The organism is Baaleninema sp. (assembly GCF_049974805.1).
Lineage (GTDB): Bacteria > Cyanobacteriota > Cyanobacteriia > Cyanobacteriales > Geitlerinemataceae > Baaleninema.
The window spans coordinates 1-57671 of the sequence record NZ_JBNGCO010000014.1 but is presented as its reverse complement, the minus strand read 5'-3'; the positions used below and the strand labels follow the sequence as shown (position 1 = coordinate 57671).

Below are 57671 nucleotides of genomic sequence, written 5' to 3'. Positions count from 1 at the left end.
GATTTTACGGATGTGTTTCTGCGAGAGGACACGCAAGCGGAACTCTGCGCGATCGCGTCGGGAACGAATCCGGTTACGGGGCGCAATACGCGAGATACGTTGATGTGTGATTATCTTTAGTTGTGATATGTGGGGTTCGTCCCGCAGGACTGAATCTGGAAAAAACCCGGTTCCTCGAGGGAACTGGGTTTTTTGTGGGAGTTTAGTGGGAGTTGGGACGCGATCGCGCACGATCGAACTCATCCGGAACGCGATCGCGCGCGATCTTCGCCACCCGCGATCGCGTTCTAGAAGAGGGCGAAGGGTTCGGCGACCGAGTCGGCGATCGCTGACGCCATCGGGTTCGAGACTCGGGGAGGAAAAAACTGGCTTCGCGATCGCGCACTGATAAATATAGTGTTATTGTTTCCGATCGCGCACGTTCTCAGATCGCATGGTCTCGTCAGATAAGTTTTGAGAGGATGGATTCGCGATCGTGCTGGGATCTGTTGGATCTGTTTGAGAAAGACTGCTGGGGGTTCGATCGCTCTGGCCCTGACTCGATCGCAAGAGCCTGTTTTGGGCGATCGACCTCTCAGCCCTCTCAGCCCTCTCCGCCCTCTCAGAACGACGTTTCCCAATTCTCCTCGGAGGTTTTCCCGAAAATCTCGAAATTCGAGATAATCTTCGTCCCATTTTGCCGTCAAAAATAATGAATTCGACTATTTATTTATAATATTTTTGTGTTTTAAAACTATCTAAATCTAACACTTACATATGATATTTACTATTTTCTAAAAAAATCTAAAAAAATATTGTAATTAATTGATTGTTTTAAAATATGCTAATATTGATAGTATTAGAATATCAAGATTCTTGCCAAAAATCCTAAGTATTCCTACAATTGAGATTTGACGCACCAATCAACTTTTCTGAAAGCCTTAATACAAGCAAGTTTAATCGATTTGCTAAACTTTACATATCAAGATTTTAAATACATATTTTGTAAGATTTAGGATGATATAGCAATCCTAAGTTAATTGTGGAACTTAACCTATGGAAATTAACAGATTTTAAACTCAAAATCGAACAAAGGTAGGAGTGTTTCCAGATCTCCAGCATCTTCAAAATACCGGGAATCTTGCCATGAATTATTTAGTAGTCCATAAAATAAAAATACAAAAAAATAAATCAAAATAGAAAAGATTAGAAAATAATAAGTAATAAATTTAATTAAAAATTATTTAATCGCCAAACTATCTTCATTTTAAATAGTTTTTTATCTTTAAAATATATTTTTGACTAAAGCTTTAAACCCCGAGTGAATAGTCGATCGAATCAAAATTTTACTGCATTGCCATGTGTTAATACAGTAAAAGGCCAATCGATCAATATTCTCACCCCGAGCATCCAAGCCACAGCATTTCTACCTATTTGTGACAAAACTTATCACACTTGCGGTTTTTAATTGTTCCCAGAGACGGGATGTCTTAGAATAATTTGACCCCAAGCTCGACGCAGACCCCCATACCCCAAACCCAACCCACGATCGAGGAACGGTTCATGTCAGAAGCCAATCAATACCATTTCGAGACTTTACAAATTCATGCCGGACAAAGCCCTGCCCCGGGAACGAACGCGCGGGCGGTCCCCATTTACCAAACCACCTCTTACACCTTTAACGACGCGGATCACGGCGCGAACTTGTTCGCGCTCAAAGAATTCGGGAACATCTACACCCGAATCATGAACCCGACCACCGACGTATTCGAGCAGCGCATTGCCGCCCTCGAAGGTGGGGTGATGGCACTAGCGACCGCCAGCGGTCAAGCCGCGCAATTTATTGCCATCAATAACATCTGTCAAGCTGGAGACAATATCGTTTCCACCAGTACCCTTTACGGCGGAACCTACAACCAGTTCAAAGTAACGTTTCCCCGGATGGGAATCGACGTGAAATTTGTCGGTGGAGACGACCCGGAAGAATTTCGCAAGGCGATCGACGAGAACACTAAAGCGATTTACGTCGAAAGTCTGAGCAATCCGAAATTTAATATCCCCGATTTTCACGCTTTAGCGCATATCGCTCACGAAAACGGCATTCCCCTGATTGTCGATAACACCTTTGGTTGTGCGGGATATCTCTGCCGTCCCATCGAACAGGGTGCTGATATTGTCGTGCAATCGGCGACGAAATGGATTGGCGGTCACGGAACCTCGATCGGGGGAGTGATTGTCGATTCCGGTAAATTCGACTGGGGGAACGGCAAATTTCCCGTGTTCACGGAGCCTTCTCCGGGCTATCACGGTTTGAACTTCTACGAAACCTTCGGCCCGAACGGCCCGTTTGGCAACATCGCCTTTATTATTCGGGCGCGAGTCGAAGGGCTGCGGGATTTAGGGCCTTGTTTGAGTCCGTTCAATGCGTTCTTGCTGCTGCAAGGTTTAGAAACGCTGTCGCTGCGGGTCGATCGCCACACGCAAAACGCTCTAGCCTTGGCGCAGTGGTTAAACGAACACCCTCAAGTTGAATGGGTAAGCTATCCGGGTTTGAGCGATCACCCGTACCACGAGCGGGCGAAGAAATATCTCAAACACGGGTTTGGTTGCGTGTTGAGTTTCGGCATTAAAGGCGGAATGGAAGCCGGCCGGACGTTCATCAATAACGTTAAGCTGGCGTCTCACCTGGCGAACGTGGGCGATGCGAAAACGTTGGTGATTCACCCGACTTCGACGACGCACCAACAACTGTCTGAAGAAGAACAGAAGGCGGCAGGAATCACGCCGGAAATGGTGCGGGTGTCGGTCGGCTTAGAACACATCGACGACATCAAAGCCGACTTCGAGCAAGCGTTCGCCGAGGTTAAGTAAACCTAACGTCAGTTGGAGCGGCAGTTCGGAGGGCGATCGCGTCCGTTCCCTCTCGTTTTTCCCCAAGTCCACCGACGCCAACGGTGAATTGGTGTGGAGACGAGGGGGGTTCTGCCGTTTTCGTGCGAGAGCGTTCGGTCTAACATCGTTGCTGTTGTTGTTTTCGTTATGGGTGTTCGAGGCGAGTGTATCGAGGCGGGTGTATCGAGCGCCCCTATCGTCGCAAGCCGTCGATCGATTAGAATTTTCAGCAATTCCCCATCGCCAATTCTCGATGAAATACTCGCATTCGATCTCTCCAGATACACAATTTCACCAACTGACAGAACCCTTCGCGCTCGAGTCAGGGAAGCTGTTGTTGGGTGTGAAGGTGGCGTATCGAACCTGGGGTAAGCTCAATGCAAGGGGCGACAACGCCATTCACATCTGCCACGCTTTAACGGGAAGCGCCGATGCGGATGAATGGTGGGGGCCGCTCTTCGGTCTGGGAAAGGCGTTCGATCCCGAGCGCGATTTTATTGTCTGTAGCAATGTTTTAGGGAGTTGTTACGGAACGACCGGGCCGATTTCGACAAACCCAGAAACGGGAAAACCTTACGGGCCGGAATTTCCCGCGATTACCGTCCGCGACATGGTGCGTCTGCAAGCGAGATTGATGAAAGAGTTGGGCGTGCAGAAATTACGCATGGCTGTTGGCGGTTCTCTGGGCGGGATGCAGGTGTTGGAGTGGGGGAAACTGTATCCGGATTTTGTCGAATCGATTGTCTCGGTGGCAGCTTCAGGGCGACATTCGGCTTGGTGTATTGGTATTAGCGAGGCGCAGCGACAGGCGATTCAGTCAGATCCTAACTGGTGTGGAGGCTGGTACGCGGAAGATGCACCGCCGAGACAGGGATTGGCGGCGGCGCGGATGATGGCGATGATTTCCTATCGGGCTTACGGGAGTTTTGAGAAGCGGTTCGGACGTCAGGTTCAGGACAACGGAGATTATGCTGTTTGTAGTTATTTGAAGTATCAGGGGAAAAAGTTGGTCGATCGCTTTGATGCGAATACTTATCTGACGTTGATCGATGCGATGGATCGGCACGATGTTTCTGAGGGTCGCTGGGATTATTATGAGGTTTTGGGATCGATCGCTCAGCCGACGTTAGTGGTGACGATCGATTCCGATCTGTTGTATCCTCCGGTCGAACAACAGGAGTTGGCGCAGTTTATGCCCAATGCCAAACTCGAATGGTTGTATTCTCCCCACGGTCACGACGCCTTTTTAATTGATATGGAAGCCCTCAACGGGCTGATCGTTAAGTTCGTGACCACTGCGTTCGGTTGATTTCCTGGCAGCGGCAGGAAAAGGGCGAGGCGCGATCGCGATCGAATTTTCGAGCTAAAAAATTTCAGTTTTTTTCAAGGGTGGAAGTAACAAATTGCGATCGGGGCGATCGCGTCTTTAAAAGTCGAATTATTATAAGAAAATAAACATGGGGATTGCGGACTTATTCAGACTTGACGATGGCTCGGAGCGCGATCGACTGGGCAGGGCGGGCAACTTGTTGGGACGGTTGGGCGAGTTCTCAAGGAATTAGAGCGCTTTTTTGACTCGGTAATGTCCTGTCCAGCCCTGGGAATGCGAAGCGAGTCCCGACGCCTCTCCCAATCCATTGTCAACTCCGCCTGCGGCGGCCGGGTGCGAGAGAGCGAAGGTCAAAGCGAGGGGCGAGCGTGACGCTGCGCGATCGCCAGTGAATTCTACCCGTGAATTCTCAAAACCCAAGTGATACGATCGAAGTAGGAACGACGCTCTCAAAAGCCTTCGCAAGACGGACAAACGGCGGGCGAATTATCGTCCCCAGAATTCCAGTTGTGAAATACGCAAACGCTTCTCAAAATTCCCCCAATCGAACTCAGGCCAGCGAGCTGATATCGAACTCGAGAGATTGCGCTTCGTTCCCATTTTCGTTGTCCATGACAGATTCAGACAAACTGCGTTTTTTGGAAGACTCTTGTACCCCCAAAGCCCGAGATCCGAAAGGAAGTTGGACTCTCGAAGAGTTGCCGATCGATACGGTAACCGCCCTCGAGAGGGAATCTTTCGCCGCAGCTTCGACGCCCGATATCTCCATCGCCACCTATCTGTCCCGCGATCGACAGACCGGCCAGAGAGGCGTTCTCGCCCTTGACGAAGAAGGACAGTTCAAAACCGTTTGTCCGTGGCGTCTCTGCCGCGCGATCGTGGGAGGCGAGGATCTTGAGGATACCCCCCTTCGTTCCGTAGCGGTTCCCGTGCTGACGATACAGGTGGCCGAAAACATCGAAACTCAGGTGTTGTGGGAGTCTCTCCAAGGCGCTTCGGCAGACTGGCTGTTGTGTCTCGACGCCAAGGGGAACCCCTACGGTTGGCTCGATCGCCTGCGGCTACTGCCTTGGCTTTCTCAAGAGGCTCTAGAGTCCTTGAAAGGGCGATCGCTATCCGAGTTGTCCTCTGCCGAAGGGTCTTGTTCCGAACCGATGGCGATCGCTAGTCGAGCCAGCTTGCGCGAAGCGGCCGACATCCTAATTCAAAATCGGCTCAGTGCCGTTGTGGTGGCTGACGAGACGGTTCCCGACGGTCGCCGCGTGGCTCGCGGGATTCTCACCCTGGGCGACCTCCTGCAATATGCCACCTTGGGATTGGACTTCGATCGCACCGTCGTGCGAGAAGCCGCCAGCGCCCCCCTGCACCCGGCCAGTCTCGATGACTCCCTGGCGATGGCGGTGCGAACCTTTACCCGAAAACCTTTGAGACATCTCGTCCTCGTCGATCGTTACGGGGAACTGGCCGGTCTGGCGAACTCGCAGAATCTCTTCGCCGCGCTCCCCGCCTCGGTTCGGTTGTGTCGTCCCGCCGCTCTCTCCCACGCCGAAAGCGATCGCAGCCAGAGCCGGGGCTACAACCTCTCTCACTACGCCGCGAACATCGCCCTGCAACAAAATCGCAACTCGTCTCAGCAGTGGGGCGGTTTAGAGGGCGAACCGGCAGAAAACTCCGAGGGTGAAAGGACCGCCGAGCCGTCGAAAAAACCCGGCGCTGACGAAGCGATCGCCTCTCCGCTGAGTCTCTTCAGCGCCTTGAAGAGGGTGTCTGGTCTGGCGAAAACCGATACTGTCTTTCATGACTTCTTCGAGGCCATGACGGAGATCGTATTGTTATTCGATCGCCAAGGGCAAACCGTCGGGGTCGTACCCACCAATCCCGATCTTCTGTATGGAGAAGACCAACATATTCTCGAGCGCACCCTCGAACGATTGGCGGACGAGTCGAATCGGTCTGCCATCCTCGCGGCGGTCGGTCGCGTTCTCGACAAGGGCAGCAGCGAGTATCTCGAATACAGCGTTCCCCTCGACGAGAGCGGCCGCCATCTGTGGTTTTCCGCACGCCTTTCCCCGTTAGGAGACGGCGAAACGGTTCTCTGGGTGGCGCGAGACATGAGCGATCGCCAACAAAGCGAAGAAAACTTACATCTTTTGGTCGATCGCGTCACCGAATACGGTATTTTCCGCCTCGACCCCACTGGAAAGATCGTCACTTGGAATACCGGAGCCGAACGTATTAAAGGCTATCGCGTCGAGGAAATTATCGGACAACACTTTTCCTGCTTCTTTACCGAAGAAGATCGCGCCCAAGGACTCCCTGAAGAAGAGCTTCATCAAGCCACCCAGACCGGACGCTACGAAACGGAAGGTTGGCGAGTTCGCAAGGACGGATCTCAACTGTGGGCCAGCGTCAGCACCACCGCTTTGTACGACGACGAGGGACAGTTGTGCGGGTTTGCCAAAGTCACTCGGGACGTCACCGAACGCCTGGCCGCCGAAATTTGGCTGCGACTCCTCGAACGGGCGATTTCCGAAAGCAGTAACGGTATCGCCATCGCCGACGCCACTGGCAAAGACAATCCCTTGATTTATGTCAATCGAGGCTTCGAGCGTATTACCGGCTATCGCCAGCAAGAGGTTATCGGTCGTAACAGTCGGTTTTTACAGGGGAGCGATCGCCAACAAAGCGCCCTCAAAGAAGTGCGCCAAGCTCTCAAAGAAGAGCGTCCCTGCTGCGTCACCTTGCGAAACTACCGCAAAGACGGCAGTTTGTTTTGGAACGAACTGACCGTTTCCCCGATTCGAGACGGAAACGGGCGCGTAACCCATTACATCGGCGTGCAAACGGACGTGACCGAACGCAAAGAAACCGAACGCCGTTTGGCAGAACTCAGCGCCCAGTTACAGGCGATTTTGGACGCGGCGACGGACGTAGCGATTATCGCCACCGATCTCGACGGGACGATCGCCGTATTTAACGCGGGTGCCGAACGGATGCTGGGCTATCGCGCGGAGGAAGTGGTGGGTCAACATACCCTGTTGTTGTTTCATCTCGATCGCGAATTAGAAATCCGCCGTCAGGAACTCAATCGCCGTGAGGGATCGGACACCTCGGTGAGGGGATTCGATATTTTAACCGTCGATGCACGTCAGATGGAGAAGGGCGAAACGACACCGTCGGCGTCGTCGAAGCAGGAATGGACTTACGTGCGTCAAGATGGAAGTTTGCTCACGGTCGATCTCACCGTCACGATGATTCGCGACGAGAAAGGCCAGCCCACGGGGTATCTAGGCATCGCGCAGGATATTACCGAACGCAAACGAACGCGGGAACGACTGCGACAGCAATTGGTGGCCGTCGAAGCTGCCCTGGACGGAATGGCGGTACTCGACGCCAACAACAATTTTATTTACGTTAACGATGCTTACGCCAAACTGTTGGGGTACGATTCGGCGGATGCGGTGGGCAATCGCTCTTGGCGCGAGAGTTTCCCCCCCGAGGAATTCGATCGCCTGGAACGGCAGATTTATCCTCAAGTCATGCGAAAAGGACAGTGGCGCGGAGAGGTCATCGCCCAACGCTGGGACGGTCGCAGTTTTATCGCCGAACTCTCGTTGAAACTGACCGATCGCGGCGAACTGGTGTGTATTTGCCGCGATATTACGCAACCTCGCCGTTCGGAAATTCAACTGCGGGAAAGTGAAGCGCGATTCCGTCAGTTTGCCGAAAACATCGAAAGCGTGTTTTGGATGACCGACCCGGATAAAAGCCGGATGCTCTATGTCAGTCCCGCTTACGAGCGAATTTGGGGGCGATCCTGCGCAGATCTTTACAGGAATCCCCGGCAGTGGATCGATGCGATTCATCCCGAGGATCGCGATCGCGTGTTGGGCGCCCTGCCGAAACAGGTACGGGACGAGTATTGCGAGGAGTATCGCATTGGTCGCGAAGATGGCAGCATTCGTTGGGTGCGCGATCGCGCCTTTGCCGTCAAGGACGATTTCAACCGCGTCTATCGCATCGTCGGCATCGCTGAAGACATCACCGAACGCAAAGAAGCCGAAGCCGCCTTGCAACAGCAAACGGAACTGTTGCAAAAAATCTTCGATAGCCTACCTGTGATGATCGCCACTTACGACGCTCGCGGGCAAGTTACCCTTGTCAACCGCTATCTCGAAGAGACCTTGGGCTGGTCGGCGCAGGAAATCCTAGCCATCGACTTATTAGAGCAGTGCTACCCCGATTTCGAGTATCGCCAACAGGTGGTGTCGGTGATGCTACACCAAGACGGCCAGTGGCACGACTTCCAAACCCGCACCCGCGACGGCCGGATTTTAGAGACCTCTTGGGCGAACATTCAACTGTCCGATGGCAACAGTATCGGCATCGGACGAGATATTACGGAACAGAAACGGGCTGAAGTGGAAATCGCGCGGGCGAAAGAGCGATTCGAGTTAGTCGTCCGTGCGTCCAACGATGGATTTTGGGATTGGGATCTCGAAACCGGAGAGATTTACTATTCGCCCCGTTGGAAAGAGATGTTAGGTTATGCCGACGAGGAACTCGAAAACGATTTTTCCATCTGGGAACAGTCGATTTTCGAGGACGACCGGGTGACGATGTTGGAACTCCTCGATGATTACAATGCCGGACGGCGCGATCGATTCCACGTGGTTCAACGGTTTCACCATCGCGACGGTTCGACGGTCTACGTCCTCTGTCGGGCGATTCACCTGAAAAACAGCGAAGGTCAAGTGGTGCGAATGGTGGGGTCGAACTCCGACATCACCGAACTGGTGCGGGTACAGCAGGCGTTAAAAGATTCTGAGTTGCAATTGGCGGGAATTTTAAACAGTTCCCTCGACGGCATTATGGCATTTCGATCGCTTCGAGACGAAGAGGGGGCGATTTTCGATTTCGAGTGGCGATCGTGCAATCCCGCTGCGGCGCGTCTGGTGGGCCGTTCCGGCGAAGACCTTCTCGGCTGTCGCCTGCTAGAAGAATTACCCGGAAATCGCGACGAAGGACTCTTCGATGCTTACGTGCGCGTTGTGGAAACGGGAAAACCGAGCGAACGGGAATTTTTCTACGATCGCGACGGAATTCGCTGCTGGTTTCAAAGCGTCGCCGTCAAACTCGGCGATGGATTTGCCGTGACCTTCCGCAACATCACGAAAATCAAACAGGGCGAGCGGGATTTACAGCGAGCCAACGCAGAACTCGAGGTTCGCGTGGCGGAACTCAAACAACGCAATACTGAGATGGAATTGCTCAGCAACATGAACGACTTTCTACAAAGTTGTTTGACCGTCGAAGAGGCTTATAAAACCGTGGCGACGTTGATTCGACCGCTGTTTCCCCACTGTTCCGGCGCCGTCTACACCCTGCATCCTTCCAAGAATTGGGTCGAAGAAGTGGCCTCGTGGGGCAAACCCCATACAGAAGTGCTGTTTTCGCCCCAAGACTGTTGGGCGATTCGTCGGGGTCGCGTTCACTGGGTCGAAGGCGCCGAGAGCGAGTTGTTTTGTCCCCACGTCCATCAGGTTAACGACAGTCCGGCGGTGACGCTGTGCGTTCCCACCACGGCTCAGGGAGAAACCTTAGGCTTGTTGACGGTAGCAGCAGAGGACCCCGCCCATTTGTCGAGGAGCAAGCGGCAGTTAGCGCGAACGGTGGCCGAACAGTTAGCCTTAGCGGTGGCGAATTTGCGCTTGCGAGAAACTCTGCAAAATCAGAGCATTCGCGACGGACTGACGGGACTGTTCAACCGTCGTTACATGGAGGAATCTTTGGAACAGTACGTTCATCGAGCGGGGCGTTACGGTCAGACCTTGGGCGTGGTTATGTTAGATGTCGATCGCTTCAAACAGTTTAACGATACTTTCGGTCACAACGCTGGGGATTTGGTGCTGCAAGCGGTGGGACAACTGTTGCGGGACAACGTGCGCGGGTCGGACATCGCCTGTCGCTACGGTGGCGAAGAACTGACGCTGATTTTACCGGATGCCACCCTCGAAGATACGGTCAAACGGGCTGAGGAGATCCGTGAAAGTATCGAACGATTGGAACTGTGGGATCGGGGGCAGCGCCTCGGTCAAATTACCGCTTCTTTAGGAGTGGCGTCGTTCCCCCAACATGGGTTGAGTGGCGGTGCGGTGGTGCAAGGGGCGGATGCTGCTTTATATCGGGCTAAGGCGCGGGGACGCAATTGTGTCGTCGTGGCAGAAACGTCGGAACGGGAGGGTTGAGGTGATGGGGAAGGGATTACGGCATCGGTGGCGGTTCGGATTTCGGTAAGGTGGGGCTAACTTGCTCTGTGGGATGGATGGGTGGGTTCGATCGCGACTGTTTGAGTGTGTTTTCTACAAGCTGATAGCCCAGATAGGCGGGTAACGCCAACGCCAGCAGCGCGATCGCCGCACCGAACCAGCTTCCGGCGTCTCCCGTCGGACCGACGTGAGAGCGATAGGGGTCGAAGCGCAGGCGATCGCGCGGAATCGTTTGACTGAGGCCAATCGAGCGTTTGAAGCGAATGCGGCGATCGTCGAGTTTTTCGAGGAGTATCCATCCGGCTTCGGCTTCCTCCTCCCGAATCCGCTGTAAAAAGGCCGGATTGCGAAATACATCGCGACTAGCCCGAACGATTTTATATTCCCATCCCGACGCCCGCCAGTCCACTGGAAAATCATCGAAGTTCTCGAAGGGGTTTGTCACTTCGCCGTTGTTCGAGGACGGTTCGATTTCCCAGCTTCCTTCTTTCGAGTCGTACTGCACCAAAAACTCGTCCTCCTCTTCCTGCTGCTGTTGCATCGCCGTTTCTTTCGATCGCAGCCAAATCGCCGCCATCAAACTCTCAATTCCCAGACTACCAACTAGAAGACTCCAAATCAGCGTTTCCATCATCTTGTTTGTCTTGTTTGTCTTCCCCTACCCTCGTCGTCGCTCAGTATCGTTATATTCGATGATGGCGAGGGGAAATCCCGACGATCGCAGCGATATTCAAGGGGACTGGGATTTGGGGGAGAACGTCAAGGTGAGAACTCGAGTGTGTCGAACTGTTTAATCTGTCCGGGATCTCTCCATGTCGTTGGCGGCTATATCTCCTTCCCTTTTTCCTCAACCCCATTACTCCTTGGGAACGAGGGACTGTTCCACGATGAAGTTGGCGAACATTTGCGCTTTCAGCCGCGAACCGGCTTCCGTCACGTGAACGCCATCGTCATAATACTGTTCCTGCCTGGGAAACGTCGCCGCAAAATCCAACAAACTAACGTTGCGACGTTGAGCGATATTTTTTAAAACCTGATTGTGTTCGGCGATGGCGAATTGATACTCCGGCGACCCCGCCCGCTGGTCGATGTCGGGTCGTTGAGAAAACAACGCCATCGTCGCCAACATCACCTTAATATTACGCGACTGGGCGATCGCAACGATATTTTCAATATTGCGCTGATAGTAAATCGGAGGATTCGCCTGCAAAATCTCCTGAACCGTCATCTCCTCGAACTCGTCCGTCGGATAGGTTCCATCTTCCAACTGATCGTGAAACTCGTCGGCGAGGTAGCTTTTCGGCGAACTATTAATCGTGTTGTAGGAGGTGTGCGGTTCCATCCAACCGGACAAAATGGCCACGATGCGATACAGGGTACTGTACTCCAACCATCCTGGCATATAAACCCGCTCGATCATCGGTGCCGCCCGTCCCGAATTATCCCCTTTATAGGACTCCGGTTCCACGACGCGGGGCTTAAAGTCGTTATATCCCGAATATACGATAATCATATCCGGGTCGAGGTCGAGGGTTCGCAACTCGAAATCGATTAAAAAGTTCCAGCTTTCCCAACCCGGAACCCCGGCGTTGACGACGTTAACGTTCGTATATCCTCGCTCTTGAAGTTCCTTTTCTAACAAGTCGGGATAGGACAGTCGATAATCGTCAACTCGTGTCGTGTACGTCGTCGAACCGCCGATACAAACGATGCGAAACTCTCCCTCGGGCTTGGGTTGTATGATTTCTTCGCCGCGATATCCGAGAGAATTATGTCGGTTTTCGTCGTCTTCGTAATTGGGTGTTAATGTATATCCCAAATAGCGGTGGTGGGAAATTTGCGGGTCGCCCCCCACTTTTCCCTGACGACTGGCTTTCTCGAGTTGTTTTAACGAGGCGAAGGTCGTAAAGTCGTCGTCGGTGGCAAAGTGAAATAAATACGCTCGCGCCCCGAGTTCGAGGAAAATCAAGGTAAATAAGGCGGAAACCCCAGCCAAAATCAGGTTGGGGAGAAACGAGCCTTTGTTTTTTGGGGCAGGTTTTTTATCGGTCACGACAGTTCGAGAAATAGCGTTCGAGCGACAGTTTTGCGTTAGATTTTAGACGGGTTGTTTAGGATTTTCGTACCACGAAACCGTCCATATATAACGAGTCGATGCCGCTTTTTCCAAAGGATTGGAGGGCGTTTTCCGGGGTGTTGACCATCGGTTCCCCTCGCAGGTTAAAACTGGTGTTGAGCAACACGGGAACGCCCGTCGCCTCCTCGAAGAGTTCCAAAACGCGATGGTACAGCGGGTTCCAATCCGGGCGCACCGTTTGCACTCGTCCCGTTCCGCCGTGAGACACCGCCGGAATCCGATCTTGTTTTGAGGAGCGAATTGGCTGCACCATCAGCATATAGCGTAGTGGATAGTGGGGTTCGGGGTCTTCGACCCCCTCGAAATACTCCACCGCCCGATTTTCTAACACTACCGGGGCGAAGGGACGGAAGGGTTCGCGGAATTTGATTTTCCGGTTGACGATATCTTTCATTTCCGGCCGTCGGGGATCGGCGAGGATCGATCGATTCCCCAAGGCCCGCGGTCCCCACTCGAAGCGGTCTTGGAACAAGGACACCACTTTCCCCGCCAGTAAGTCGTCTACCATCATCGTGGCGATTTTGTCTCGATCGCTCACGTCTTGATAGGCGAATCCCGTATTGTTAATGGCTGTCTGGGCGGTGTCGGCGGTGTGATGCTGTCCCCAATAGGCGTGTTCCATCACGAAGCGGCGAGGGTTCCCCAGCAGTACGTGATAGACGTACAACGCCGCCCCTAACGCGCCGCCGGAGTCTCCCGCCGCCGGTTGGACGTATACGCGATCGAACGGCGTTTCGCGCAAAATCCGGCCGTTAGCCACGGAGTTCAACGCCACGCCTCCCGCCATACAGAGGTTTTTACATCCTGTCACCTCGTAAGCGTGGCGGGCCATTTTCAACAGGGTTTCTTCTGTCACCCGTTGGATGCTGGCGGCGATATCGGCGTAATACTGGTTTTGACGGGCGAGGCTGTCGTCCCACTGGGGAACGGATTTGTCCGGGTGCGTGGTGAGGGTGTAAAAGTCCGATTCCGGGGTGCGCGGCTTCCCGAAGTGTCGCACGAACTTATCGCTAAAGGTGCGGGTGGTGGAATGGTGGAAGGTGAAGTAGTCGAGGTTCAGGTTGAAGCTTCCGTCGTCCCGCAGGTCGAAAATATCGTAAATTTTATCGACGTACTGGGGTTCGCCGTAGGGGGCCATCCCCATGACTTTGTATTCTCCTTCGTTGACGCGGAAGCCGAGAAAGGCGGTAAACGCGGAGTATAACAGCCCCAGGGAATGGGGGAATTTGATTTCTCGGAACAAGTCGATACTGTTGCTGCGCTGGCTGGCGTCGGCGTCGTTTTCCCAAAACGCCGTTCCTCGCCCCAAACTGGCTGTGGTCCATTCGCCCACCCCGTCTACGGTGAGAATTGCGGCGTCGTGGTAGGGGGAACAGAAGAAGGCGCTGGCGGCGTGGGAGAGGTGATGTTCGACGAATAAGAGTTTGTCGGCGGGAAGGTCGAGTTGGTGGAGAATGGTACCTTTAACCCAGAGTTTTTCGTTTAACCAGGCGATCGAGGCTTCGCGGAAGGTTCCCCAGGATTTGGGAAAGGTACTCAACGCCGTCATTAAAATGCGCTCGAATTTGAGTAGGGGTTTTTCGTAGAAGACGACGTAATCGAGGTCTTGAGGCTTGATTCCCGCTTGTTGCAAGCAAAAATCGATGGCGTGGTGGGGGAAGCCGTTGTCGTGTTTGATGCGGCTGAAGCGTTCTTCTTCGGCGGCGGCGACGAGTACGCCGTCTTCAATTAATGCGGCGGCGGAGTCGTGGTAGTAGCAAGAAATGCCGAGAACGTACAGATTTTTGGGGATAGAGTGAAGGTCGATCGAACGGAGGCAAACCGATTTGGCTGGCGAGTTTTGACGTTTTTTTAGAGAGTTGAATCAATTTTTTTGCCGAAAACCTGTTTTTTTGTTTTAGCCCTTTAAACGTAAATAATTCCTGCAAAAAAATTACATTTACTTCCAGAAAAACGCCAAACAAAACGCTGTTAAAACTGGTATTTTGAATCGCGAATTTTTAGGTCTCGGGTTTGTCGATCGAGCCACAAACTGGCGTTTTTGTTGGCTTTGCGTCCGAGGGGATCGAGGAATATCCGAGTGACGAGGGCAAAGGGCGCAAAAATAATAAAGTAGAACAGCGTGAGGACGAGACGGGCGATAAAGTTGCCCATAAAATGCCCGAAGGCTTGCCAATATTTCCACGCACGTTTGAGAAGATTCACGCTCGATCGCTTCCTAATTTGAGAACAACTTGAGAACAACGAAGTCTAACGAATTCGCTTAAGCGAAGACGTTTGAGAACAAGATTTAGAACAAGGTATAAATAAACGGCGCCAAACCGGAGGCTGAGGCGAATACGAGGAACAATCCGAAAATGAGGAGTAACGTCACCATCGGAATCAGCCACCACAGGCGACGTTCCCACAAAAACGCCAGCATTTCGCGGGCGACATCGACGTTAACGGACATTCGGCGTAAAAAACGCAGCATTCCTCTCTCCTGAGTTGGTATAGCGGAGTTAAAAAGGGTGGGTTTCGACGTTGCGACCCGACTTTTAGGAAGATTTAACCATTCACCTTAACATATTGCAAATCAGTTTTCGATCGCGATGGCGACTAATTCTCAATACGCCCAGCTTTGCGAAAAACACCCGACTTCAAATATTGCTTTTCGGTAATATTTGACGAAGACAAACAACCCTCGGTTATTGTTGCAGATGGCGGTAACAAAAAAGTAACGACGGTGAAACGCTCCCCCACCTCGGCCGACTTCAAGGATTCACGACAAAGGTCAACACCGTTTCGTCAATCCCCTTCAAGTGCAACGGACGGAACTTAGAAATGTCTTCGTCATCCAAATAATCCGCCACCGCCGCCGAAATCAAAATACGACCGGGATCGGCGGCTTCCTGCAAGCGGGAGGCGATATTAACACTCGGTCCGATGGCCGTATAGTCGGCGCGATCTTGGCCGCCAAACATTCCCACGACGGCGGTTCCTTGATGAACGCCACAGCGAAACTGTACCGGGGCCAGACCCTGCGCCGTCCATTCTTCGTTAAGGCGATCGAGTTCTCGATACATATTACGGGAGGCGGCGATCGCCCGTTCGACTTGTTCGTGGGGTTTCATCTCCTCGGGGGCGCCGAAAATCGCCATCACCGCATCGCCGACGAACTTATCCACGGTTCCCCCCGCCTCGAAAATCGCTTGCGTCATTTGAGCGAGATACTGATTGAGAACCTGCGCCACCCGTTTCGATCGAAGCGTGTTCGCCAACTGGGTAAACCCGACGATATCCGTAAACACCACCGTCACCAACCGGGGTTCGGGACTCAAATCCAACTGCAAATCGCCTCGGGCTGCTTTCTCCACCAACGACGGCGGTAAAAACCGCTTCAACACCGACTCCGTTAAATAAGAATTCAACTGGACGATTTGTCGTTCCCGTTGCTTGAGGGCTAACAGGTTCCGCACCTGGGCCAGTAACTCGCGATCGTTGAACGGTTTCGACAAATAGGCATCGGCCCCCTGTTCCACACTTTCGAGGCGGGTTTCCTCGTTAGCTTTCGCCGTCAACAACACGACGGGAATCCCCTGTAAATCCAGGTCTCGCCGCACCGCCGCAATTAAATCCAACCCCGACACCAACGGCATCATCAAATCCGTAACAATAGCATCGGGACGGTGACGCCGCGCCAGTTCCAACCCTTCCGCCCCGTTGCGTCCCAGCAACACGCCGTATCCCGCCCGTTTCAGCACGTCCGCCACGTACACCCGTAAATCGTGATTGTCTTCGACGAACAACACCGTCAGGGAGGGGGCGGGCGAGGCGGGCAGCGGGGCAGCGAGATAGGGCGGAGACGGGGCGACGGGGGCGGCTTCTACCGTGACGTCAGCAGCGGGAAGCGTTCGGAATTTCTTCTCAGAACCGCCAAGGTCCGAGGTTTCCACTTCCGCCTCTAAATCTGCCAGTTCGATGGCGATGCGATTGGCTTCTGCTGACACCATACGATCGCCGAGTTCCAGTTCGGTCGATCGTTCGAGAACCTGTTCGGGATCGAGGTGAGATTCGCCCACGGGCAACGATACAGTGAAGGTACTGCCGCGATCGATCTGCGATTCCACAGAAATCTCGCCGCCGTGAAGTTCCACCAGTTCTTTCACCAACGCCAACCCCAAACCGCTGCCTTCGTAAGAGCGATTCACCGATCCTTCGGCTTGATAGAAGCGATCGAACAAATGGGGCAGCAAAGCGGGATCGATGCCGATTCCCGTATCCCGAACTTGCAACAGACAGCGATCGCCGTAAGTTCTCACAGACACCTCGATTTCGCCCCCGGCGGGCGTGAACTTCATGGCGTTGGAGAGCAGGTTGTAGAGAACCTTATCGAACTTGTCCAAGTCCAGATACAGCGGCGGGCAGGGTTCGAGTCGATCGCGCAGGTGCAATCCCTTTTTTTCGCAATAGGGACGAAAGGAATCGATGATGTGGGCGATAAACGCCGTAAAATCGCAGGGACGAAACGACGGCTGCATCCGTCGGGCGTCGAGACGTTGAATATCGAGGAGTTGGTTCACCAACCGCAGCAGGCGGCGACAGTTGCGCAGGGCGATTTCCGCCCGTTCTGGGGGTAGGGGTTGCCCTTCGGTCACGGCCGCTTCGAGGGGCCCCATCATCAAGGTTAAGGGGGTGCGGAATTCGTGAGAGACGTTTTGGAAAAACTCGGTTTTTTGGCGATCGAGTTCTAACAGCCGTTCGGCTTGCTGTCGGGTTTTTTGATACAACCGCGCCTGTTGCACGGCGATGGCGGCTTGGGCGGCCACCGCTTGCGCCAGGGAGAGTTCTTGAGGCTGCCAAACGCGCGATCGATGGTTTTGTCGCAGCGAGATGCTCCCGATAATCTGTCCGTCGGCGATGAGGGGCACCACCAGCAACGCCCTGGCGTGCAGGTGAAAGGCGCGATCGACCCGGTTTAACGCCGGTCGATCGTCCAAATCGGAAATCACCACCGGTTCTCGGGTTTCGAGAAGTTGTTGCAGAACGGGGTTTTGGGCGATGGGAACCACCGATTGAGGCAAACCGCTTTCGCCGGGTTCCAAGTCGTCCGGTTCCAGGGTGTAGAGTCCCACGCATTGCACGAATTCGTCCTGTTCGGTCCACAGGGACAGGGCGCAGCCGTCGGCGTCCAGGGCTTTGCCCAGTTGTTCGGTAATGGCGGCGAAGATGTCTGGGGGGTTGAGACTCGATCGAATGGTGGTGGTAATGGCGTTAATGAGCCGTTCCCGCTGCGCTAACGCCTGCATTTGTTCGTAGGTTTGCGCTTGGGACAGGGTCAGGGCGGCTTGTTCGGCTACCATCACCACCAATTGCACTTCGTCGTTTTGCCAATGGCGGATTTGGCCGCACTGGTGCAGGGCAAGCACGGCGACGAGAGATAGTTCCCCCGGTCGATCGTAAGATTGGGCGCTCAGGGGAACGATGAGGCTCGATCGAATGTCCGCTCTTGTGTAAGTTTCGGCGAGATCGGGATCGGAGGCGATGCGATCGTCCTCTCCCGTATCGGAAATCACGGCGATTTCCTCGGTTTCCCAGAGGGTACGAGCCAGAACCGGGTCTAGGGAGCCGTCCTCCCGTTTGAGTTGGGGAGACAGAGAATATCCCGCGTACCCGAACCATTCCGAGGCCATCACGCCGTCTTGCACCGAGCGCAGGATGCAGCAACTGACCTCGAACATTTGACCCATCGTTTCCACGATGGTTTGTAAAATTTCCCGGTAGTGGGTGCGCGATCGAATCGTATTGGTAACGGCATTGAGGAGGGATTCTTGGCGCAGGGTGCGACAGAGTTGTTCGGTTCGCGCCTTCAGCACGTTGTGGGTATCCACCGCTTGACGGACGACGGTACGGAGTTCGTCCACGTGCCAGGGTTTAGTAACGTATTTGAAGACTTTCCCGCTGTTGATGGCTTCGACGAGATCTTCAACGTCCGTATAGGCTGTGAGGATAATCCGAATCACATCAGGGTATTGCGTAGCCGTCAGACTGAGAAATTCCGTCCCGCTCATTTTCGGCATTCGTTGGTCGGAGACGATGACGGCGATTTCACTGTCTCGAGCCAAACAGTTGAGGGCTTCTTGTCCGCTTGTCGCTCGTACAACTGTGTAGAGAGGGTGCAAGACGCGCTCGAGGAGGTCTAGGTTGTCGGGTTCGTCATCGACCACCAAGATTTTGGGCTTGCTGTTGTCTCGAGCTGTCATCCACTTATAAGATCTCAAGAGACTCCCGGTCGGAATAGGAGAGAGGGTCGGGGGAGAGTGTAGCGTGTTAACGGCGTGACTCGAACCCTCATGTCACCTCATCCGATTATCTCATCAACTTCTGTCGAGATCGAACCCCTCGATCGAAAGTATAGCGAATCGATCGATGGGAGTAAGCGCCATGTCGATTCCGAGTTTCCCCTTGAGTTTCTATACAATAGAAGTCTGTGCAAGCATTTGGCGACCGAGTTTCGTAACGCCGATCCCCCACTCGATCTCAAGGAGCGAGACCTCTTGTGAATTTCAGCTCCCCTAGTTTCCCCACCTCCTCCGCCTCGAGAGAGACGCCCTCTGTGTCCGCTCTCGGGAGCGGAACGGACGCTTCGCCCAGTTGCGTGGTGCGTCCGGCGACCGCTTTGGATTTGCGGGTTCTCTCGGATATTTTAGCCCGGAGTTTCCACAGCGATGGCGGTTGGCACGGCTGGCTGTATCCTTTGGTGCGACTGGGTATTTACGAGGATTTGCGACATCGCCTTCGAGAACCCAATCCGCCTTATTTGTGTTTGGTGGCCGCTTGGGTGTCCCGCCGCGAGCGACGCCGTGTTGAGGAGTTAGCTGGAACGGTGGAATTGAGTTTAAAAACCCAACCCACAGCGGCGTTGGATTGGATGCAATATCCTTATATTTCTAACTTAGCTGTCCGAGCTGAGTCGCGCCGTCGCGGCATCGCGAAACGATTGTTGGAAACTTGCGAACGACAAGCCCTCGACTGGGGCTTTCCGGATATTTACCTGCATGTTTTGGAGGATAACGAACGGGCGCGATCGCTGTATGAAAAGTTAGGCTATCGCGTTCGCCGCGTGGAATCTACGTTCGGATCGATGTGGTTCGGACAACCGCGCCGTTTGTTTCTTCACAAACGATTGTCTGGGCCATCTCCCTCTTGAATTGTCCGCTAAACCCCCGAGGTATCTGGGGTTTTCCCTCGCGCGACGGTTGTCAGAATTCCTTCAAGGTGTGAAGAAATGCTAAGGAGCGATCGGGACAAAGTCTGAAGAAAAGCTAAAATGTGAAGATTCAATGAAGTCAGTTGTCTCAAATCCTTCGATCTAGCAGATTTGTTAGGCCCCGAATTTAAAGATATTGCAAATTTTCCCCAAAACGCTTACATTCAAGGCAATTCGAGACCAAAATCGAGATGGGTCGAGAATAATAGGCATAAAATCGAGTGTCGCATTCAAGCGGGACGATATTCAGCGTACTCGGCCATATCGTTAGCCGTCTGGCCGCGAGTTTGAATGTTCGCTTGAAGTCAAGTGAATTGACCGCGTATAATCGAAGTGATTTGTGTGCATCTATAACTTTTCCCGAGTAAGTCCGGCTATCGGTAGCCGAGCAATGACTTGCGGAGTACTCCATTTTTGTGAGAGTTACTGAAATGTCCCGACTAAGCCTCGTTAAGTCTTCCCAGCCCGCCGAGCTACTTTCACAGCTTAATAGCGGTCAGTTGCTCGTGGTCGATAGTCGCCGCCGCAACGGTCTGATTATTTACAAGCGCTATCACGCTGAATTTGCCGGCCCCGGCGCTGCCGTAGGTGGATTCTTTGATGTGGGTACCCAACGAACGATCCCCGTAGGCGATTTAGCCCTCATCGCGCCCGAAAAATACGAACAGCGTCAGAAAGCCTATTCAATCCGGCGTCACTGGATTCGCCTGACGGAACAACTGACGGAAAATCCCGTCCCCTTACAAAGAGCGAAAATGTTACTGGCTCAGTTCGAGCATTATTTCGATGCCGATACGGTGGATTCGCTACCCGACGATGCCTTAGCTAACCTGGTGGGTGTTTTACCCAGTACGATTCGCATGGTCCGCCGCCCTAAAGCGGTGAAGCAGAGGCAACTGGTTAGCGTCGGATAGCGTCTCTAAGAAGCGTTTGACGGGTTAAGTCAGTTTCGATCGCCCCTCTGTCGAGCCAAAAATCTAAAGAAAATCTGTAGCCTCCCAAAATGTTTTGGGATGTTTTTTGCTGTTTGGGGTCTACCGGGAGATAGGAGTTCCCGGTTCACTGTTGAAGGATACCGTGGAGCCGATCGAGTGTTCTCGCGTTTTCCTCGGGAGTTCCGACAGTAATTCGCAATCCTCCCCCAGTATGACGGATGAGGGTTCCGGCTTTATAGAGTTCCTGGGCGATCGCCTCGTTAGACATCGAGTCCACAGTCGATCGACAATAAATAAAATTGGACGAACTCCGCCACAACCGCAACTGCGGTAAATTCAACAGTTCCCGCAACAGTCGATCGCGTTCCCGAACGATATCGGGAATGACGCCGAGGAGTTCTCCTCGTAACAACAACGCCGTTCTCGCCGCCGCTTGAGAAAAACTCGGCAAATTGTAGGGAAGCCGCAATTTTTCCAACACCGCGATAAACTCAGGATCGGCGATGGCGTAACCGACGCGATGAGCCGCCAGACGAAACGCCTTCGAGAAAGTACGCAACACCACCCAATTCGATCGCCGTTCCGGTACCACCGTCCGCTGACTGAACTCAAAATAGGCTTCGTCCACCACCACCAAAATCTCCTCGGGAAGACTCCGCAACCACTCCAACTCAGTTTCCGTCAAAGCGTTGGCGGTGGGGGAGTTGGGATGAACCACGAACACCGCCCGAATCGGGGGATTGCTGGTGTTGTCGATAGCTTGTTGCGCCGCCTCGAGATCGATGGCGAAATCTTCTGGAGATCGATCGACTGACACCACTGGAATTCCGAGAGTTTGGGCTAAAATCCCGTACATGGAAAACGTGGGATTGGCCAGGAGGAGCGATCCCTGTCCTTGCAGACAGGTGGCGATGAGGATCGATCGAATCAACTCGTCCGACCCGTTTCCAATAGAAATATTTTGCGCCGTCACGTGCTGCGTGGACGCCGACTCGTTGACGTACTCCGCCACTAACCGCCGCAAATCGCCATGACTCCCATCGGGGTAGCGATTGGCTTCGATCGACTCGCAATAGGTATCCGCCAGTTTTTGCTTGAAATCGGCGGGTAAATCGTAAGGGGACTCGTTCGTATCCAGGCGATCGAACGCCCGAGGCGAACCTTCCGCCTCCTCCCCATGGCCGGGGTTGGGCGTGTACGCAGTCAAACGAGCCAGGTCAGAACGAACAAAGGGCAACACGAAGGACTTCCCAGTAACATGAACGACGGATTCGACTTGAGGTGACGAAGAACCGAATCTGAATTTTTCAACAATCCTGTCGATTATAAAATTAATTGCAGCTTTCCCCAAGATTCAACTCAACCTCAACGATCGCGATCGAGTTTAGCGAACCGACCCCGCCGACGGACACAAATCCGCCAACGAACAGACATCGCACTGGGGCGATCGCGCCTTACAAACCGCCCGTCCGTGGTAAATCAGCCGAATCGACCAATTTTCCCAATCCCCTTGGGGCAACAACTCCATCAAATCCCGTTCCACTTTTACCGGATTGTCGTGAGTCGTCAACTCCAAGCGGCGACTGAGGCGTTTAACATGAGTATCCACCGTCACCCCGGCGTTAATCCCAAAAGCGTGAGCTAACACCACATTAGCGGTTTTCCGGGCGACACCGGGAAGTTCCACCAACAACGCCATGTCTGGCGGAACCTCCCCGCCAAACCGTTCCACGATCGCCCGACAAGCCCCCCGAATATTTTTCGCCTTATTGCGATAAAACCCCGTCGGACGCACCAACCGTTCCAACTCCGCCAAATCCGCCCCAGCCAAAGCCGGGGCGTCCGGATAGCGGCGAAACAGTTCCGGCGTCACAGCGTTAACCCGTTCGTCCGTACATTGAGCGGACAAAATCGTCGCCACCAGCAATTGAACCGGAGTCTCGTAGGTCAAACTACAGGTGGCGTCAGGATAGAGTTGTTTGAGACGGAACAGCAGCTTAGACGCCCGTTCGCGTCGGGCTTTCAGCGTTTTAGAGCCTTTCGCCATCGATCGCCCCTAGCGCGTCAACTGCTGAACCCATTCCAACTGAGTCGTATCGCGGACGATGAGGAAAATCCCCAATCCCAGCAAGAACAACAACCCAGACTGCATCACACCGTCTTGAATGTGAACCGGGACGGGTTTCCCGCGCAGCCCTTCCACCAACAGAAAGGCCAGTTGTCCGCCATCGAGGGCGGGAAGGGGGAGAATGTTAATAATGGCCAAGTTAATACTGACCACCGCCGCAAAGACCAACAAATTGACCGCATCCCGTTGAGCGGCGTCGGCCCCTTGCGCGACAATTCCCACCGGGCCGGCCAGTTGTCCGGCGGTTTCGCTGAAATTAGAAATCAAGCGATAGAACCCTTGCAGGGTCATCACAAAAATCGACTGAAAGCGTTCGGCTGAGAGGGTCAACACCTCGCCGATTCCGTCAGCCTGGCGATACACCGGATCGCCGTTGGGTGCCAGTTGCACGCCGATGCGGCCGTTTCCGTCGTTCCCAGCTTCCGGAACCACCGTCAACGAGAGTTGTCGATCTCCCCGTTGTACCACAAGCGAGAGGGACTGATTGGCGTTATCTTCAATGGTTTCCTTAAGCGTCCAAATCGCATCTTCCCCCGCCTCGAGGGACTGACCGTCGATGGAGAGAATCACGTCTCCTGCCTCAATTCCGGCGCGTCCAGCGGGCGATTCCACCGAAATCACCTGGGGAATTTCTACGCCAGGTTCCGGCTTAAAGTCAACGGGAACCCCCGTCGAGCCGATTTGTACGGCCAAAACCAGATAAGCAAAAATCAAGTTGGCGATGACCCCCGCACTGATAACGATGGCACGATCGAGAACCGGACGGTTGCGAAGGAGATCGGGATCGTCATCAGGAATCGTACTTTCGGGGTCGTCGTCGGGAAACCCGACGAATCCGCCCAACGGGAACGCGCGAACGGCGTATTCGGTTTCAGCCCCTTGATATTTCAAGAGAATCGGCCCGAAACCAATCGAAAAGCGGTTCACGTGAATTCCTTGCCACCGGGCGGCTAGGAAGTGACCTAACTCGTGAACGACAATTAAAAGAGCTAAAACTGCGATCGCTGCCAGAACGGACATGAATCGTTACGTAAACCTAAAGTTAAGTTGAAAGTTATTGTTCTTTCATCTTAATGGCTTTTGCCCCGGGTCGGGTTTGGATGAGGAGGTGATGGGATGAAGAGGTGATGGGATGAGGAGATGATGGGATGCAGAAAACTTTTCGAGATCGGGGATTGACAAAATACATATAATATGTATTTGGATTCGAGCCAGATCCCCGGCATCTCCAAGATGCCGGGGATCTCCGGCAGAGGAGATGATGGGATGAGGAGATGATGGGATGAGGAGGTGATGGGATGAGGGGGTAATGGGATGCGGGGAAATCTCCCCATCTCCCCCTCTCCCCATCTCAAATCACCCCGTATTCCGCATTCCGGCGGCGATACCGTTGAGGGTCAACAGGGCACCCCGTAGGAGTTCGCCCTTGCTGTAACGGGATTGAATGACGCCCGGAGTAGAACTGATTCCGTGTTGGCGCAGGCGTTTGAGGAGGGACACTTGTAACAGTCCTAACGGAACGATGGTCGAGTTCCGCAGTTGTACCGACCGTTGGAGAGAGGGATCGCCGTCAAGCAGGCGTTTGTGTCCCGTAATCGTCAGTACCAGGTCTCGAGTGAGGTGGTACTCGTGAGCGATGCGATCGAACAACGCTGCAAAGCGATCGCGGTCTTCAGGACGACTCAACTCCCGCACATAGTGATCGGCGATTTGCAAGTCCACTTTCGCCAGAGTCATTTCCACCTTCGAGACAGCCATTTTGAAAAACGGCCATTTCAAATAGAAATAGCGCAGCAGTTTCAAATGTTCCTGGGGTTCCTCCTCGAGGAACTCGTGTAACGCCGTCCCCACGCCGTACCAAGCCGGAAGCAGAAAACGGCTTTGCGTCCAGCTAAACACCCAAGGAATCGCCCGCAAACTTCCGATATCTTTCTTTCCCTTGCGACGGCGAGCCGGACGGGAGGAAATTTGTAACTGGCTGATTTCCTCGATCGGCGTAACCTGCATGAAGAAATCGATAAAATCCGGTTCCTCGTAAATCAGCGATCGATAGTGTTCGCGCGATCGCCAAGCCAGCTCTTCCATCGTCTCGTTCCAAGGATCGATATCGTCAAAACCCGACCCCAACAAACTCGATTGAATCACCGCCGAGGTCACCGTTTCCAGGTGATAAATCGCCAGTTCCGGAAGCGAGTACTTCGAGGCCAACACTTCCCCCTGTTCGGTGATTTTAATGCGTCCGTCGATGGTGCGACCGGGTTGAGCCAAAATCGCCTCGTAAGCCGGGCCGCCGCCGCGTCCGACCGAACCGCCGCGACCGTGGAAAATCCGCAATTTGACCCCGTAGGGATCGCCGACAGCTTGCAGGGCTTTTTGCGCTTTATGAATTTCCCAGTTGCTACTGAGGAAACCGGAATCCTTGTTACTGTCGGAATAGCCCAACATCACCTCTTGTAAAGCAGTGGGTCGCCGTCGAGGGTGGTCTCCGACACTTTCCCGTCCGTACCCGCCTTCTAACAAAGTGCGATAGAGGGGTAACTCGAACAGGTCTTTCATGACCTTGGGCGCCCGTTTGAGGTCTTCGACGGTCTCAAACAGGGGAATCACCATCAGGGTACCGCTTCCCGTAGCGGGGTCGTAGAGTCCCGCCTCTTTCGCCAGCAGCAGCACTTCCAGCAAATCGCTGGCTTGGCGGCTCATGCTGATGATGTAAGTTTGACAGAGTTCCGTCCCGAACTCCTGCTGTAACAGGCGCACGATGCGGAAGGTTTCGATGGTTTCCTTAGTCACGTCCGAGAAGGGAAGTTCCGTCGGAATCAGGGGACGGCGGGTTTTGAGTTCGCTGACCAACCATTCAACGCGCTCTTCTTCCGTGAGGTCGTCGTAGGGTTTGGGAAGCACTTGCAGGTATTCCGCCAGTTCGCCGATGGTGTCCGAGTGGCGAGAGGATTCCTGGCGAATGTCCAAATGCGCCAAGTTGAACCCGTAGATTTCCACTTGACAGATGAGGGTATCGAGTTCGCTACAGGTGAGACCCGTTTCGACCAGATTTCGTTGAATCAGTTGCAGTTCCGCCAGGAATTCCGACCCCGAACGGTAGATAGGGAGAGTTTCCGTTTCGCGAATTTGGACGCGCCAGTTTTCCGCGTGGTAGAGACTGAGGTTGCGATCGCGGGTATTTTCGAGCCGCTGTTGGATGTAGGCCAGTTTGAGCCGATAGGGTTCCTGGCGGTAGCGGATGGCGTGTCGATCGTAGACTTCGCTCATTTGCAACCGATCCTGTTCGACAGATTCGAGCAGTTCCGGTAGCACTTCGCTCCAGTGGAGGGACAAACTCAGGGATTCCGTGAGACTGTCGAGGGCGCTAATGTACTTTTCGAGTACCAAGTTGCGCTGGTAACAGGCAGTTTGCCAGGTAACGCGAGGCGTCACAGAGGGGTTTCCGTCGCGGTCTGCGCCCACCCAAGACCCAAACTGACAAAAATTGTAACTCGGCGGTTCCAGGTAGGGAAACGAGGCTTTGAGGGTGCGCTTTATGCGTTGATAGAGTTGGGGTACAGCGTCGAAGAGAACTTCGCGGAAATAGTGGAGGGTATATTCAACTTCATCGAGGACGGTGGGTTTGAACTGGTGCAGTTCGTCGGTACGCCACCAGAGCCGAATTTCCTCCATGAGCTGGTTTTCTAGGGCTTCCGCTTCCAGGGAGGAGGTCATCCCCACCGATCGCAGTCCGTCTTCAACGCGATCGAGCTGGCGGAGAATTTTCGCGATGCGCCGTTGTTTTCCGCGAATCGTCCGGCGCACGATTTCCGTCGGGTGCGCGGTGAAAACCAACCGGATATCGAGTTGGTCGAGGAGTTTTTGAATCAGTTGCGGCGGAACGTTAAGCTGTCGCAGTTTAGGGAACAGCGAACTAAAAGTACCTTTTTCCGGACGCACGCCACCGGGAACCTGGCTTTCGTTAGTACCATCTCCGAGTTCCTCGGGGGTATCGATGCGAGAAATGGTTTCTTCAGTAAAGGTGAGATTGTTACTGACGTTGGCTTTTTGCTGGTCTCGTTGTTCGTAGTGTTGTTCGACGATGTTAATCAGTTGGAAGTACAGCGCAAAGCCTCGCGCTGCGCGAATGGCGTCGTTGAGATCGAGCTGTTCGATTTTGGAAACAACAGGAGAATCCTTTAAATCCGGAGCTTGTCCCTCTTCCGATTGCATGGGGTTGAGTTCGCGCAGGAGATCGACCATCTGTTGACCGCATTCCTGTCGCAGAACGGACTCCCACAAATCTTCGACGACTTTGAGACGGTGGCGCAGTCGAACGTCTGAAGTGGAGGAGACGTTGAATTGGCGATCGGTTCTCTCAAGTGTTGGACTCATTTGGACTCAGTGAAGATTTTCGGATCGATCGAAATATATAGAGCGATCGTGCAAAGCTGCTATTAGTGTACGCTTGATAGCGATCGTGTCTGAGATCTATTAAAACGGCATGGGACAAACGGCCGCTTCCGAACCTGTGGCAGGGATGAAGGCGGAGTTTTCCCGAAAAACAGTTCATTTTGCTATAAATTCGTCACCTCGTCTGTAGCCCTTGAAACCTTTGTTCTGGGAAGAGGGGGAGACGGGGGAGACAGACGTAAGGTGCGTGACGCGGCCGGAAAAGGTCGCTGAAGTCAGGTCACTGTGGTGTTACCGCATCACGCACCGACCCCTCATCCCCTCATCCCCTCATCTCCTTATCTCCTCCTCGTCGTTGTAAAACAGCATGGGAAGGCGATCGCCGCGAAAGAGTTCTTCGCTAGTTTCGCCGAGTTCGACCAGGGACGCCAGAACCGCTCGAGAAGTCCAAACGGCGGCGATAATGGGAGCGGTGGCGACACCTAGGGCGATCGAAACAGGAGAGGCCGAAGGGCGAGGGGTGGAAGTGGTTGGGGTCGGTTCCATCAGAATTTCCTCCTTAAATTTTTCGGGTGACATTTTAAGTGAAAGCGTCGAAATCTGGGGTTTCCTTGGACGAGGGCAGCTTAGAGCTGGAAAAACGGTGGAAAAAGGCCGGTCAAACCATGGCGTTTCCTCGAATCCCAAGCAAACAAAAGACCAATCGAAACGGGGAAACATTGCCTTTGAAGCGGGTCTCAAGTTCAACATAAAACACCGTTTGACCCCGAGAAAAGTCCGGCGGACATTGAGTTTCCATCGAATCGATCTCGTAATCGAGCCGTTCGGGAAACAGAACGGAGTTCTCTCGATATGCCAAAATATGGCCAGCGCGTGCGATCGAAAAAAGCTTTCGTCGGAATCGACGCCTTCGCACCGTCTAGCACTCGCAGTCATTTCAGGACGCAACAGGTGGTACTCAACGCAGGCAACGCCCCGCGAGCGGGGACGACCGTCGATTTAACTGAATGGGCGCACGCCGCCCTCGGGATTCCCGAAGTCCGTCTCGTGGCCCGAGTTATCGGCACCGACCTCAAGGTTTGGTGTTGGGGTCAGGGTTGCCCCGACGCGCCTCGAGTGATGGCGCGGTTTTCTCAAGCCATTCACCAAGATTATCCCCTACCGGCCGGGACGCCGCCGATCGATCGAGTCTGTCTCTACGGTCGCGTTCTCGACGCCCCCGCCGCCAGCGCCCCCCCCTTCGAGACGCCCGATTGGACGGTGCGCTTTACAGTACGTCCCGCCGCCCCTCGGTCAGAGGAGGGAGAAACGGGGGTTCCCGTCCGTCGGGAGGTGAGATCGATCGAAGACCTATTCGGAACCATCGATCGCGCCCTGCAAGAGGTCGCCACCGATGTCTGGATAGCCGTCAAAAAAATCGAACCCCTGGCTGGGACGAACGCGCGGCGGTTGTGGGTGGCCTGCGAAGCCGCCTACGCCCCCGATCCCACGTTACTGGCGCGTCCCATCGCCTGTTGTTTGCGAAACTTGAACCTTCAGGACTTCCGCGAGGCCGTACTCCTGGGTCAAGTCAGCGGAGAAACCCGCCCCGAGTGGATGTTGCGGGTGGATTTGACGCCTCCCGATCGCACCGTCGAAGCCTGGGCGCGATGGGGAGACGTGGCCGCCATCGCCTATCGCCTCAACCGCGAAATCGCCCATTGGGGCGTCCAAATCTCCGCCGTTCAAAAGGAATCCACGTTACACCTAGTTTGTAGCCCCAGCCCCGACCGAACCGGAGGGGGCGATCGACCCTTCCCCCATCAAGCGGCGGTAGTCGAAAAACTCGAAACAGTCCTCAACCGCCTCGCCCCACGCGGTCTCCAAGGGGTCACCGCCTACGGCGTCGATACCCCCTACGAAGCCAGTTTTCCCGAACCGAAAGCCCCTTGCTGGGTCACTTGGTTGGACTTACCGGCCAAAACCCGCCCCGACCTGATACCGACGGCGCTAGAACTGGCTCGGGGGGGCAGTTTGACGGCGCTCACCTTCGTCCTCGAACGGCTGCTGAACCCCAACTTAGAAGAAAAACTCGCCACGGGCGGCGTGCGAGTCCAAATTCGCCGCAAAGGGGATCTGCTGCACGTGATGAGCGAAGGACTCACCTGTCCCTCTCAAGAGCGTGTGGGACCCTTGGTCGAGAAGTTCCTGCGTCAGTCGCAACTGTCCAACCTGGCCGGAGTACGGGTGTACGGACGCCGCAGCGGCCAGCGAAACCCGCGCTGGAAGTACGGCGTGGATTTCCGCCCTCGTTCCCAAGAACCGACGGAAGCTCCCGATTTTACAGCGGAGGAAACGCCCCCAACTCACGAACCCCCGGCGCCCGAACCTGTCCCGACGCCGAAGCCGCCCCAGCGATCGATCGATCGCTCCTTGACAGAGTGGTTGTGCGCCACGCCCCTGTTCCGTCCCCGCCAACCCTTACCGGAAGCCGCCGCCGAACCCGATCGCCGACCGGATACGAGCGCCAAAGCCGCCACAGTTTGGGCGTTGCTGGGAATGTTGCTGACGGTTCAAGCGGACTGGGTGACGAGCGAAATCCTCGAAAAACGAGAACGGGCGGCCATGATGCCCCCCTCAGTAGAAACGGAGGAAACCACACCGCCCCCCGACTACGCCATCGAAGTGCCAGAACTCCCCGAAGCCCCCGTCAACAAACCGGGGATTTTCGACGCTTCCGGCTTTACCGCCCCCACCAACGCGGCCACGGTGGTCAAAGCCTCCTCTTCGGGAGACGCGGCCATCGTTCCCGTTCCCGAGGCGGACTTTCCTACCTTCAACAGCCAGCAAATGGACCGCCAACTGGCGCTTTATCGCGAGTATATCGAGGAATTCGGCGTGCCTGACGCCCTGGTAGTGGGGTCGTCTCGCGCCCTGCGGGGCATCGATCCCGAAGTGCTGCAACAGGCGTTAGCCGAACAGGGCTATCCGGGGATACGGACGTTCAATTTGAGCGTGAACGGGGCGACGGCGCAGGTGGTGAATTTCTTGATTAGTGAGGTTCTGACGAGCGATCGACTCCCGCCGTTGATTATCTGGGCCGACGGCGCCCGGGCCTTCAACAGCGGCCGGGAAGACGTAACCTATAACGCCATCGTTCGATCGCCGGGATATCAAGAACTCGCCCGAGGCTTCCGTCCCATCGAAAGCGCCACGGAAACCGAGGAAAACACCCCCGATCGCACCCTGTTCGAGATCGTCGGCGATCGCTATCAGGTTCTCGACGAAAACCTTAACGAGGCCTTTTCCCAGTATTCTGCCACCTATCCCAAACGGGACACCGTAAAAACCTATTTCCAGGCGGCGATCGATCCCGATACGCCCTTACCGCCCTATCCCGAACCCGCCGCCACCGAGGAGGAGACCGCCGAACTTCCCGAAGACGAGCCGATTTTGCACTTCAACGGCTTCGTTTCCTTCCGCCAACAGTTCGACCCCACCGGATACTACTTACAACATCCTCGCGTGTCCGGGGCTTACGATGGCGATTACGCCGGGTTTGCGTTGAACGGGGTTCAATCGACGGCCTTTCGATCGCTGGTGGACTACGTACAGTCTCAAAAAATCGAGTTGGTGTTCGTCAACCTCCCCCTGACGGAAGACTATCTCGACCCAGTTCGATCGAAGCACGAACGGGAATTCGCCCAACATATGCTGGAACTGTCCCAGCAGTACGGCTTCGTGTTTCGCAACTTCTCCGGGTTGTGGCCGCAGAAAAACGAGTATTTCTCCGATCCCAGCCATTTAAACCGTTACGGGGCGGCCGCCGTCTCGCACCGACTCGCACAAAGTCCGATGGTGCCTTGGAGCGGCGACAACACTGAATAACGAGCTAAGCTGGAATCGAATCGATCGAATTCGATCGAACTCGATTCCTCGCCGTTCGTCTTTCACCCGTTTCTCGTCACGATGCACAAACCAGCCCGTTGGGTCTCTGCGTTTCCCCTACTGCTGGGGTCGGCACTTTGGATACAGCCGGGATGGGCAGCACCTCGCGATCCCGTTTCTTCCCGCCTCGAGACCAAAGCGCGGTTGCTCCCGTCTCTCTCGATCGATGCTGCCGAGATCCCAGCCCGAAAACGCACCCCGTTAAACCCCTCTCCGTCTAAAAATCCGTCGCGGTCTAAAAAAACGGACAGTTCTGCCACCCCCTCGTCCTCGTCTTCTCCCTCCGGGGAAACGTCCCCGTCTTTCGAGGACGTAGTGAAGGATACCCGCCACGTCAAAGGCCTGTTCGACCTCTACGTAAACGACGAGACGGGAGAATTGTATTTAGAAATTCAACCGTCTCAGTTCGATCGACTGCACCTGTTGGTCATGACCCTCTCACAGGGTTTGGGAGAATTTGGATTTCTCGAAGGATTGCCCCTCTGGGACGTTCCCCTCTACCTGCGCCGTCAGGACGATCGCGTGTTGGTGGTGGTACCCAACACTCACTTTCGCACCCGTCCCGGCGACCCCCAAGCCGCCGCCGTCGAACGCTCCTTTAGCGAATCGGTACTCTATTCCCTGTCTGTGGTGGCCACGCACCCAGAACGCAACAGCGTTTTAGTGGACTTACAGGAGTTACTGGTTCAAGGAGACCTCGCGGGACTGAACGCCCAATTAGCCACTCTCGCCTACAGCTTCGAGGCCGATCGCTCCTACGTTTCCCAAGTGCGCGGCTTTCCCGCCAATATCGAACTCGAGGCTATGTTGACCTTTTCCGGCCAACCCCTGGGCTTGTTTGAAAGCGTTCCCGACGAACGAGCTTTGTCTCTGGGGGTGCGCTACAGCCTCTCAGAACTGCCGGAAAACCCCAGCTATCGCCCCCGTTTGGCAGACAACCGCGTCGGTTATTTCGTTACCGCCTACCGCGATATCTCCGACCTCACCAGTCGCGATCCCTTCGTGCGATACGTACAACGCTGGCATTTAGAAAAACAAGACCCCAGCGCCCCCCTCTCGCCTCCCGTAGAACCGATCGTATTTTGGATTGAAAATACGGTCCCCGAAAAATATCGCGACGCCATTCGCGAAGGGGTGTTGCTGTGGAACCGCGCCTTCGAGCGGGCGGGATTCCTCAACGCCATTGAAGTGCGGCAAATGCCCGACGACGCCACCTGGGACCCGGCAGACGTGCGTTACAACGTCATTCGCTGGACGACGTCGTTTCGCTCGGGATTCGTGGGTCTAGGACCGTCGCGGGTCAATCCGCTGACGGGGGAAATCCTCGATGCGGATATTTTAATTAGCGCCGACGCGGTACGTTATCTGTCGCGAGAATACGATACCCTCGTCAATCCCCAGACGCAGCGGCTTTATGTGGATTTGCCCGGAGAGTTGCCGGGATGTTCGCCCCACGGCGACTGCGGGTCGGTGGGGGAGGATTCGCCCCTGTCTCAGTCTCTGGTGGGGCAGTTGCGATCGCGTTTTCGCGGCCATCGCTTGGGCTGTAGCTGTCGCGAATGTACCCGTCAGTTCCAAATGGGGGCGATGGCGCTTTCGCTGGTACGCGGCGTGTTACCGGGCGACCCGCAGATGGAACAGTACGTGAATCAGTACCTCCGCTATTTGGTCGTTCACGAGGTGGGGCATACGCTGGGATTGCGACATAATTTTCACGGCAGTACGTTGTTGGGATTCGACGAACTCAACGAGACGGAGATTTCGCAAAGTCAGGGGTTGAGCGGCTCGGTGATGGATTATTTACCGCCGAACATCGCGCCGTCTGAGGCGGAACAGGGAGACTTTTTCCCGACGCAGATCGGACCTTACGATGAATGGGCGATCGAATACGGATATACTCCGGTGGAGGGGATTTCGCCGGCCGAGGCGCGGCAGAGGTTGGAGGCGATCGCCGATCGCGCTCCGCAACCGGATCTCGCTTATGGGACAGATGAGGATTTGTGGTCGGAAATCGATCCGGCGGTGAATTGGTTCGATCTCAGCGGCGATATGCTCGCACATGCTCGGTCTCAGATGGAACTGGCGCGGCAAATGTGGCAACAGCTCGATCGCAATCCCCCCACCAACGAGGACGATTACGATGCCTTGCGAGTTCGCTTTGATTTCGTGATGCAGTTTTATTTCCGCCAAGCGCGAGTGTTGTTGAAATATATCGGCGGACAGTCTTTCGATCGATCGCGCGTCGGCGACTTCGCCGAACCCCTATTCGAGCCAATTCCCGTGGCGGAACAACGGGCGAGTTTGGAAGCGTTGCAAGAGTACGTTTTCGCCCCGGACGCCTTCGAGTTTCCGCCGGAATTCCTCAATCAGTTAGCCCCCTCTCGCTGGTATCACTGGGGTAGTACGCCGCCGATGTCTCGGTTGGACTACCCGATTCACGATCGCATTTTCGCCTTTCAGCGCCTCGTGTTGCGATCGCTGTTGTCGGGAGAACGGTTGACGCGCCTGCGGGATTTGGAGGTAAAAACCCAACCGGGAGAGGCTCTGACGCTTCCGGAACTGTTCGAGACTCTCTATCGCGGTATTTGGACGGAAGTTTTACAGGGACGCCGGGTTCCGATGAATATTTCCAGTTTTCGGCGATCGTTGCAGCGGGAATATCTGAATTTGACCGTCGAGATGGCTCTCGGACGCAGCGAAGTCCCCGAAGACGCCCGTACTTTAGCGCGGTACGAGTTACAGCAACTCGATGAGGATATCGAAGCGGTGTTGCGCCGTCACGACGACGATATCGATACCTACACCCGCGCTCATCTCGAAGATACGCGATCGCGCATCCGTCAAACCCTCGATGCCCAGGTGTTCGGTCAGTAGTCCCAAATTCCAAAACTTGATGATACCCTGTAGGTTGGGTTGAGCCAACGCGAAACCCAACCTTTAGGGAACCTTTAGGGGGGCGAAATCGGGGGGATTTGGCGAAAAAGCTATGGCAAAACCATGGAGCTATAGCTGGGATTGAGCTGACACCAGACCCAACATCCTTTGTGGGGTAACGACTTCGCTTTTTGGAAAAAAACCTAAAAAACCAGCGAGGGAAGCCATAAAAAACCGATTTTTGAGTTTGGACTCTGTTTAAATAGGAAAAAGCGCCTATCCGTTCCCTAAGAGTTATTAAATCTTAGATCTAAATCTTAGATCCCAAATCTTAGATCCCCGGCATCTTGAAGATGCCGGGGATCTAGACCGAAACTCCTCTAAATTAATAATTTGTAAAACTCTTTGGATCGAATTTTGAATTTTTGTTTTAATATGTTTTAATATTTTTTAATATGTTTCGTATTTTTTGGTGAGATTTACTTAAATTTTGTATAAATTTAAAAATTATGAATTTAAAAATATCGCAAACAAGTAAAAATACTATTCAAACAGGAGCGATCGAACCCCTTAAGCCAGAGGCAACCCCTTAAAAAAACATGACCTTTGTATCGATTTTATACGGCTTGTTTTTACTCGGCACAGTACTCCTGTACTGGAGCATCAACAACCGTCCCTTTCGACTGGTATTAATCCTCGTTGCCAGCTTAGTCTTTTACGCCTCCATCCAACTGCAATCCGTACCCTTATTGGTATTGAGCATTGCCGTAAACTTCGGAATCGGGCTGTATCTCGGCGAAAACACCGTTGCCAAACCCCACGGCAAAGACTGGAATATTTCCAACCAAAACTGGCAAGAAAAAGAGCAAAACTGGCAACAGCGGCGAGGCTGGATTCTCGCCGGAGGTATTATCTTCAACGTCTTAATGTTGCTGGGATTCAAATACGCTCCCTTTGCCATTCCCTCCCCCGAATCCGCCGCCGAATCCCAACAAATTCTCGGCTGGCTCGATCCCTATCTCATCGCCCCTTTGGGCTTAAGTTTTTTCTCATTTGAATGTATCGCCTATCTCATCGACGTATATCGCGGTGCCCCTGCCAGTCGCAGCTTTCTCGAATTTTCCGCCTATAAATTCTTCTTTCCCAAACTGATTTCCGGTCCCATTACCCGCTTTCACGAGTGGAACGAACAGTGGAAATCCCAACATCCCCTGCGCGTCGAACAAGTAACAGACGGCTTGTGGCTAATTGCCAGCGGCGCCATTAAAAAAGGACTTCTGGCCGATAATATCGCCATTTTCGTCAATCTATGTTTTGAAAACGTCCAACGGGCTGGAAGTACCGATTTACAGTTAGCGACTCTCGCCTACGGCTTGCAACTGTACTTAGACTTTAGCGGTTACGTAGATATGGCGCGGGGAAGCGCCCTGTTGTTGGGGTGGAACCTGCCGCAAAACTTCAATTTTCCCTATTTAACCACCAGTATCGCCGACTTTTGGCGGCGCTGGCACATGACGCTGGGGAGTTGGCTGCGAAATTACCTCTATTTCCCCCTCGGCGGTTCCCGGCGAGGGTTGGCGAGAACCTGCGCTAACTTAATGGTGGTGATGCTGATTGCTGGAATTTGGCACGGTGGCGCCACGGCGGGAACGAATCCGGCGGGATTTGTTCTGTGGGGGGCGATTCACGGTGGCGCCTTGGTGGCGCATCGCCTGACAGATACCCTGTCGCGGCGACAGGCTTGGCTGGCGGCGGCGTGGCGCAGTCTTCCCGGTGTGGTGTTGGGTTGGCTGCTGACTCAGGGAATGGTGTTTTTCTCGTGGATTTTCTTCCGCTTACCGGATTTGAACGAGTCGGGGTGGGTGGTGCGTCATCTGTGGAACCACGAAAGAGACGCGCAATTCGTGCAGAAGGTATATGTAGAGACGATCGGATTGATGCCGGAACAGTTAAGCTTGATGTTTGGGGCGATTGTCGTGGCGATGGGCATTGCCTATTTGTTCGATCGCGGCTTGAAGGTTCAATTAAACTGGCCGGTGAAGATGATGCTCGTTCCGATTTGTCTGTATGCCGTGTGGTTGTTTGCGCCTGAGAACAGTTTGCCCTATATATACTTCGATTTTTAAGAGGAGGCGGGGCTATCCCCGAATCGGTGCGAGGCTGCTAGTCTTGAGTTAGAGAGTTTGCGAAAACGCTCGTGACCAGGGCGAGGCAGCAACGTAGGATAATGTAAGTACTGTGTCCCGAGACACGCGAACGGGTCAACTCGACGCGATTCCACTGCGACGGAAACCAGCCATGAGTACGATTTTAATCGTTGAGGACAGTACAGCCCAACGGGAAATGATAGCCAACCTCCTGAAAAATCAAGGGATGCAGGTGGTTCAAGCTAAAAGCGGCACTGAAGCGCTGAAGTATTTGAAAAGCCATCAGCCCGATTTGGTGGTTCTCGATATTATTATGCCCAATCCCAACGGCTACGATGTATGTCGCAAGTTGAAGGGGCATCCTCGCACGAAGAACATTCCTGTGATTATGTGTTCTTGTAAGGGGGAAGAGTTCGATCGATATTGGGGGATGAAAGTCGGGGCGGATGCGTATATCTCGAAACCTTTTCATCCTGATGAGTTAATCGATGCGGTCAATCAGCTATTGTAGGGAGTCTTCTGGATATACGGTGGTTTTCTGAGGTCAGCGAAATCGCTGAGTGGAAGTCCACAATGACTTGTAAGTTTACCTGAAAATCCCCGGACTTTCTGAGATTCCGAGGATCTGGACAGTCTGGACAGAGGAAGTGGAAAACAGGGGAAAAGCAGTCGCCATCGGGACGATCGATCTACAATCAAAGCTTAAAATCAAAACGCCGTTGCCAGAGACGATCGATCGTGACTCCCTTTCAATTTACCTCTCCTTTCCAACCTACGGGCGACCAACCGCAAGCGATTCGACAACTCACGGAACGCCTCAAACGCGGAAACCGCTTCCAAACTCTCCTCGGTGCCACGGGAACCGGGAAAACCTACACGATGGCCAAGGTTATCGAAAACCTGGGAAAACCCACGTTGGTCTTGGCGCACAATAAAACTCTGGCGGCGCAACTTTGCAACGAGCTGCGATCGTTCTTTCCTCACAACGCGGTCGAATACTTTATTAGTTATTACGATTATTACCAACCGGAGGCGTACATCCCGGTTACTGATACTTATATCGAGAAAACGGCCTCGATTAACGAGGAAATCGATATGTTGCGCCACTCGGCGACGCGATCGCTCTTCGAGAGACGGGATGTTATCGTGGTCGCCTCCATTAGCTGCATTTACGGGTTGGGGATTCCCAGCGAATACCTCAAAGCTTCGATTCCCCTCGAGGTGGGACAGGAAATCGACCAACGCCAGATGTTACGGGATCTCGTCGGCGTTCAGTATACGCGAAACGATGTGGAGATGGGACGCAGTAAGTTTCGGGTGAAAGGGGATGTGGTGGAAATCGGCCCCGCTTATGAAGATCGCATTATTCGGGTGGAGTTCTTTGGGGACGAAATCGATGCGATTCGCTATATCGACCCGGTGACGGGGGGGGTGTTGCAAAGTGTCGATCGGTTGCGGATTTATCCGGCCCGCCACTTCGTTACGCCGGAGGAACGCCTCGATCTCGCCTGTGATGAGATTCAAGCGGAACTGGAGGAACGCCTCGAACAGTTGGAAAAGGCGGGGAAACTGGTGGAAGCGCAACGACTCGCGCAACGGACGCGCTACGATTTGGAGATGTTGCGCGAGGTGGGATATACCAACGGGGTGGAAAATTACGCGCGACATCTGGCGGGGAGACAGGCGGGGGAACCGCCGGAATGTTTGGTGGATTATTTTCCCGAGGATTGGCTGTTGGTGGTGGACGAGTCTCACGTGACGGTTCCTCAGATTCGCGGGATGTACAACGGCGATCGATCTCGCAAACAGGTGCTAATCGAACATGGGTTTCGGCTTCCGAGTGCGGCGGACAACCGACCGTTGAAGGCGGAGGAGTTTTGGGGGAAAGTCAAGCAGTGTGCGTTCGTGTCGGCGACGCCGGGAGATTGGGAAATCGAACATTCTCAGGGAAATGTCATCGAACAGATTATTCGACCGACGGGGGTGGTAGACCCGGAAATTTTCGTGCGTCCGACGGAGGGTCAGGTGGATGATTTGTTTGGGGAAATTCGCCATCGCGTGGGGTTGGGGGAACGGACTCTGGTGACGACGTTAACGAAGCGGATGGCGGAAGATTTGACGGAGTATTTGCTCGATCGCGGGGTGCGGGTGCGCTATCTGCATTCGGATATTGGATCGATCGAACGCATTGAGATTTTACAGGATTTGCGACAGGGAGAATTCGACGTTCTCATCGGTGTCAATTTGCTGCGGGAAGGGTTGGATTTACCGGAAGTGTCCTTGGTGGCGATTTTGGATGCGGATAAGGAAGGGTTTTTGCGGGCGGAACGATCGCTGATTCAAACCATCGGACGGGCGGCGCGTCACGTGCGGGGTCAGGCGATTCTCTATGGGGATAGGCTGACGAAAAGTATGGAAAAGGCGATTTCGGAAACGGAACGCCGTCGCAAGATTCAGTTGGAGTACAACCGCAAGCACAAGATTACGCCGAAACCGGTGGTGAAAGCCATCGACAATTCGATTTTGGCGTTTTTGGAGATTTCTCGACGCCTCAACGCGCAACAATTGGAAACGGCTTACGAGCATTCCGAGGAGATTCCGTTAGAACAGATTCCGGAGTTGATTCAGCAGTTGGAGGCGCAAATGCAGGAGGCGGCGAAGAATTTGGAGTTCGAGGAGGCGGCGAAATTGCGCGATCGCATCAAGCATTTGCGAGATAAGTTGGTGGGGCGATCGTCGTAGGGGGAGGTCGTCGATCTAGGGGCGATCGAGATGCAAAAATCCGGTCTGCGGCTCGATCGCAACCCTTCCCAACCGAGCAATTCGTGATATAATAGGAGTCTTGCAGACCGCTTTTGGATATCTACTGCGGGCGTAATTCAGTGGTAGAATGTCAGCTTCCCAAGCTGAACGTCGCCGGTTCGAGTCCGGTCGCCCGCTTTCCTCATCGAACTGTTTTGAATATCGGTTAAATATTCGGTTGTTGCGATCGACCTCGCTTTTCTCTGGAAAATGCGATCGCCGTCTCTGTCGTGACGTCTTCCCATACCCGAGGGCGGCGTTACACTAGAAATGCAAGAACTGCACTCTACATCACCGATATCCACGAACGGCCGAACATGAAAGCTCAACGGACTCTCGCTTGGTTGAAGACAAGATTCAAAAACGCATCGACGACGGAGACCCCTCGCCCCAAAACGGGCGCCAACTGGCGATCGATCGCCGCAACTTGGGCGCTGGTACAAGTGCTGTTATTGGGAAGCCCCGCCCTAGCACAGCGGGAATCGAAGGAGATGTCCTACAGTGCGTTCCTTGAAAAAGTCGAGAACGGCGAAGTCCGAAAAGTCGATCTCGACCCCGCCCGCAACAGCGCCCGCGTTACCCTGGCCAATCAGGGGGAAGAGGAAGCGCCCTACGAAGTGCGTCTGTTTGAAGAAAACCCGGAACTGATTCAGCGGTTGCGCAGTAACGAGGTCGAAATCGACAGCAACCCCACCCCGGACAACAGCTTCGCCATCGGTATTTTAGGGCAACTGCTGTTGATTCTGGTGTTGATTGGCGGCTTGATGTCGATCGTGCGTCGCTCTTCGCAGTCGGGAAACAACGCCCTCAACTTTGGGAAATCCCGGGCGCGGTTCCACATGGAAGCGAAAACTGGCGTCGCCTTCGACGATGTAGCTGGAATTGAGGAAGCCAAGGAAGAGTTGCAAGAAGTCGTCACCTTCCTCAAACAACCGGAACGCTTCACGGCGATCGGGGCGAAAATTCCGCGCGGCGTGTTGCTTGTCGGCGCACCGGGAACGGGGAAAACTCTGTTATCGAAAGCCATTTCTGGAGAAGCGGGGGTTCCGTTTTTTAGTATTTCTGGTTCGGAATTCGTCGAGATGTTCGTGGGCGTCGGCGCCTCGCGGGTGCGGGATTTGTTCCGCAAAGCTAAGGAAAACGCCCCTTGTTTGGTGTTCATCGATGAAATCGACGCGGTGGGACGCCAGCGGGGAACGGGAATCGGCGGCGGAAACGACGAACGGGAACAAACTCTCAATCAGTTGTTGACGGAGATGGACGGCTTTGAGGGGAACAGCGGAATTATCGTCATCGCCGCCACGAACCGCCCCGACGTGCTGGATACCGCCCTGTTGCGACCGGGACGGTTCGATCGACAGGTAACGGTGAGTTTACCGACCTACAACGGACGGTTGGGGATTTTGCAGGTTCACGCCCGCAATAAGAAACTGGCCCCGGACGTTTCTTTGGAGAAAATCGCTCGCCGCACGCCGGGACTCTCGGGGGCGGATTTGGCGAACCTCCTCAACGAAGCGGCGATTTTGACGGCGCGTCGCCGCAAGGACGCGATTGGGGAGTCGGAAATCGAAGACGCCATCGATCGCGTCACTATCGGTTTGAAGTTGACGCCTCTCCTCGACAGTAAGAAGAAACGCATCATCGCCTATCATGAAATCGGCCACGCCATGATGATGACGCTGTTGAAGAATTCTGACCCCCTGAATAAGGTGACGATCGTACCGCGTTCTGGCGGTATTGAGGGCTTCGCGCAACCGGTGTTGAACGAGGATATGGTGGATAGCGGGCTGTATTCTCGCAGTTGGCTGCTCGATCGCATTCGCATTTCCCTCGGCGGACGGGCGGCGGAAACGGTGGTCTTTGGCGATGCGGAAGTCACTATCGGCGCCGGCCAGGATTTGAAGGTGGTGACAACGCTGGCGCGGGAAATGGTGACGCTTTACGGAATGTCGGATTTGGGTCCGATGGCGCTGGAAAGTCCTAATAACGAGGTGTTTTTGGGACGGGATCTCATGCCCAGTTCGGAACATTCTGAGGAGATGGCGGTTCAGATCGATCGACAGGTTCGCACCATCGCTCAGAAATGTTTTGAGGAAACTTGTCAGATTTTACGGGACAATCGCCCTTTGATGGATCGCTTGGTGGATTTGCTCATCGAGAAGGAGGAAATCGATGGGGACGAGTTTCGCCGCATCGTAGCCCAACACGCGACGCTTCCGGAACGCCAACTTGCGGGGACGGCTAGTCCGTCTGAAGCGACTGTTGGCTAATCGTTTAAGCACTAATTTGTCCGATCGCGGCTAGACATCCCGGCGATCGCTATATCGCAACCGTGTTTTCACTCAGTCAGGGGACGAGGTTCGTCCCCTGATTTTGTTGTGGCAATTTTCCGTAAAGCTACGGATGTGGTTTGGGGAACGCCTCGATAGGCGGTTTCAAAATTCGGTGAATCGACGCAGAATCTCAGAGGGTTCGTCGATCGATCGCCATCAGCCGAGAGAAGTTTTATCGGAATTACGTATTATCTTTGGATTTTTTAGGGCAGATCTGCGTAATTTCTATGAGTTTTTAAAACCCGTATAAAGACGGTTTTAAAAGCTATTAAAGAGCTGCTAAACTCTATTGACATAGGGGTTAAAAGAAAATTAACTTGAATTTAGCTCGTTCTATTTCCGGTTTGTTTCTGATTTCGATCGTCGCAAAATTTACATTTCCTCATCGATTTTAATCGATTTTAACCGAACGTAAATTCGAGAAATAAAACGAAAAAAACTGCGATGGATCGTCAATCTCTGACTGCTCGGTTTGCCTAGAGGGTTTCAACTATGTCCGGTGTTCTAACAAAGGCTGTCTCGACTTGTACCGTTTTCTCCCTGTCCCTGACGGGAGCGTTCGGATTCGCCTCTTCCGCCGGCGCCTTCAGTATCTTTTTCGGAGAAGACCTCAACCAAAGTGCGACGCAACCCCTGACGGAGTACCGCAACGCTCTGCAAGCCGAAACCGACTTTCTCTCCAATCTCGTCGGTGTCGGAACGGAAACCTTTGAAGGATTTCCCGTCGCCACCCCCGATCCCATTACCTTAGACTTTGGCGAGGCGGGAACTGCTACCCTCAACGGACAGGGCATTATGAACGCTGTCGTGGAAGGGGAAACGAACGGATACGGACGCTACGGTATCTCGAAAACCAACTATTGGGAAACCAACGCCGCCGGGAACAACTTCGTGGTGGAATTCAGCCAAGCCGTCGCCGCCTTTGGCTTCTACGGTGTGGATTTAGGCGACTTCGGCGGGGAACTGATGTTAAACCTCACCCTCGCTAACGGCGGAGAAACCTTGATCGCCGTTCCCAATACGGTGGGAAGTTACGGCAGTACGGACGGTTCGGTGTTGTATTTCGGCGCGATCGCCGACAGTGCCGACGAATTGTTTACCAGTCTTTCGTTTAATATGACTGCCCCCGGTACGGGCATATTTTCCGATATCTTTGCTTTCGATAACATGACGGTGGGGTCGCTGTCTCAGGTCAAACAAGAGTCCTCTGGGGACGTGACAGATGTAGCATCTGAGCCGACTCCGCCAACTCAAGACGTTCCCGAACCCATGTCGGCGATCGCTCTGTTGTTGGTGGGTGCGGTGGGTACTCGCAGTCTGCGGAAGCTAGAGAAGTCTTAACGCCCGGACGTTCCCCCTTGAAAGGTCTGTTTAATATCTCTGTTTAGGATCTCTGTTTAGTATCTCTGTTTAGTATCTTGATTTTCTCTCCAAGATAGAGTCCTGGCAGTCTCACCAGTTCCCCGGCATCTTCGAGATGCCGGGGATTTTGTCGATCGTCGTCCTTTCCGTATTTTTGGGTAGTGCGATCGATATCACAGCCTTTTGCCCCCTCATATCACCGAATTTTTGTGGATGCGATCGCCCGGATAGGGGTATCGCATCACCGTAAATATACTGAAAAAATCACCGTAACTGTTGCTGGCGATCGCGGTGTAATTCCCCAAGGCGGGAGATACTGAAACCATCGAGTTCAGAAGTGCCTGCCATGTTTCCCCAACTGCAACTCCTCCCCGGCGCAATCTCTGCCATCCTCGCTTCAGTAACAGACCGGGGATATATCACCCTCAGCGATCGATACGGACTCATGGCCGCAATTCTCGACGACAGCCTCGACGAAATCGATCGCCGCTCGGCCAACCGCCTGCTACGAGCGGTCTTGCGGGGACGAGTGAAAGTCGTGGACGACCTCTGTCTCACCTGAAACGCGACTTCAGAACTCGATTTCAGAACTCGATCGAATTTTCTCTGATGCCTCTGACGCGATAGTTCCTCATGTTTTCCCCCGATGCCATATCGGGGGTTTTTTTTGCGGTGGCGTCCGTTGATGGCCCGCAATGGGCTATAACAGACACAGCTTGAGGCGCAAGAACTCCGTTCTGCTTCGCGATCGAGGATTTCTATGTCCGACCCCAAAACCGACCCCAAAACCGACCCCAAACCCACCCCGAAAATTTCCGCAGTCATCTGCACCCACAACCGCGACAACTATCTCGGCGCCGCCATCGACAGCTTGCTTCACCAGCAAGACTTCGACGATTACGAGGTTGTCGTGGTCGATAACGGCTCCACCGACGGCACCCAAGCTGTGGTTGAGGAACGATTGCCCCATCCCCGCCTGCGCTACGTCTGGGAACCCACCCTCGGACTCTCTATCGCCCGCAACCGAGGCGCTCGCGAAACCACCGCCCCCATCATCGCCTATCTCGACGACGACGCCGTAGCCAGTCCCACCTGGCTCAAACATCTAGCCGACGCCTACGATACCAACGACAAACTGGCGATCGCTGGCGGTAAAGTCACTCTCATCTGGCCCCAAGGCGTGACACCTCCCCCCTGGTTGTCGGAAAATTTATCCGGAAACCTAGGACTCTACGACCTCGGCGACGAGGTGGTGTCGATTACGCAACCCGGCCTCACGCCGCGCGGTCTCAACTACTCCATCCGCCGGGAATTCCTCGATCGAATCGGCGGCTTCGACCCCAATCTCGGCCGCGTCGGGAAAAAACTCCTCTCTAACGAGGAACTCTACACCACCGAAAAAGCCTTACAACTGGGGTGGCGAGTGGCCTATCTCCCCGAAGCCCTCGTCGCCCACAACGTCGCCCCCGAACGGATCGATCGAACCTGGTTCCTGCGTCGAGGGTGGTGGCAAGGCATCAGCGAATGCTATCGCGAACAGCTTGCGGGTAGTGCGGGTCCGCCTCAGTTATTACGGGGCGGCGAACGCATCCTTCGCGGCTTGTACAAGGCGGCGAAATACTCCCGAGATCCGGCTCGCCGCTTTGATAATCTAGTATATGCCTACGGTCAGATCGGCTATCTTGTTTACGCCGTTCAGGGAATGCTCTCGCCACCGTCTGAGTCTCGTTAATCCCGATCTGTACTGCACCTTTTCTTCCCATTCATCTTCTGACCCCCTACGCGATTAGCTCATGTCTTCTTCTGCCAATCCTCCTGCTAAAGTTCCCGTTTCCGTCCTCATTCCGGCGAAAAACGAAGAAGCCAACCTTCCGGCTTGTCTTGAAAGTGTGTCCCGAGCTGATGAAGTGTTCGTCGTCGATTCTCAAAGTGAAGATCGATCGAGTGAAATTGCGGAAAGTTACGGCGCGAAGGTGGTGCAATTTCACTTTAACGGTCGCTGGCCGAAAAAGAAAAACTGGTCGCTCGACAATCTTCCCTTTAACAACGAATGGGTGTTAATTGTCGATTGCGACGAACGGATTACGCCGGAATTATGGGACGAAATCGACGAAGTGGTTCGCCAAAACGATCGCGATGGCTACTATCTCAACCGTCGCGTATTTTTCCTCGGTGTTTGGATTCGTCACGGCGGTAAATATCCCGATTGGAATTTGCGCCTGTTCAAGCATAAAGTGGGACGCTATGAAAACTTGAACACGGAAGAAGTGCCGAATACGGGTGACAACGAGGTTCACGAACATGTTGTTTTGCCGACGGAAGCGGGATATCTGAAAAACGATATGCTGCACATCGATTTTCGGGATATTTACCATTGGTTGGCACGACACAATCGCTATTCAAATTGGGAAGCGCGAGTCTATTATAATTTGCTGACCGGACAAGGTGATGACGGCACTATCGGCGCGAATTTGTTCGGCGATTCGGTTCAGCGCAAGCGTTTTTTGAAAAAGATTTGGGTGCGGTTGCCATTTAAACCTTTGTTGCGCTTCGTGTTATTTTATATTCTTCAGTTGGGATTTTTAGACGGTCGTGCGGGGTATATTTACGGTCGTTTGTTGAGTCAGTACGAGTATCAAATTGGCGTCAAACTTTACGAACTTCGCAAGTTTGGTGGTCAGTTAAATAAGAAAGACGAAAAAAACGCCCCGCCGAAAGCAACGCAATCGGTGTCTTGAATCTCTTGAGTTAAATCTCTTGAGTTAAATCTCTTGAGTTAAATCTCTTTGAGATTTAGATCGGAGATTTAGATCGAGTCGCTCTTGTCTGAGATCCCCGGCATCTTGGAGATGCCGGGGATCTGGTGTTGGGATTTCCCCGTTACGTCATTGTCGGTAACGCGGCGATCGCTGCAGCGACGGGGGAACCGGGACGACCAAAACACTCTTTTTCGAGAAAACAGGTTATCGAGAACGCTCGAAATTTCTAGTTTTTATAGTGTGTTTTTGTAGGTTAACCAGCCCTATATTTGAATATTTTATCACATTGGTATTGATCGCACTGTTACGATACACTAAAAAATGTTAAAATTGAAGAGATATAATCCAAAAAAATCGACCCACTCTGAAAGGAATCGAAATTTCAAGACCATTATGGATCTTCTCCCGCTTTTAACCTTTGTTGCAGACCGCGCCAGAATAAACTTTAATAAGAAAGTCCGAAACGTTGCAGAAGCTCAGGAAAAATTCTTATTCAATCTTCTTAAACGCTATAAATATACCGAACTCGGACAACAGTATAAAATCGGCGAAATTCAATCGATCGAGCAGTTTCAAGCGCGGATTCCAGTTCTGGGTTATACCGCTTACGAACCTTACGTTCGACGGATTGCCGATGGGGAATCGAACGTTTTAACCTCCGATCCGGTGGTGTATCTCAATCGCACGAGCGGGTCAACGGGAAAACAAAAACTCATCCCGGTCACGCGGCGTTTTCAAAATATATTAGGTTGGGCGAATCTGGTCAGTTTGGGATTCCTCGTCCACGGGTTAAAAAAGCGGGGTAAAAAACTCGGCAAAAACCTGGTTCTCAATGCCTTAGAAGCCCCGAAATATACCCAAGGCGGCATTGAATACGGATCGGCCGGCCCGGGGGTGTTAAAAATGGGGTCGTTTCTCTACAAACAGCTTTTCGTTCATCCCCTGGATACCTTTAAACCGCAAGATTACTTCGCGCGATCTTACACGGCGTTGTTGTTTGCATTGCGAGACTGTCCCACCAGTATCGGCAGCAATTTCCCGATGGTGATTTTGCAGCTTTGTAACTGGTTGGAGGAGTACGCTGAAGCGTTAATTGAAGATATCGAAACGGGATCGATTGCCCCTTGGTTGAAACTCGAACCGGAACTGCGGGTGAGTTTGGAAGCGCAACTGATGCCCGATGTCGATCGAGCGGCGGAGTTACGCAGTATCCTAAAAACAGAAGGTCGTCTGCTACCCCGTCTCGTTTGGCCGGGATTGTCTTGTTACACCACCGCCAGAGGCGGAACCTCGGATTTTTATTTGCAGCGATTCCCCGAATATTTTGGCGATATTCCCGGCTTTGGGGCGGTGTTTGCTTCGGCGGAAGGAACCTTTAGTATCTATCCCGATTTGGATACGGACGGCAGTGCGTTAGCGGTGGAAACGGGCTTTTTCGAGTTCGTTCCGCCGGAGGAATGGGATAGCGAACATCCGAAAACTTTGCGACCCAGCGAGGTGAAAGTGGGAGAATACTATCGACTACTCGTCACCAATCACAGCGGATTTTATCGCTACGATATCGGTGATGTGTTTCAGGTGGTTGGATTTTACGAGGAAGCGCCGTTAATCGTGTTTCGATATCGTCGCGGGGGCTTGTTGTCTTCAACGACGGAAAAAACGACAGAATATCACGTCACCCAAACCATGCAAATTTTGCAAGATAAGTTTGCAATTCGCTTTGAAGATTTCTGTATTACCCTTTCGGATAACGAATTTCCGGCGCGATATTTGGTGAATGTGGAACTGGCACCGGGATATCATCTCGACGATGCGGAAGGCTTTATTGAAGCGTTCGATCGCGTGTTAAAGGAGGTTCATATCTATTATCAAGTGAAGCGGGATATGTCCATTCCGCCGCCGCGCCTGCAAATTTTGAAGCCGGGAAGTTTTGAAATCGTACGTCGCCGACAAGTGGAACGGGGAATCCCAGCTTATCAACTGAAGTTTCCTCATATTAGCGAAGACCGCTCGATCGTGGCGGATTTGGAAGTCGAACGAGCGGTTCAGTTCGGGTCGCGAACGGCTTAAAAACCGGTCGAGATCTTGACAAATTTTTCGATTGATGATTTAAAAAGATGATTCGACCTGGATTCGCGATCGCCTGTGAAATAAATGTCTTTAAATGCTCGATCGAACGATTCGTTTTATCCGTTAAAAAATGCCCTCTTGTCATTAAAAATTGCTCGAAGTCTGGGCTTTGGCCTTGAGAAAGCTCAGGGGGGAAACAGCCCCACCGCTCAACAGTTATTAAGCGATGCTCCTCTGTTGAGCGAGCTGTTCGATCGACGCATTGCCATTTTAGAGGGATGGTCGGATTTTCAAAATAGTGTGAAAGCGTTTCAGGTATTTGGATTGTTGAGCGATACCGTTCGACCCTATTGGGAATCGCTCGAGGATTTACAGCATCAGACATCACAAGGAAACTTGCAAGCTTCGTGCCATCTAAACGCCCGAAAACGGCAGTTTTTAGTCAGCCGAAAAAACTCGAAAAACGCGGTAATTTTTAACCCCGAAGACCTCACAGACGAGGTATTAAAAACCGTTGATGTGCTACAGGTTGCACTGTGGGAAGCCTTGCGAGATCGCTCGATCGTCTGTACCACCTCCACGAACTTCGGTTTGGCGTTACATGAAATCTTGCATCGCTTACAAACGATTGCGATTCCCTACGGCGATCACGCGGTGTCCGTTCTCAACCTCGATGAAGTCAAACTGACGATTTGGTGTCCGAAACGGGGTTCGGCGATTATGCGGGATGAAAAAGACGACATCCTGACGCAAAAAGTCAAGAGTAGTTCGTTAAAATGCCAACTGCGACGCTACGATACGCGGGAAGAACGGGATAGAAACGCCATCGGTCAAGTCCTCGAAGAGTCGGGAATTTTTTTTCCGACTACGCCGCAGTCTCCCGAGAATTTGACGGTAATTTTAGAAGCAATATTTCAAGAAAAACCGCAGATTAAAACTCAAGTTTCCGACGTCACTTTAACGCAACTAACATCGCCAATTCGAGGAGGGATTTTCGGGGCGATCGTGCCGTATTTATGCTTACTCGAAAATGTCATTCAACGGGATAGAATCGAACAGAGTCCGCAGGAGATTCAAAACAGTCGCGTCCTGTCGCTGTACAATCCCACCTCTATCGGTGCCACGTTAGCGGGATTTATTGAAGGCGATCGCTTGTTGCACTGTTCGGGAGTTTTATCGGGGTTGCATCCTCGAGAACGGTCGTTGTTCGATCGTGAATTTCCCCGACTCACACAGTATTTAGAAACTGCTAAAAACGGCTTACCGTTTAAAACCGCCGTTTGTGCTGTTCCAGACCATCATACCCGTCCCGGTATTGCGGGAGCCTTTAACGTGGAAACTCCCCATATTCCAGGGGACGGTAAAAAGTTTATGGGGTTGGGGTCGAGCGGTTTTCCGAAAAACAGCTTGCTGAAAGAAATTGTCTCCAAAAGTATCGATATTGGCGGTGCGTTTTGCGGCAAATCTCACGTCTATCCCACTACCCATACGATGGGGTATATTGCGGCGGCGTTAGTGTTTGCCAACGACCTGAAATATGGCAGTAAGGCTCGTTTGCCAGAACTGGCGGGATCGTTTGCTGTGGCGGGAATTTTGCAGCAGGCGATCGAGCAGAACCAACTGTCTCCGGAAGAGGTGGCTTGGGTTTTGCGAAAAACCGGAATCGGCTTGAGAGAATTTTTGGCGTTAAATTCCGAAGACTATGGAAGTGCCAATGAGTTTTTAAAACGTGCCGAGAGTGAAGGTAAAGCGATGGGAGAATTTGCGAAAGTCTTCGTTGAGAATTTAGCGATCGAACTGTCTGTTTTGCGCGATCGCGTGGCTGCAATTCGAGCCACCCGAAGCGTCATCTCCTGTCCTCGCTGGCCGCTGCTGGTGGCTCACCGAACCGGGGATTACTGTCGCCAACCGGATAAATCCCTGGTTCGACAAATTCAACAGCATTTTTTGTCCGAGAAATAGACAGATGTTTGGGGTACATCTTAATCGATATAAAAACAGGGTCTTCGGAGTTTGAGGTGATAAGCATATTTTATACCTGGTTATCCCCCCTTCGCCCCCCTTTGAAAGGGGGGTTGGGGGGGATAGGGGGCGAAGGGGGGATGCGCCCCTACCCAAATTTTGTATTCCAATTTACAAATTACACCCTAATCTCCGAAGACCCTAAAAACATGAGTTTGAAGTCGGTTGTACGAACCTCCGTAACCCAACGGCCGCTCAATCGAGTACGGAGAGTGTACCTCTCGTTTAAGATCCCCGGCATCTCCTAGATGCCGGGGATCTGGCTGTATCTCACTTCTGTAAAGGGGGCTGAAGCCGGGGATCTACCAAATATCGAATATGCAAAATTAAATTTTAAATTTTAATTCAATTCATTGATTTTTAAAATTGCATCTCATACAATCGAATTTAACGCATTTGAAGAGCGAAGCGAATGTTTTCCAAGGTGCCGATCGCAGGGTTGCAACTGCAATATCATAAAGGTCAAACGTTCGCCGCAATTCTCGGAATTGCCTTCACCACACTGCTGCTCTTCATGCAAATTGGCTTTCGAGCGGGGTTTCTCGGCAGTTTGGTCAAACTTCCCGCCAGCTTTAACGCCGATATTGTCCTGTTAAATGCCTCTTCCGTCACCGTTTTACGACCGTTGAAGTTTTCCGAACGACGGCTGTATCAAACGTTAGCTTTCGAGGAAGTGAACTCGGTGACGCCAATTTATTATAACTCGACGCTCGTTCGAGATCCGGACAATCCCTATCTTTTTTTAAGACAAATTCAAGTCATTGGAATTCCCATCAAACCGAAGGTTATCGATTTACCGGGTATCGATCGCAATCTCGAGAACATCAAACAGCAAGATAGTTTTTTACTCGATCGCAACTCCCGTAAAGAGTTTTCACCCTTAATTCAAAAGCTGGAAACTCAAGGTGCATTTTACACGGAAATTCGCACGCCACGGGACGAGTTTAAAAAAGTGAAACTGACGGGATTGTTTGAATTGGGGGCTAGTACCTCGTTTAACGCTTCGATGGTGACGAGTGAAGAGAACTTTTTACGACTGTTCGATCGAACCCCCGGTCAGATGAATATCGGCTTAGTTAAACTGAAGCCAGGAGCGGATATCGATCGCACTCTCGCCGCTTTGAAAAACTATCTTCCCCCCGACGTTAAAGCCATCTCGAAAGAGACTCTAATTTTAGAAGAAAAGGTTTTTTACGAAAACAGTACGCCGATTGGCTTAATGTTTCGATTTGGGTTAATTGGTTCGATGCTGGTCGGTACAATTGTATTATACCAAATTCTCTATCAAAAAATATCGGGATTTATTAAAGATTACGCAACCTTTAAAGCCATTGGATTTAGTAATTCGGCTTTAGTGTCGATCGTCCTCAAAGAAACGTTAATTTTAGCCGTATTAGGATATTTACCCGGTTTCGGCTTGTCGATCGTCATGTACGATATTATTGCCGACTCTACGGGATTATCGTTAGTTATGAAATCCGATGTGGCGATCGCGGTTCTCGGGGCAACCTGTGCGATTTGTTTTGTTTCGGGTTCTATTTTCGTTTGGAAGCTCAAAGAAGCCGATCCTGCCGATATTTTTGGTTAAAATCAAGCCTGTAAATCGATAAGTTTTCGATACAACCGTTCCTGAACTTGATGTTTGATAATGATGTTGGTTAAATCCGATTCCGACATCATACTCATGAAAATATCTCGCTCCATGACGATAACTTTTGCACCCTCCTCGGAAATGACGCACACCGTAGCAGTTCGTTGGCTTTGATTGACAATGCCAATTTCACCGAAATAGTCGTTGCGGCTCAACGTCCTTAAAAAGACGACTTCTGAATTGTCCTGCTCTTGAACCACTTCAACGGTTCCTTCAATTAAAATAAAGAATTTATCGGCAATATCTCCTTGCTGAATAATCGTTTCTCCCTTGGCGTAAGTTTGCACTTTTAAGGTTGAGGCGATTTGCGTCAGTTCGCGATCGCTAAGTGTTGGAAGAACCAGAGACAGTTCCTCGCCGTAAGCGGTGCCGAGGCGGCCGTCTTCGATGCGGATAATGCGATCGGCAACGTCCAAAATTCGCGGGTCGTGAGTGACAATTAAAACGGCACTGCCTTCCTGTTTTGCCAAATGTCGGACGATTTCCATCGCTTCTCGTCCGGTTTGGCTGTCGAGAGCTGCTGTCGGTTCGTCGGCGAGGACGAGTTTGGGACGGTGGACTAAGGCTCTGGCGATCGCAACTCGTTGTTTTTGTCCGCCAGAGAGTTCGCTGGGGTGTGCGTTGGCGTGGCGGCTCAATCCCACTTCTTGGAGAATGGAGTCGGTTTGAATTCGAGCTTTTTTAGCAGAAAAATGCTGTTGTAATTCTAGGGAAATTTGGATATTTTGCCGAATCGTCATGAAATCCCAGAGGTTGAAATGCTGGAAAATATAGCCGATTTGTCGGCGAAGCTGCATCCGTTTCTGCTCGCTGGCTCGATAGAGTTGATGTCCGAAGATTTTGAGGCTGCCGCTTTGAATCGATCGCAAACAGCCAATTAACGAGAGTAAGGTGGTTTTTCCCGAACCGGAGGCGCCGGTTAAGATTAAAATTTCGCCGGGGTAAATGTTGAGGTTGATATCGTAGAGAACTTGTTTTCGTTGGTTGGCGTCTTGATAGTAGTAGTCGAGATGTTCGATCGATACAATTTCCGCTTGATTCATACCGATGTTTAGGTGTTTTGTTGGTGAAATAGACAGTTTTAATCAGTTGCGATCGTTGCTCTGTCGATTTTTTTATTGAGGAGTTTTATTGAGGAGTTTTATTGAGGAGTGGCGAGCTAGATCTCCGGCATCTGGGAGATGCCGGGGATCTGATATGGGGGAAAGCACTAGGACGGATTTTTAGGCTGAGAATCCATATTGATTTTAATCTCGACTTGCAAGTTAATTAAATTAGAAACGGTTTGACTGTCTTCTGGATTTAAGCGGATTTTCACTTCTACGACGCGAGCATCTACATCGAGGCTGGGGTCGCTGCTTAATACGTCTTTTTTACCAACTTGTGCGCCAATTTGTTCGACAGTTCCGCGCAATTCTGTCTCGAACATGGAATGGGTAACGCTGACGGTTTGACCGACTCGCACGCGATCGATATCGGTTTCGTACACTTCGCCGATAACATACATGGTTTGCGTTTGCGCCAGTTCGAGAATTCCCTCGGAACCGATAGTTTCCCCTGGAAACGTATGCACTTTTAAGACTCGACCGTTAATCGGCGATCGCACGTAGGCTAACTCAAGTTCGGCTTCAGCTTTTTCCACAGCAGCCAATGCTTGTTCGAGTTTCGCTCTGGCGACGTTTACATCAACCGGACGCACTTCTTGTAAATTTGCTAATGTCGATCGCGCTTCTAAAATTTGATTGGGATAGGAATCGAGTATTTCTTCCAAACGCGCTCTGGCACCGCGAATATCTTCTTGTAACGTCACGACATCGAGACGCCGACTTTCGATGGTTGAAGTTGAAATCGCTCCCTCTCCAGCCAAAGGTAACATCCGTTCGTATTCGTTTTTCGCGTTGTCTAATTCGGCTTCTAAGCGAGCAATTGTCGCTTTTTGTATCGCGACTTTTCCTTCAAATTGCCCTCTCAAGTCTTCAATATGAGCTTCTTGAGCGGCAATTTGTCCTTGTTTGGCGTCTCCGGCTTCGGCGCGATCGAGTTCGGCTTGCGCGAAGGAAACATCAGTTTCGGCTTCGAGTAACGTGGCTTGCAAACGCTCGAAATTATCTAAAATGGCGATAATTTCTCCAGACTGTACGCTGTCCCCTTCTCGGACTAAAAGTTCGGCAACGCGAGCGTTTTCCGTTGACGAGGAACCGGAAACGACGATAATTTCATCTTTAGGACGAACGCGACCCAATGCGGTAACAAAATCCGGTTCCCGCTGGGTCATGTCTAACGGACTGGCTTCGGCGATTGCCATTTCCGTTTTTCGTTCAGATCGCTGTAAAAACCAGTAGGTTGATGCTCCAATAGTTGAGGCGCCTAATAAGACGCCTAGGAGAAAAAGCGGAACGCGCCCTAGTTTCATGGGTTCGACTTTGAGGAACAGCATTACATCAATATTGCATCAATGTTTGGTTGAACGATTTCCCGAACGAGCGATCCTGAAGAGGATTTATTTGTTTGTTGTTTAATCTGATGGATAGTTTTCAAGAAAACTATGTTTTTTTAATACTTGAAAAATTTATATTGTTGGGTTAGATTTTGTTTGGATTGGCGTTGGTATCGTGAAGTATTTAAGCTCAACCAATTCTAGTATATCTGAGTTTAATTTAAATGGATGTAACATTTTTTATCGTTCAAGCCTCAAAAAAAGAGGCGATCGCATTCCAGGCTACACCCCAAAAAACACCATTAAATAGAAATATGAACACAAAATCATTTAAACTTTAAAATAGTATTCGTCGATTAAAATCGAAACCAACGCAAACCCTCGATCTGGCTGGATTGACCCCATGAAGCGAGAACCGATACCTTTACAGTCCGAATCCCCCGACTTGCAAGCAGAATCTTGGATAGACTTACGACAATACGATCAGTCGTGGTTCGATCGCGGTCGTCCGGGGTGGTACGTTTTGCTGTGGTGGTTCGTTCAGGCGATCGCCTTTCCTCTGAGTCCCCACTTCGCCAGCGGGTTTCGCTGTTGGCTGCTGCGTCGCTTCGGCGCGAAAATCGGACGAGATGTCTTAATTCGTCCCACGGCGCGATTTACCTATCCCTGGAAAATCGAAATCGGCGATTATAGCTGGATTGGGGACGACGTGGTGTTTTACAGTCTCGATCGAATTACCGTCGGTTGTCATTGCGTCGTCTCCCAGGAAACCTATCTTTGCACCGGAAGCCACGACAGTCGCGATCGCGCCTTTGGCTTGAAAACTCAACCGATTCAACTGGGAAACGGCGTGTGGATTGCGGCGGATTGCTTCGTGGCTGCGGGAGTCTGCATTGGGTCGAATACCGTCGTCGGCGCCAGAAGTAGCGTTTTTGGAAACCTCCCGGCTGGCTATTTCTGCGTCGGGAGTCCCTGTCGTCCCAAATCGCCGCGATCGATCGAGGACAAGGCTGGGAGTTCCGCGACTGCAACAACGGCGAATTTTCAATCCCCCCAATAAAATCGCCACAATAAAAGAAAGACGAAAAAACCCAAGATCGATTTATGGCGACTCTCAAAAAACGGCGTTCGGAAAACGTCGAAGGTGACTTTTACGTTGATTCTACCTGTATCGACTGCGATACTTGTCGTTGGATGGCGCCGGATGTTTTCTATCGGGATGGCGACCAGTCCGCCGTGTACCACCAACCCAGCAGCGAGGCGGAACGGGACGCCGCGTTAACTGCACTGTTATCTTGTCCGACGGCTTCTATTGGAACGGTGGAACCGCCATCGGATATCGGCGAAGTGCAGCGGGAGTTTCCGCTTCCCGTCGCTGAAAACGTCTACCATTGCGGCTATCACTCGAAATCCTCGTTCGGCGCCGCCAGTTACTTCATCCAGCGACCGGAGGGTAACGTTCTGATTGATTCGCCGCGATTCGCCGCGCCGTTGGTGAAGCGTCTTGAGGAACTCGGCGGGGTGCGCTATCTGTATTTGACGCACAAAGACGATGTGGCCGACCACGCCAAATTCCGCGATCGCTTCGGGTGCGATCGCATTCTCCACGAACTGGAGATTACGGACGAATTGCGGGATATCGAAATTCAGTTATCGGGTTTCGACCCGATTCAGTTGGCGCCGGATTTGTTAATTATTCCGGTTCCCGGTCACACTCGCGGCCATACTGTGTTGTTGTATCGCGATCGGTTTTTGTTGGCGGGAGATCATCTGGCTTGGTCGCCGCTGCTGGAGCGTCTTTATGCGTTCCGTCGCTATTGTTGGTATTCCTGGGAAGCGCAAATCGACTCGATGGGGAAATTGACGAACTACTCGTTTGAGTGGGTGCTTCCCGGTCACGGTCGCCGCGCACATCTCGATCGCGAGACGATGGCGCGACAACTGCACGAATGTGTGGAATGGATGAAAGAGCAGTAATACCTTTTGAGTCTTAGTGTTCAACGCCTAACGGCGATCGAAGGAAATTCACCCCCAAGATGACGCAATCGAGTGATGACAAGACTTTAGTGCTCAACGCCTAACGGCGATCGAAGGAAATTCACTTCTGCTGGAACTGAGGAAGACGCGCCCATCCTTGAAAGTGCTCAACGCCTAACGGCGATCGAAGGAAATTCACTCCCGGTGAAGTTAAATAGTAAGCATATTTTTCTTCTTGTGCTCAACGCCTAACGGCGATCGAAGGAAATTCACGATCCCGAAAGACTTGATCGCCGCCCAGTTGTCCGCTGGTGCTCAACGCCTAACGGCGATCGAAGGAAATTCACCCCCAGAACAGCCACATATCGGGGATTCCGAGGGGACTGTGCTCAACGCCTAACGGCGATCGAAGGAAATTCACAACCTGGAACAGTCCCTAAATAATCAATATCTAAATGTGCTCAACGCCTAACGGCGATCGAAGGAAATTCACATAAAAGGACTATTGCCTTTTGTTCTAGCGTGAACGTGCTCAACGCCTAACGGCGATCGAAGGAAATTCACTTGATAAGGCAGTAACACGCTGAAAACATACGGATAGCTGTGCTCAACGCCTAACGGCGATCGAAGGAAATTCACTATTTCTTCGGGAGTAAGAGGATGCTTTAATGTTGAGTGCTCAACGCCTAACGGCGATCGAAGGAAATTCACATTGCGGACTCGAGATACACCCAAGTCTTCGTCCCGTGCTCAACGCCTAACGGCGATCGAAGGAAATTCACTCTACCGCGATTCGCGTCTGCCCCTCGCGGATAAGGGGTGCTCAACGCCTAACGGCGATCGAAGGAAATTCACTTCAGTCAGTGCATAGAATTGCTCTTTAACGTGTGCGTGCTCAACGCCTAACGGCGATCGAAGGAAATTCACCGATTTTCTGTGGAGATAGCTATCTGGTTCGCGGATTTGTGCTCAACGCCTAACGGCGATCGAAGGAAATTCACGTTCAGTTCCTCAGTTCCCGTGGCGTTGCGAACAATGTGCTCAACGCCTAACGGCGATCGAAGGAAATTCACTTCTAAAGCTTGAGTTAGTGATGTCAGCTCTAATTGTGCTCAACGCCTAACGGCGATCGAAGGAAATTCACATCTTAAGCGGGATATTCCCTGCTCTAATTCAGAGATAAGTGCTCAACGCCTAACGGCGATCGAAGGAAATTCACGATTTAAAACGTCTAGATATCAACCCTTTGACGTTTTCGTGCTCAACGCCTAACGGCGATCGAAGGAAATTCACCCTGGGATAATCCTGGGCTATTTGATTCCAACTAACGTTGGCAGTGCTCAACGCCTAACGGCGATCGAAGGAAATTCACATCCTCCTCACTGTCCCCCACTTCTCCCGTAACCTGTGCTCAACGCCTAACGGCGATCGAAGGAAATTCACCTTTTGGTTCCAACACAAACCTCAAGCAGAAAAAAGGCGGTGCTCAACGCCTAACGGCGATCGAAGGAAATTCACTGCGTTAACTTGGACGCAGCTCGAGCGATCGCAGTCGTGCTCAACGCCTAACGGCGATCGAAGGAAATTCACTGTTGATGTAGGAACCATTCTAGTCTCAACCTCTCGTGCTCAACGCCTAACGGCGATCGAAGGAAATTCACAAAATCTTTGGAATTAAGTTGCCACAAGGAAACGTGTGCTCAACGCCTAACGGCGATCGAAGGAAATTCACCTTGTTTTCGTTCTTCTTTCTCCGCTTTTTCGCGTTGTGCTCAACGCCTAACGGCGATCGAAGGAAATTCACTTTAACAGGCATTACAATTGAAATTTTAGGGGAACTGTGCTCAACGCCTAACGGCGATCGAAGGAAATTCACAATTCCTTCCAGCAAATCTTCTTTCACGGATTCAAATAGTGCTCAACGCCTAACGGCGATCGAAGGAAATTCACTCTGTACACACGAGAGATTAAAGGGACTACAGATCCAGTGCTCAACGCC

Annotated in this window: 37 protein-coding genes, 1 tRNA gene and 1 CRISPR repeat array (1 of these 39 running past the window's edge); of the genes, 22 read left to right on the top strand and 16 right to left on the bottom strand. The window is 52.5% G+C overall.

Annotation, left to right across the window (positions count from 1 at the left end; all coding sequences use genetic code 11):
* Nucleotides 1-120 carry the final stretch of a pentapeptide repeat-containing protein gene (locus tag ACP5D4_RS04900; RefSeq protein ID WP_428010507.1) on the top strand. It extends 465 nt beyond the left edge of the window, so the window shows 120 of its 585 coding nt (coding positions 466-585); the start codon falls outside the window, past its left edge; it ends in the stop codon at nucleotides 118-120.
* 82 nt (nucleotides 121-202) lie between these two features.
* Here the strand turns inward: ACP5D4_RS04900 and ACP5D4_RS04895 are convergent, their stop codons facing one another.
* Nucleotides 203-385 carry a hypothetical protein gene (locus ACP5D4_RS04895; protein WP_428010506.1) on the bottom strand — a complete coding sequence of 61 codons (183 nt, stop codon included), beginning with the start codon at nucleotides 383-385 and terminating at the stop codon, nucleotides 203-205.
* A gap of 1157 nt (nucleotides 386-1542) precedes the next feature.
* Between ACP5D4_RS04895 and ACP5D4_RS04890 the strand changes: the two genes are divergently transcribed.
* A complete protein-coding gene (locus ACP5D4_RS04890; RefSeq protein WP_428010505.1) occupies nucleotides 1543-2850 on the top strand; it encodes an O-acetylhomoserine aminocarboxypropyltransferase/cysteine synthase family protein in 1308 nt (435 codons plus the stop codon).
* An 8-nt stretch (nucleotides 2851-2858) separates the two neighbouring features.
* On the opposite strand, the gene ACP5D4_RS04885 is transcribed toward ACP5D4_RS04890, so the two are convergent.
* Nucleotides 2859-2996, bottom strand: coding sequence for a hypothetical protein (locus ACP5D4_RS04885; protein WP_428010504.1), 138 nt, complete (start codon nucleotides 2994-2996; stop codon nucleotides 2859-2861).
* 128 nt (nucleotides 2997-3124) lie between these two features.
* Here ACP5D4_RS04885 and metX point away from each other — a divergent pair, with 128 nt between their 5' ends.
* Both metX and ACP5D4_RS04875 read left to right on the top strand, forming a co-directional pair.
* Complete coding sequence (gene metX, locus ACP5D4_RS04880; RefSeq protein WP_428010503.1) at nucleotides 3125-4180, top strand: homoserine O-acetyltransferase MetX; 1056 nt, start codon at nucleotides 3125-3127, stop codon at nucleotides 4178-4180.
* 632 nt (nucleotides 4181-4812) lie between these two features.
* Nucleotides 4813-10449, top strand: coding sequence for a PAS domain S-box protein (locus tag ACP5D4_RS04875; RefSeq protein WP_428010502.1), 5637 nt, complete (start codon nucleotides 4813-4815; stop codon nucleotides 10447-10449).
* Nucleotides 10450-10465: 16 nt separating this feature from the next.
* On the opposite strand, the gene ACP5D4_RS04870 is transcribed toward ACP5D4_RS04875, so the two are convergent.
* The 6 genes from ACP5D4_RS04870 to ACP5D4_RS04845 form a co-directional block, all read right to left on the bottom strand.
* Complete coding sequence (locus ACP5D4_RS04870) at nucleotides 10466-11104, bottom strand: hypothetical protein (protein ID WP_428010501.1); 639 nt, start codon at nucleotides 11102-11104, stop codon at nucleotides 10466-10468.
* Between the two features lie 222 nt (nucleotides 11105-11326).
* On the bottom strand, nucleotides 11327-12523 hold the full coding sequence (locus ACP5D4_RS04865) for an SGNH/GDSL hydrolase family protein (RefSeq protein WP_428010500.1): 1197 nt from the start codon (nucleotides 12521-12523) through the stop codon (nucleotides 11327-11329).
* A 58-nt stretch (nucleotides 12524-12581) separates the two neighbouring features.
* A complete protein-coding gene (locus ACP5D4_RS04860; protein ID WP_428010516.1) occupies nucleotides 12582-14336 on the bottom strand; it encodes a carbamoyltransferase family protein in 1755 nt (584 codons plus the stop codon).
* A gap of 242 nt (nucleotides 14337-14578) precedes the next feature.
* Nucleotides 14579-14812 carry an SxtJ family membrane protein gene (locus tag ACP5D4_RS04855; protein WP_428010499.1) on the bottom strand — a complete coding sequence of 78 codons (234 nt, stop codon included), beginning with the start codon at nucleotides 14810-14812 and terminating at the stop codon, nucleotides 14579-14581.
* A gap of 85 nt (nucleotides 14813-14897) precedes the next feature.
* On the bottom strand, nucleotides 14898-15080 hold the full coding sequence (locus tag ACP5D4_RS04850) for a DUF5989 family protein (RefSeq protein ID WP_017662846.1): 183 nt from the start codon (nucleotides 15078-15080) through the stop codon (nucleotides 14898-14900).
* A 280-nt stretch (nucleotides 15081-15360) separates the two neighbouring features.
* Entirely contained in the window at nucleotides 15361-18849 is a 3489-nt protein-coding gene (locus ACP5D4_RS04845; RefSeq protein WP_428010498.1) for a response regulator, read from the bottom strand.
* Nucleotides 18850-19202: 353 nt separating this feature from the next.
* On the opposite strand from ACP5D4_RS04845, the gene ACP5D4_RS04840 reads away from it, so the two are divergent.
* Nucleotides 19203-19796: a GNAT family N-acetyltransferase gene (locus tag ACP5D4_RS04840; protein WP_428010497.1), complete on the top strand. Its 594-nt coding sequence runs from the start codon at nucleotides 19203-19205 to the stop codon at nucleotides 19794-19796.
* 491 nt (nucleotides 19797-20287) lie between these two features.
* Nucleotides 20288-20770: a hypothetical protein gene (locus ACP5D4_RS04835; RefSeq protein WP_428010496.1), complete on the top strand. Its 483-nt coding sequence runs from the start codon at nucleotides 20288-20290 to the stop codon at nucleotides 20768-20770.
* 145 nt (nucleotides 20771-20915) lie between these two features.
* On the opposite strand, the gene ACP5D4_RS04830 is transcribed toward ACP5D4_RS04835, so the two are convergent.
* From ACP5D4_RS04830 to ACP5D4_RS04810, 5 genes are all read right to left on the bottom strand, one after another.
* On the bottom strand, nucleotides 20916-22031 hold the full coding sequence (locus ACP5D4_RS04830; protein WP_428010495.1) for a histidinol-phosphate transaminase: 1116 nt from the start codon (nucleotides 22029-22031) through the stop codon (nucleotides 20916-20918).
* Between the two features lie 144 nt (nucleotides 22032-22175).
* On the bottom strand, nucleotides 22176-22838 hold the full coding sequence (nth, locus tag ACP5D4_RS04825; protein WP_428010494.1) for an endonuclease III: 663 nt from the start codon (nucleotides 22836-22838) through the stop codon (nucleotides 22176-22178).
* Nucleotides 22839-22847: 9 nt separating this feature from the next.
* Entirely contained in the window at nucleotides 22848-23939 is a 1092-nt protein-coding gene (gene rseP, locus ACP5D4_RS04820) for an RIP metalloprotease RseP (protein WP_428010493.1), read from the bottom strand.
* A gap of 336 nt (nucleotides 23940-24275) precedes the next feature.
* On the bottom strand, nucleotides 24276-27293 hold the full coding sequence (gene ppc, locus ACP5D4_RS04815) for a phosphoenolpyruvate carboxylase (RefSeq protein WP_428010492.1): 3018 nt from the start codon (nucleotides 27291-27293) through the stop codon (nucleotides 24276-24278).
* Between the two features lie 348 nt (nucleotides 27294-27641).
* Nucleotides 27642-27857, bottom strand: a complete 216-nt coding sequence (locus ACP5D4_RS04810) for a hypothetical protein (protein WP_428010491.1) — start codon at nucleotides 27855-27857, stop codon at nucleotides 27642-27644.
* 306 nt (nucleotides 27858-28163) lie between these two features.
* On the opposite strand from ACP5D4_RS04810, the gene ACP5D4_RS04805 reads away from it, so the two are divergent.
* The 8 genes from ACP5D4_RS04805 to ACP5D4_RS04770 all read left to right on the top strand — a co-directional run bounded on the left by ACP5D4_RS04805 (nucleotide 28164) and on the right by ACP5D4_RS04770 (nucleotide 42735).
* Nucleotides 28164-31178, top strand: a complete 3015-nt coding sequence (locus ACP5D4_RS04805; RefSeq protein ID WP_428010490.1) for a hypothetical protein — start codon at nucleotides 28164-28166, stop codon at nucleotides 31176-31178.
* 81 nt (nucleotides 31179-31259) lie between these two features.
* Nucleotides 31260-34112, top strand: a complete 2853-nt coding sequence (locus ACP5D4_RS04800; protein WP_428010489.1) for a zinc-dependent metalloprotease — start codon at nucleotides 31260-31262, stop codon at nucleotides 34110-34112.
* Between the two features lie 599 nt (nucleotides 34113-34711).
* Nucleotides 34712-36238, top strand: a complete 1527-nt coding sequence (locus tag ACP5D4_RS04795) for an MBOAT family O-acyltransferase (protein WP_428010488.1) — start codon at nucleotides 34712-34714, stop codon at nucleotides 36236-36238.
* A gap of 172 nt (nucleotides 36239-36410) precedes the next feature.
* Complete coding sequence (locus ACP5D4_RS04790; RefSeq protein WP_428010515.1) at nucleotides 36411-36770, top strand: response regulator transcription factor; 360 nt, start codon at nucleotides 36411-36413, stop codon at nucleotides 36768-36770.
* 227 nt (nucleotides 36771-36997) lie between these two features.
* Nucleotides 36998-39001, top strand: a complete 2004-nt coding sequence (gene uvrB / locus ACP5D4_RS04785; RefSeq protein ID WP_428010487.1) for an excinuclease ABC subunit UvrB — start codon at nucleotides 36998-37000, stop codon at nucleotides 38999-39001.
* Between the two features lie 126 nt (nucleotides 39002-39127).
* Nucleotides 39128-39199, top strand: a tRNA-Gly gene (locus tag ACP5D4_RS04780).
* A 179-nt stretch (nucleotides 39200-39378) separates the two neighbouring features.
* Entirely contained in the window at nucleotides 39379-41331 is a 1953-nt protein-coding gene (gene ftsH, locus ACP5D4_RS04775) for an ATP-dependent zinc metalloprotease FtsH (protein WP_428010514.1), read from the top strand.
* A 555-nt stretch (nucleotides 41332-41886) separates the two neighbouring features.
* Nucleotides 41887-42735, top strand: a complete 849-nt coding sequence (locus tag ACP5D4_RS04770; RefSeq protein ID WP_428010486.1) for a PEP-CTERM sorting domain-containing protein — start codon at nucleotides 41887-41889, stop codon at nucleotides 42733-42735.
* 212 nt (nucleotides 42736-42947) lie between these two features.
* Here the strand turns inward: ACP5D4_RS04770 and ACP5D4_RS04765 are convergent, their stop codons facing one another.
* Nucleotides 42948-43082, bottom strand: a complete 135-nt coding sequence (locus tag ACP5D4_RS04765; protein ID WP_428010485.1) for a hypothetical protein — start codon at nucleotides 43080-43082, stop codon at nucleotides 42948-42950.
* 20 nt (nucleotides 43083-43102) lie between these two features.
* On the opposite strand from ACP5D4_RS04765, the gene ACP5D4_RS04760 reads away from it, so the two are divergent.
* The 6 genes from ACP5D4_RS04760 to devC all read left to right on the top strand — a co-directional run bounded on the left by ACP5D4_RS04760 (nucleotide 43103) and on the right by devC (nucleotide 51195).
* The gene (locus ACP5D4_RS04760; protein ID WP_428010513.1) at nucleotides 43103-43318 is read left to right on the top strand and encodes a hypothetical protein; all 216 of its coding nucleotides are present in this window, start codon (nucleotides 43103-43105) and stop codon (nucleotides 43316-43318) included.
* A 198-nt stretch (nucleotides 43319-43516) separates the two neighbouring features.
* A complete protein-coding gene (locus ACP5D4_RS04755) occupies nucleotides 43517-44488 on the top strand; it encodes a glycosyltransferase family 2 protein (RefSeq protein ID WP_428010484.1) in 972 nt (323 codons plus the stop codon).
* 61 nt (nucleotides 44489-44549) lie between these two features.
* Nucleotides 44550-45494 carry a glycosyltransferase family 2 protein gene (locus tag ACP5D4_RS04750; protein WP_428010483.1) on the top strand — a complete coding sequence of 315 codons (945 nt, stop codon included), beginning with the start codon at nucleotides 44550-44552 and terminating at the stop codon, nucleotides 45492-45494.
* A 414-nt stretch (nucleotides 45495-45908) separates the two neighbouring features.
* Nucleotides 45909-47585, top strand: a complete 1677-nt coding sequence (locus ACP5D4_RS04745) for a GH3 auxin-responsive promoter family protein (RefSeq protein WP_428010482.1) — start codon at nucleotides 45909-45911, stop codon at nucleotides 47583-47585.
* A gap of 237 nt (nucleotides 47586-47822) precedes the next feature.
* Entirely contained in the window at nucleotides 47823-49547 is a 1725-nt protein-coding gene (locus ACP5D4_RS04740) for a hypothetical protein (protein WP_428010481.1), read from the top strand.
* Between the two features lie 472 nt (nucleotides 49548-50019).
* A complete protein-coding gene (devC, locus tag ACP5D4_RS04735; protein ID WP_428010480.1) occupies nucleotides 50020-51195 on the top strand; it encodes an ABC transporter permease DevC in 1176 nt (391 codons plus the stop codon).
* Nucleotides 51196-51197: 2 nt separating this feature from the next.
* On the opposite strand, the gene ACP5D4_RS04730 is transcribed toward devC, so the two are convergent.
* Together ACP5D4_RS04730 and ACP5D4_RS04725 are read right to left on the bottom strand one after the other, a co-directional pair.
* The gene (locus tag ACP5D4_RS04730) at nucleotides 51198-52301 is read right to left on the bottom strand and encodes an ATP-binding cassette domain-containing protein (RefSeq protein ID WP_428010479.1); all 1104 of its coding nucleotides are present in this window, start codon (nucleotides 52299-52301) and stop codon (nucleotides 51198-51200) included.
* A gap of 167 nt (nucleotides 52302-52468) precedes the next feature.
* Nucleotides 52469-53563, bottom strand: a complete 1095-nt coding sequence (locus ACP5D4_RS04725; protein ID WP_428010478.1) for an ABC exporter membrane fusion protein — start codon at nucleotides 53561-53563, stop codon at nucleotides 52469-52471.
* Nucleotides 53564-54098: 535 nt separating this feature from the next.
* Between ACP5D4_RS04725 and hpsU the strand changes: the two genes are divergently transcribed.
* Nucleotides 54099-54755, top strand: coding sequence for a hormogonium polysaccharide biosynthesis acetyltransferase HpsU (hpsU, locus tag ACP5D4_RS04720; protein ID WP_428010477.1), 657 nt, complete (start codon nucleotides 54099-54101; stop codon nucleotides 54753-54755).
* A 44-nt stretch (nucleotides 54756-54799) separates the two neighbouring features.
* Nucleotides 54800-55672 (top strand): MBL fold metallo-hydrolase, encoded by an 873-nt coding sequence (locus tag ACP5D4_RS04715; RefSeq protein ID WP_428010476.1) that lies wholly within the window; start codon nucleotides 54800-54802, stop codon nucleotides 55670-55672.
* A 16-nt stretch (nucleotides 55673-55688) separates the two neighbouring features.
* A CRISPR array of direct repeats spans nucleotides 55689-57622; the repeat unit is 36 nt; unit sequence GTGCTCAACGCCTAACGGCGATCGAAGGAAATTCAC.
* Between the last annotated feature and the right edge of the window lie 49 nt (nucleotides 57623-57671).

Coding starts and splice junctions, on each gene's coding strand:
- ACP5D4_RS04890 (WP_428010505.1), top strand. CDS start 1,543: ATGTCAGAAGCCAATCAATACCATTTCGAGACTTTACAAATTCATGCC.
- ACP5D4_RS04885 (WP_428010504.1), bottom strand. CDS start 2,996: ATGTTAGACCGAACGCTCTCGCACGAAAACGGCAGAACCCCCCTCGTC.
- metX (WP_428010503.1), top strand. CDS start 3,125: ATGAAATACTCGCATTCGATCTCTCCAGATACACAATTTCACCAACTG.
- ACP5D4_RS04875 (WP_428010502.1), top strand. CDS start 4,813: ATGACAGATTCAGACAAACTGCGTTTTTTGGAAGACTCTTGTACCCCC.
- ACP5D4_RS04870 (WP_428010501.1), bottom strand. CDS start 11,104: ATGATGGAAACGCTGATTTGGAGTCTTCTAGTTGGTAGTCTGGGAATT.
- ACP5D4_RS04850 (WP_017662846.1), bottom strand. CDS start 15,080: ATGCTGCGTTTTTTACGCCGAATGTCCGTTAACGTCGATGTCGCCCGC.
- ACP5D4_RS04845 (WP_428010498.1), bottom strand. CDS start 18,849: ATGACAGCTCGAGACAACAGCAAGCCCAAAATCTTGGTGGTCGATGAC.
- ACP5D4_RS04835 (WP_428010496.1), top strand. CDS start 20,288: ATGTCCCGACTAAGCCTCGTTAAGTCTTCCCAGCCCGCCGAGCTACTT.
- nth (WP_428010494.1), bottom strand. CDS start 22,838: ATGGCGAAAGGCTCTAAAACGCTGAAAGCCCGACGCGAACGGGCGTCT.
- rseP (WP_428010493.1), bottom strand. CDS start 23,939: ATGTCCGTTCTGGCAGCGATCGCAGTTTTAGCTCTTTTAATTGTCGTT.
- ppc (WP_428010492.1), bottom strand. CDS start 27,293: ATGAGTCCAACACTTGAGAGAACCGATCGCCAATTCAACGTCTCCTCC.
- ACP5D4_RS04810 (WP_428010491.1), bottom strand. CDS start 27,857: ATGGAACCGACCCCAACCACTTCCACCCCTCGCCCTTCGGCCTCTCCT.
- ACP5D4_RS04805 (WP_428010490.1), top strand. CDS start 28,164: ATGCCAAAATATGGCCAGCGCGTGCGATCGAAAAAAGCTTTCGTCGGA.
- ACP5D4_RS04800 (WP_428010489.1), top strand. CDS start 31,260: ATGCACAAACCAGCCCGTTGGGTCTCTGCGTTTCCCCTACTGCTGGGG.
- ACP5D4_RS04795 (WP_428010488.1), top strand. CDS start 34,712: ATGACCTTTGTATCGATTTTATACGGCTTGTTTTTACTCGGCACAGTA.
- ACP5D4_RS04790 (WP_428010515.1), top strand. CDS start 36,411: ATGAGTACGATTTTAATCGTTGAGGACAGTACAGCCCAACGGGAAATG.
- ftsH (WP_428010514.1), top strand. CDS start 39,379: ATGAAAGCTCAACGGACTCTCGCTTGGTTGAAGACAAGATTCAAAAAC.
- ACP5D4_RS04770 (WP_428010486.1), top strand. CDS start 41,887: ATGTCCGGTGTTCTAACAAAGGCTGTCTCGACTTGTACCGTTTTCTCC.
- ACP5D4_RS04765 (WP_428010485.1), bottom strand. CDS start 43,082: ATGGTTTCAGTATCTCCCGCCTTGGGGAATTACACCGCGATCGCCAGC.
- ACP5D4_RS04760 (WP_428010513.1), top strand. CDS start 43,103: ATGTTTCCCCAACTGCAACTCCTCCCCGGCGCAATCTCTGCCATCCTC.
- ACP5D4_RS04755 (WP_428010484.1), top strand. CDS start 43,517: ATGTCCGACCCCAAAACCGACCCCAAAACCGACCCCAAACCCACCCCG.
- ACP5D4_RS04750 (WP_428010483.1), top strand. CDS start 44,550: ATGTCTTCTTCTGCCAATCCTCCTGCTAAAGTTCCCGTTTCCGTCCTC.
- ACP5D4_RS04745 (WP_428010482.1), top strand. CDS start 45,909: ATGGATCTTCTCCCGCTTTTAACCTTTGTTGCAGACCGCGCCAGAATA.
- devC (WP_428010480.1), top strand. CDS start 50,020: ATGTTTTCCAAGGTGCCGATCGCAGGGTTGCAACTGCAATATCATAAA.
- ACP5D4_RS04730 (WP_428010479.1), bottom strand. CDS start 52,301: ATGAATCAAGCGGAAATTGTATCGATCGAACATCTCGACTACTACTAT.
- ACP5D4_RS04725 (WP_428010478.1), bottom strand. CDS start 53,563: ATGGCAATCGCCGAAGCCAGTCCGTTAGACATGACCCAGCGGGAACCG.
- hpsU (WP_428010477.1), top strand. CDS start 54,099: ATGAAGCGAGAACCGATACCTTTACAGTCCGAATCCCCCGACTTGCAA.
- ACP5D4_RS04715 (WP_428010476.1), top strand. CDS start 54,800: ATGGCGACTCTCAAAAAACGGCGTTCGGAAAACGTCGAAGGTGACTTT.